At 66.1% G+C, this 55543-nt stretch carries 58 protein-coding genes and 4 tRNA genes (1 of these 62 cut by a window edge); 35 read left to right on the top strand and 27 right to left on the bottom strand.

All coding sequences use genetic code 11. The annotated features are described in order from the left end of the window. From D4765_RS05355 to D4765_RS05345, 3 genes are all read right to left on the bottom strand, one after another. Nucleotides 1-52 carry the 5' portion of a TerD family protein gene (locus tag D4765_RS05355; RefSeq protein WP_136641223.1) on the bottom strand. 527 nt of this gene lie to the left of the window's left edge, so only the first 52 of its 579 coding nucleotides appear in the window; its start codon is at nt 50-52; its stop codon lies off the left edge, out of view. A 116-nt stretch (nt 53-168) separates the two neighbouring features. After that, on the bottom strand, nt 169-762 hold the full coding sequence (locus D4765_RS05350) for a TerD family protein (RefSeq protein WP_136641222.1): 594 nt from the start codon (nt 760-762) through the stop codon (nt 169-171). Between the two features lie 66 nt (nt 763-828). Further along, nucleotides 829-2010: a TerC family protein gene (locus D4765_RS05345; RefSeq protein ID WP_136641221.1), complete on the bottom strand. Its 1182-nt coding sequence runs from the start codon at nt 2008-2010 to the stop codon at nt 829-831. A 133-nt stretch (nt 2011-2143) separates the two neighbouring features. Here D4765_RS05345 and D4765_RS05340 point away from each other — a divergent pair, with 133 nt between their 5' ends. After that, complete coding sequence (locus D4765_RS05340) at nt 2144-2656, top strand: MarR family winged helix-turn-helix transcriptional regulator (protein ID WP_136641220.1); 513 nt, start codon at nt 2144-2146, stop codon at nt 2654-2656. Nucleotides 2657-2662: 6 nt separating this feature from the next. On the opposite strand, the gene D4765_RS05335 is transcribed toward D4765_RS05340, so the two are convergent. Then, a complete protein-coding gene (locus D4765_RS05335; RefSeq protein WP_161580361.1) occupies nt 2663-2968 on the bottom strand; it encodes a DUF4229 domain-containing protein in 306 nt (101 codons plus the stop codon). A 101-nt stretch (nt 2969-3069) separates the two neighbouring features. On the opposite strand from D4765_RS05335, the gene D4765_RS05330 reads away from it, so the two are divergent. From D4765_RS05330 to D4765_RS05320, 3 genes are all read left to right on the top strand, one after another. Beyond that, nucleotides 3070-3435, top strand: a complete 366-nt coding sequence (locus D4765_RS05330; RefSeq protein WP_136641218.1) for a PLD nuclease N-terminal domain-containing protein — start codon at nt 3070-3072, stop codon at nt 3433-3435. A gap of 68 nt (nt 3436-3503) precedes the next feature. Then, nucleotides 3504-5489: a 2-succinyl-5-enolpyruvyl-6-hydroxy-3-cyclohexene-1-carboxylic-acid synthase gene (gene menD, locus D4765_RS05325; RefSeq protein WP_201799230.1), complete on the top strand. Its 1986-nt coding sequence runs from the start codon at nt 3504-3506 to the stop codon at nt 5487-5489. Between the two features lie 103 nt (nt 5490-5592). Further along, nucleotides 5593-6561, top strand: coding sequence for a PPK2 family polyphosphate kinase (locus D4765_RS05320; protein ID WP_237280275.1), 969 nt, complete (start codon nt 5593-5595; stop codon nt 6559-6561). A 111-nt stretch (nt 6562-6672) separates the two neighbouring features. Here the strand turns inward: D4765_RS05320 and D4765_RS05315 are convergent, their stop codons facing one another. Both D4765_RS05315 and D4765_RS05310 read right to left on the bottom strand, forming a co-directional pair. Continuing rightward, nucleotides 6673-7947 carry an isochorismate synthase gene (locus D4765_RS05315; RefSeq protein ID WP_416351959.1) on the bottom strand — a complete coding sequence of 425 codons (1275 nt, stop codon included), beginning with the start codon at nt 7945-7947 and terminating at the stop codon, nt 6673-6675. Nucleotides 7948-8075: 128 nt separating this feature from the next. Then, on the bottom strand, nt 8076-9338 hold the full coding sequence (locus D4765_RS05310; RefSeq protein WP_136641216.1) for an FAD-binding protein: 1263 nt from the start codon (nt 9336-9338) through the stop codon (nt 8076-8078). A gap of 124 nt (nt 9339-9462) precedes the next feature. On the opposite strand from D4765_RS05310, the gene D4765_RS05305 reads away from it, so the two are divergent. The 3 genes from D4765_RS05305 (at nt 9463) to D4765_RS05295 (ending at nt 12796) form a co-directional block, all read left to right on the top strand. Further along, entirely contained in the window at nt 9463-10245 is a 783-nt protein-coding gene (locus D4765_RS05305) for a class I SAM-dependent methyltransferase (protein ID WP_136641215.1), read from the top strand. 55 nt (nt 10246-10300) lie between these two features. Beyond that, entirely contained in the window at nt 10301-11356 is a 1056-nt protein-coding gene (locus D4765_RS05300) for a polyprenyl synthetase family protein (protein WP_136641330.1), read from the top strand. Between the two features lie 81 nt (nt 11357-11437). Then, nucleotides 11438-12796: an FAD-dependent oxidoreductase gene (locus D4765_RS05295; protein ID WP_136641214.1), complete on the top strand. Its 1359-nt coding sequence runs from the start codon at nt 11438-11440 to the stop codon at nt 12794-12796. A gap of 62 nt (nt 12797-12858) precedes the next feature. Here D4765_RS05295 and D4765_RS05290 read toward each other — a convergent pair whose 3' ends face one another. Next, a complete protein-coding gene (locus D4765_RS05290) occupies nt 12859-13842 on the bottom strand; it encodes a WD40 repeat domain-containing protein (RefSeq protein WP_136641213.1) in 984 nt (327 codons plus the stop codon). 55 nt (nt 13843-13897) lie between these two features. After that, the gene (locus D4765_RS05285) at nt 13898-14386 is read right to left on the bottom strand and encodes a YajQ family cyclic di-GMP-binding protein (RefSeq protein WP_136641212.1); all 489 of its coding nucleotides are present in this window, start codon (nt 14384-14386) and stop codon (nt 13898-13900) included. A 50-nt stretch (nt 14387-14436) separates the two neighbouring features. Between D4765_RS05285 and D4765_RS05280 the strand changes: the two genes are divergently transcribed. Then, a complete protein-coding gene (locus tag D4765_RS05280) occupies nt 14437-15282 on the top strand; it encodes a lytic transglycosylase domain-containing protein (protein ID WP_136641211.1) in 846 nt (281 codons plus the stop codon). A 153-nt stretch (nt 15283-15435) separates the two neighbouring features. Further along, nucleotides 15436-15520 (top strand) — tRNA-Tyr (locus D4765_RS05275). A gap of 93 nt (nt 15521-15613) precedes the next feature. Here the strand turns inward: D4765_RS05275 and D4765_RS05270 are convergent. The 3 genes from D4765_RS05270 to D4765_RS05260 form a co-directional block, all read right to left on the bottom strand. Then, the gene (locus D4765_RS05270; RefSeq protein ID WP_136641210.1) at nt 15614-15961 is read right to left on the bottom strand and encodes a hypothetical protein; all 348 of its coding nucleotides are present in this window, start codon (nt 15959-15961) and stop codon (nt 15614-15616) included. Between the two features lie 103 nt (nt 15962-16064). Next, entirely contained in the window at nt 16065-17342 is a 1278-nt protein-coding gene (locus tag D4765_RS05265; protein ID WP_161580360.1) for a DUF4214 domain-containing protein, read from the bottom strand. 10 nt (nt 17343-17352) lie between these two features. After that, on the bottom strand, nt 17353-17667 hold the full coding sequence (locus D4765_RS05260; protein ID WP_136641208.1) for a hypothetical protein: 315 nt from the start codon (nt 17665-17667) through the stop codon (nt 17353-17355). Between the two features lie 73 nt (nt 17668-17740). On the opposite strand from D4765_RS05260, the gene D4765_RS05255 reads away from it, so the two are divergent. Together D4765_RS05255 and D4765_RS05250 are read left to right on the top strand one after the other, a co-directional pair. Beyond that, nucleotides 17741-17974, top strand: coding sequence for a hypothetical protein (locus D4765_RS05255; protein WP_136641207.1), 234 nt, complete (start codon nt 17741-17743; stop codon nt 17972-17974). A gap of 2 nt (nt 17975-17976) precedes the next feature. Then, complete coding sequence (locus D4765_RS05250; RefSeq protein ID WP_237280274.1) at nt 17977-18822, top strand: inositol monophosphatase family protein; 846 nt, start codon at nt 17977-17979, stop codon at nt 18820-18822. Nucleotides 18823-18849: 27 nt separating this feature from the next. Here the strand turns inward: D4765_RS05250 and D4765_RS05245 are convergent, their stop codons facing one another. Then, nucleotides 18850-20622 (bottom strand): glycoside hydrolase family 13 protein, encoded by a 1773-nt coding sequence (locus tag D4765_RS05245; protein WP_136641206.1) that lies wholly within the window; start codon nt 20620-20622, stop codon nt 18850-18852. Nucleotides 20623-20710: 88 nt separating this feature from the next. Between D4765_RS05245 and D4765_RS05240 the strand changes: the two genes are divergently transcribed. The 5 genes from D4765_RS05240 (at nt 20711) to D4765_RS05220 (ending at nt 23941) form a co-directional block, all read left to right on the top strand. Next, a tRNA-Thr gene (locus tag D4765_RS05240) sits at nt 20711-20782 on the top strand. 66 nt (nt 20783-20848) lie between these two features. Beyond that, nucleotides 20849-20922 (top strand) — tRNA-Met (locus D4765_RS05235). A 106-nt stretch (nt 20923-21028) separates the two neighbouring features. After that, nucleotides 21029-21706, top strand: a complete 678-nt coding sequence (locus tag D4765_RS05230) for a TetR/AcrR family transcriptional regulator (RefSeq protein ID WP_136641205.1) — start codon at nt 21029-21031, stop codon at nt 21704-21706. Beyond that, a complete protein-coding gene (locus tag D4765_RS05225; RefSeq protein WP_136641204.1) occupies nt 21703-22872 on the top strand; it encodes a GDSL-type esterase/lipase family protein in 1170 nt (389 codons plus the stop codon). The genes D4765_RS05230 and D4765_RS05225 overlap by 4 nt, the downstream gene beginning before the upstream one ends. 76 nt (nt 22873-22948) lie before the next feature. After that, nucleotides 22949-23941, top strand: a complete 993-nt coding sequence (locus D4765_RS05220) for an Abi family protein (RefSeq protein WP_136641203.1) — start codon at nt 22949-22951, stop codon at nt 23939-23941. 151 nt (nt 23942-24092) lie between these two features. Here D4765_RS05220 and D4765_RS05215 read toward each other — a convergent pair whose 3' ends face one another. The 3 genes from D4765_RS05215 to D4765_RS05205 are packed head-to-tail and all read right to left on the bottom strand — an operon-like array spanning nt 24093 to nt 27019. Then, entirely contained in the window at nt 24093-24812 is a 720-nt protein-coding gene (locus D4765_RS05215) for a DUF4190 domain-containing protein (RefSeq protein WP_136641202.1), read from the bottom strand. A gap of 36 nt (nt 24813-24848) precedes the next feature. After that, nucleotides 24849-26324 carry a sensor histidine kinase gene (locus tag D4765_RS05210; protein ID WP_136641201.1) on the bottom strand — a complete coding sequence of 492 codons (1476 nt, stop codon included), beginning with the start codon at nt 26322-26324 and terminating at the stop codon, nt 24849-24851. Then, nucleotides 26321-27019, bottom strand: coding sequence for a response regulator transcription factor (locus tag D4765_RS05205; protein ID WP_136641200.1), 699 nt, complete (start codon nt 27017-27019; stop codon nt 26321-26323). Before D4765_RS05205 ends, D4765_RS05210 begins: the two co-directional genes overlap by 4 nt. Nucleotides 27020-27191: 172 nt before the next feature. Between D4765_RS05205 and D4765_RS05200 the strand changes: the two genes are divergently transcribed. From D4765_RS05200 to D4765_RS05180, 5 genes are all read left to right on the top strand, one after another. After that, the gene (locus tag D4765_RS05200; RefSeq protein ID WP_136641199.1) at nt 27192-27785 is read left to right on the top strand and encodes a hypothetical protein; all 594 of its coding nucleotides are present in this window, start codon (nt 27192-27194) and stop codon (nt 27783-27785) included. 146 nt (nt 27786-27931) lie between these two features. Further along, nucleotides 27932-29254, top strand: coding sequence for a hypothetical protein (locus tag D4765_RS05195; protein WP_136641198.1), 1323 nt, complete (start codon nt 27932-27934; stop codon nt 29252-29254). Between the two features lie 9 nt (nt 29255-29263). Further along, entirely contained in the window at nt 29264-29707 is a 444-nt protein-coding gene (locus tag D4765_RS05190) for an FAS1-like dehydratase domain-containing protein (RefSeq protein WP_136641197.1), read from the top strand. A 5-nt stretch (nt 29708-29712) separates the two neighbouring features. Then, nucleotides 29713-30180, top strand: coding sequence for a MaoC/PaaZ C-terminal domain-containing protein (locus D4765_RS05185; RefSeq protein ID WP_136641322.1), 468 nt, complete (start codon nt 29713-29715; stop codon nt 30178-30180). A gap of 18 nt (nt 30181-30198) precedes the next feature. Then, nucleotides 30199-31437 carry a UDP-N-acetylmuramate dehydrogenase gene (locus D4765_RS05180; RefSeq protein ID WP_136641196.1) on the top strand — a complete coding sequence of 413 codons (1239 nt, stop codon included), beginning with the start codon at nt 30199-30201 and terminating at the stop codon, nt 31435-31437. A 72-nt stretch (nt 31438-31509) separates the two neighbouring features. On the opposite strand, the gene D4765_RS05175 is transcribed toward D4765_RS05180, so the two are convergent. The 7 genes from D4765_RS05175 to D4765_RS05145 all read right to left on the bottom strand — a co-directional run bounded on the left by D4765_RS05175 (nt 31510) and on the right by D4765_RS05145 (nt 38249). Next, nucleotides 31510-32142, bottom strand: coding sequence for a response regulator (locus D4765_RS05175; protein ID WP_136641195.1), 633 nt, complete (start codon nt 32140-32142; stop codon nt 31510-31512). Further along, nucleotides 32139-33383: a sensor histidine kinase gene (locus D4765_RS05170; protein ID WP_136641194.1), complete on the bottom strand. Its 1245-nt coding sequence runs from the start codon at nt 33381-33383 to the stop codon at nt 32139-32141. The genes D4765_RS05175 and D4765_RS05170 overlap by 4 nt, the downstream gene beginning before the upstream one ends. Then, nucleotides 33384-34247 carry an ABC transporter permease gene (locus D4765_RS05165; protein WP_136641193.1) on the bottom strand — a complete coding sequence of 288 codons (864 nt, stop codon included), beginning with the start codon at nt 34245-34247 and terminating at the stop codon, nt 33384-33386. It lies immediately after the preceding gene. Continuing rightward, entirely contained in the window at nt 34244-35185 is a 942-nt protein-coding gene (locus D4765_RS05160; RefSeq protein WP_136641192.1) for an ABC transporter ATP-binding protein, read from the bottom strand. Before D4765_RS05160 ends, D4765_RS05165 begins: the two co-directional genes overlap by 4 nt. 131 nt (nt 35186-35316) lie before the next feature. Beyond that, the gene (locus D4765_RS05155; protein WP_136641191.1) at nt 35317-36516 is read right to left on the bottom strand and encodes a pyridoxal phosphate-dependent aminotransferase; all 1200 of its coding nucleotides are present in this window, start codon (nt 36514-36516) and stop codon (nt 35317-35319) included. Nucleotides 36517-36535: 19 nt separating this feature from the next. Next, entirely contained in the window at nt 36536-37093 is a 558-nt protein-coding gene (locus D4765_RS05150) for a flavin reductase family protein (protein ID WP_136641319.1), read from the bottom strand. A 184-nt stretch (nt 37094-37277) separates the two neighbouring features. Continuing rightward, nucleotides 37278-38249 carry an NAD(P)H-quinone oxidoreductase gene (locus tag D4765_RS05145; RefSeq protein ID WP_161580359.1) on the bottom strand — a complete coding sequence of 324 codons (972 nt, stop codon included), beginning with the start codon at nt 38247-38249 and terminating at the stop codon, nt 37278-37280. A 156-nt stretch (nt 38250-38405) separates the two neighbouring features. On the opposite strand from D4765_RS05145, the gene D4765_RS05140 reads away from it, so the two are divergent. The 6 genes from D4765_RS05140 (at nt 38406) to D4765_RS05115 (ending at nt 41998) form a co-directional block, all read left to right on the top strand. Then, nucleotides 38406-38478 (top strand) — tRNA-Trp (locus D4765_RS05140). A 52-nt stretch (nt 38479-38530) separates the two neighbouring features. Next, the gene (gene secE, locus D4765_RS05135) at nt 38531-38821 is read left to right on the top strand and encodes a preprotein translocase subunit SecE (protein ID WP_136641189.1); all 291 of its coding nucleotides are present in this window, start codon (nt 38531-38533) and stop codon (nt 38819-38821) included. Between the two features lie 47 nt (nt 38822-38868). After that, nucleotides 38869-39975, top strand: a complete 1107-nt coding sequence (gene nusG, locus D4765_RS05130) for a transcription termination/antitermination protein NusG (protein WP_136641188.1) — start codon at nt 38869-38871, stop codon at nt 39973-39975. A 120-nt stretch (nt 39976-40095) separates the two neighbouring features. Further along, nucleotides 40096-40527 carry a 50S ribosomal protein L11 gene (rplK, locus tag D4765_RS05125; protein ID WP_136641187.1) on the top strand — a complete coding sequence of 144 codons (432 nt, stop codon included), beginning with the start codon at nt 40096-40098 and terminating at the stop codon, nt 40525-40527. Nucleotides 40528-40647: 120 nt separating this feature from the next. Continuing rightward, a complete protein-coding gene (gene rplA, locus D4765_RS05120) occupies nt 40648-41340 on the top strand; it encodes a 50S ribosomal protein L1 (protein WP_136641186.1) in 693 nt (230 codons plus the stop codon). A 127-nt stretch (nt 41341-41467) separates the two neighbouring features. Next, the gene (locus D4765_RS05115) at nt 41468-41998 is read left to right on the top strand and encodes a GNAT family N-acetyltransferase (protein ID WP_136641185.1); all 531 of its coding nucleotides are present in this window, start codon (nt 41468-41470) and stop codon (nt 41996-41998) included. A gap of 43 nt (nt 41999-42041) precedes the next feature. Here D4765_RS05115 and D4765_RS05110 read toward each other — a convergent pair whose 3' ends face one another. The 3 genes from D4765_RS05110 to D4765_RS05100 all read right to left on the bottom strand — a co-directional run bounded on the left by D4765_RS05110 (nt 42042) and on the right by D4765_RS05100 (nt 45628). Further along, on the bottom strand, nt 42042-43001 hold the full coding sequence (locus D4765_RS05110; protein WP_136641318.1) for an NADP-dependent oxidoreductase: 960 nt from the start codon (nt 42999-43001) through the stop codon (nt 42042-42044). Between the two features lie 330 nt (nt 43002-43331). Next, nucleotides 43332-44918 (bottom strand): hypothetical protein, encoded by a 1587-nt coding sequence (locus D4765_RS05105; RefSeq protein WP_136641184.1) that lies wholly within the window; start codon nt 44916-44918, stop codon nt 43332-43334. An 83-nt stretch (nt 44919-45001) separates the two neighbouring features. Continuing rightward, complete coding sequence (locus tag D4765_RS05100; protein ID WP_420824525.1) at nt 45002-45628, bottom strand: YqaJ viral recombinase family protein; 627 nt, start codon at nt 45626-45628, stop codon at nt 45002-45004. A 91-nt stretch (nt 45629-45719) separates the two neighbouring features. On the opposite strand from D4765_RS05100, the gene D4765_RS05095 reads away from it, so the two are divergent. Continuing rightward, a complete protein-coding gene (locus tag D4765_RS05095) occupies nt 45720-46571 on the top strand; it encodes an NAD-dependent epimerase/dehydratase family protein (protein WP_136641183.1) in 852 nt (283 codons plus the stop codon). Here D4765_RS05095 and D4765_RS05090 read toward each other — a convergent pair. Both D4765_RS05090 and D4765_RS05085 read right to left on the bottom strand, forming a co-directional pair. Further along, nucleotides 46568-47236: an ABC transporter ATP-binding protein gene (locus D4765_RS05090; RefSeq protein WP_136641182.1), complete on the bottom strand. Its 669-nt coding sequence runs from the start codon at nt 47234-47236 to the stop codon at nt 46568-46570. The two genes, D4765_RS05095 and D4765_RS05090, sit on opposite strands and share 4 nt — an antisense overlap. Nucleotides 47237-47297: 61 nt before the next feature. Next, nucleotides 47298-48851: an ABC transporter permease gene (locus D4765_RS05085; RefSeq protein ID WP_136641181.1), complete on the bottom strand. Its 1554-nt coding sequence runs from the start codon at nt 48849-48851 to the stop codon at nt 47298-47300. 191 nt (nt 48852-49042) lie between these two features. Between D4765_RS05085 and D4765_RS05080 the strand changes: the two genes are divergently transcribed. From D4765_RS05080 to D4765_RS05050, 7 genes are all read left to right on the top strand, one after another. Then, nucleotides 49043-49804, top strand: coding sequence for a response regulator transcription factor (locus tag D4765_RS05080; RefSeq protein ID WP_136641180.1), 762 nt, complete (start codon nt 49043-49045; stop codon nt 49802-49804). After that, complete coding sequence (locus tag D4765_RS05075; RefSeq protein ID WP_136641179.1) at nt 49801-51285, top strand: sensor histidine kinase; 1485 nt, start codon at nt 49801-49803, stop codon at nt 51283-51285. Before D4765_RS05080 ends, D4765_RS05075 begins: the two co-directional genes overlap by 4 nt. Continuing rightward, entirely contained in the window at nt 51282-52163 is an 882-nt protein-coding gene (locus D4765_RS05070; RefSeq protein WP_237280273.1) for a DUF1684 domain-containing protein, read from the top strand. Before D4765_RS05075 ends, D4765_RS05070 begins: the two co-directional genes overlap by 4 nt. A gap of 22 nt (nt 52164-52185) precedes the next feature. Continuing rightward, entirely contained in the window at nt 52186-52914 is a 729-nt protein-coding gene (locus D4765_RS05065) for a YqjF family protein (RefSeq protein WP_237280272.1), read from the top strand. A gap of 211 nt (nt 52915-53125) precedes the next feature. Beyond that, nucleotides 53126-53647 (top strand): 50S ribosomal protein L10, encoded by a 522-nt coding sequence (rplJ, locus tag D4765_RS05060; protein WP_136641176.1) that lies wholly within the window; start codon nt 53126-53128, stop codon nt 53645-53647. Further along, nucleotides 53647-54030 (top strand): 50S ribosomal protein L7/L12, encoded by a 384-nt coding sequence (gene rplL, locus D4765_RS05055; protein ID WP_136641175.1) that lies wholly within the window; start codon nt 53647-53649, stop codon nt 54028-54030. Before rplJ ends, rplL begins: the two co-directional genes overlap by 1 nt. A 165-nt stretch (nt 54031-54195) precedes the next feature. Further along, nucleotides 54196-55485, top strand: coding sequence for an ABC transporter substrate-binding protein (locus D4765_RS05050; protein ID WP_237280271.1), 1290 nt, complete (start codon nt 54196-54198; stop codon nt 55483-55485). Nucleotides 55486-55543: the final 58 nt, after the last annotated feature.

Below are 55543 nucleotides of genomic sequence, written 5' to 3'. Positions count from 1 at the left end.
TGGTCTTGGTGAGCGAGAGGTTGTTGCCCTTGGCGAGAGTGAGTCCTGCCATGTGTATCAGTGCTCCTTGTTGTGTGTTTCGATTCAGGGTTTAGCTAGTTCAAAGTTTTAGCTGGTTCAGCGATTTAGCTAGTTCAGCGTTTCAGCTAGTTCAAAGTTTTAGCTGGCTCAAAGCGCTTTGGCTGCGGGCCCCAGCAGGTCCATCACCGAGCGGCCGTTGGCACGCTCGCCGATCGCCTTGAAGCTCCAGCCCGCACCTTCGCGGGAGACCTTCGACATGATCATCGCGGTGTGCGTGCCCGAGTCGGTGAGCTGGTAGCGTGCCACCTCGGGTGCGCCTGCGACAGAGTCGTCGACCACCCGGCTGAAGGCGTTCTCGACCTTGTCGAACGACTGCTGGGTGTAGCTCGAGATGACGAAGACGATCTGCGAGACCGCGGCCGAAACCTTCGAGAGGTCGACCAGGATGGTCTCGTCGTCGCCGTCGCCGGCGCCCGTCAGGTTGTCGCCCGTGTGTGTCGCCGAGCCGTCTTTGCTCGCCAGCTGCTGGAACCAGACGGTGTCGAGCACGCGGCCCGACGCATCGAAGAAGATGGCTGACGCGTCGAGGTCGATCTCCTCTGCGGCTTTCGCCCGGCCGAACAGGCCGCGCTTGACCGGGGCTGCGCTGTCCCAGCCGAGCCCGAGGCGGATTTTCGTGAGGGCCCCGCCACCCTGTTTCGTCAGTGAAAGCGACTGGCCTTTTTGCAAGCTCAGACCCATGATGTGTTCTCCTTGTGTTGTGCATTCGGAGCGTTGAGGTACTCCCCCACGCTAGAGGATACGACGTTATTTTGCGTTCTGGCCGCGCAATTCGTGCGCCTTACCGAGCAGCTCGATCAGCTCGTCGTCTTCGGCCGCTTTCGCGCTGTACTTGGTCGGCAGCGTCTTGATGGCCGCCTCGCGAGCCAGCATGCGGTTGTACGTCTTGTCGCGTGCGGCTGTGTCGTTGTCGAAGTCGTGCTCGACGAACTTCTTCGCCTGGATGCGGGCATCACTGATGACAGTGTTCGCCTTGCCGGCCGGGCTGAAGAGAGAAGCCAGAACGGTGATGGCGAGAACTCCGATGATCACGATCAGCGAGAGCTCGGTGCTGATCTCGAACACCGGAATGTGCTGCCCGCCGTTCAGGAAGGGCAGGTTGTTCTCGTGCAACGCGTGCAGTACCAGCTTCACGCCGATGAAGGCGAGAATCGTGGCGAGACCGTAGCTGAGGAAGATCAGACGGTCGAGTAGCCCGTCGATGAGAAAGAACAGCTGGCGGAGCCCCATCAGCGAGAACGCCGTGGCGGTGAACACGATGTAGGTGTTCTGGGTGAGACCGAAGATGGCCGGTACAGAGTCGAGCGCGAACAGCAGGTCTGTTCCGCCGATGGCAACCATGACGAGCAGCATCGGGGTGAGAACCTTCTTGCCGTTCTCGAGGGTGAAGAATCTGTCGCCGTCGTACCGCTCGGTGGTGTGGAACAGTCGCTTTGCGAGTCGGATGATGACGTTGTCGGCGTCATCGCCCTCTGACTCGGGGCGCAGCAGCTTGATGGCGGTGAAGATGAGGAACCCGCCGAACAGGTAGAACAGCCACGCGAAGGAGTTGATGGCCGCGGCACCGATGAAGATGAACCCGGTGCGGGCGATCAGCGCGAAGACGATGCCGAAGAGCAGCACCTTCTGCTGGTCGGCGCGCGGTACCCGGAAGCTCGCGATGATGATCAGAAAGACGAAGAGGTTGTCGACTGACAATGCCTTCTCGGTGATGTACCCCGCGAAGTATTCGGTACCGAGGGTCTGCCCCCCGAACATCAGCAGGCCGACGCCGAACAGGATGGCGATGCCCACGTAGATGGCCGACCACTTGGCGGCCTCCTTCAGAGTGGGCTCATGAGCTTTTCGTACGTGAACGAAGAAGTCGAAGGCGAGCAGGGCCAGAATACCGACGACGGTGAGCAGCCAGACATAACCGGGGATTTCCATGAGAGACGTTTCTCCTCGTGAGCGAGACGGTGCGGGTGAAGGGGAGGGGGTAATTTAGTTGGTGTGCTCCCACTATATTAGTTGGATTGATCCAACCAAACCAACAACGTGGTTAGACAGGTTATGTTCAGGTATGGCTGAAGACGGTATGGAGCCCGCCGAGACGGTCGAGCCCGTCAATGTGGGTGAGTCGATCGAATCGACACTCGCGCTCATCCAGCGGTGGTCGACGAGGGCAGACAACCGCCGCACGCTGCACGACGCCGAGGGCGCCGCACTCTCGAGTACCGACGCCTGGCTCCTCGAACGCCTCGTCGGCTCCAAGCCGACCCGCATGTCACGGCTCGCCGAGTGGTTGAGCGTCGACAAGTCGACGATGACCACAGAGATCAGGCGCCTCGAAGCGGCGGGCCTCGTCGTGCGCGAGCCCGACCCGGCCGATCGGCGAGCCGTGCTCGTGACCGCAACCGCTGCGGGCAGAGTGGCGATCGAGCGGCACCGCCGCATCGCGCAGGAGGTCTACAACACCCTCGTCGGCAAATGGAACGAGGAGGATCGCGCAGACTTCTCGCGCCTGCTACAGCGGTTCAGTGACGAGCTCTCGTGGGTCACCGACGCGGTCTGGCGGCACAACGAATCGCTCTGACCCGAATCACTTCTGCGGAGCATCCAGATCGGAGGCATCAACCACGGTGTCTTCGTTCTCTTCGTCAGAGCCCGCCTTCTCCGGCAGACGCTTGGCCTGCTTGGCCTCACCGTGACGTGCTTCGTAGAGGCCTTCAGCCAGCTGCTCGCGGGGCTTCCGCAGAAAGATGTACGAGGCGCAGAGCGAAATGACGGCCGCAACCGCTGCCGCAATGAAGGGTGTCATCTGGGTCAGGAGAAGGGCTGCGAGCACCACGGCGAAGATGCCGAGGCGAATCAGCGTATAGACCAGCCACGTGCGTCCAGTTTTCACATGCACAGTTTATGCGACCGGTTCTGATCACTCGCTGTAAGGCTGCTCTGCACATAGTTGACACCGGCCGCGAGGGCATATTCAAGGCGTAAGGTTTGTGCATGGCTCGTCTCCTGGTTGGTCTTGTCGCGATTGCGGTGGCTTTCTACGTGTACGCGCTCGTCGACTGCCTGCTGTTCGCGCGAGTGCGTGTACGAGGGCTGCCCAAAGTGGCATGGGTGCTCATCGTGCTGCTGTTCCCGGTCATCGGTGGGGTGTTGTGGTTCTTGATCGGTCGCGGGCGAAAGAGCGCCGGCAAGCAGCCCGTGTATCGCACGGTCGGCCCCGACGACGACCCCGAGTTTCTGGGCGCTCTCCGCGTCGACCCGGTGTCTGAGGCGCAGCTGCGCGACCTCGAGCAAGCCCTCGCCGACGTCGATGACGACCCCGACAACAAGAAGTCCGACAACGGCAGATCAGAGCGGTGACGGCCGGTCATCAACCTGGTGCGGCTGAATCGGGCGCATCGGCGGGTGCGGGTTCGGGTGCGTCACCTGTGCGCGAGTCTGTTGTCAGCCCTGCGGCCGACTTCGCCGTCGCACTGCTCCGCGAATTCGTCTCGCTCGGCGTGACCGACGCGGTACTGACCCCCGGGTCGCGCTCGCAGGGGCTGGCTCTCGCACTCGCCGCGTTCGACAGTGCACGCATGCTCGACCTCCAGGTGCGCATCGATGAACGTTCGGCAGCCTTCACTGCTCTCGGCCTCGGGGTTGAGACCGGGCATCCGGCAATCGTCGTTACAACGTCGGGAACGGCCGTCGCCAACCTTCTGCCTGCCGTGCTCGAGGCCAGCCACTCGGGCGTTCCGATGCTGCTGCTGACCTCTGACCGCCCGAGCGATGCGCGCGGCACCGGCGGCAACCAGACCACGTGGCAGCCCGGCCTCTTCGGCCGTTTTGTGCGTCTGGCGGTCGACGTGGATGCTCCCACCGGCGACCCCGCCGAGCCCCGCCGTGCTGCCGACCTCGCCCGCGCCGCGGTGGATGCGGCCCTCGGTACCCACACCGGCACCCCCGGGCCGGTGCACCTGAACCTGCAGTTTCGAGAGCCGCTGTCGGGGCCGATGCCCGCCCTCTCGGCGGTGTCGGAGCCGTTGTCGGTGTCGGTGCAGGTGCAGCCGTCGGTGCCGGTGCAGGTGCCGGTGCAGGTGCCATTGCCTGCTGACGTCGCGGCCGCCGAACTCGTTGCTCCTGCCGCGCTCAGCGCCCCCATCGAACTGCCGCGCGGCCCCCGCACTGTTGTCGTGGCCGGTCACGGCGCCGGACCCGCCGCCGAAGAGCTGGCCCACCAGGGCGGCTGGCCGCTGCTCGCCGAAGCATCGAGCGGATCCCGCTACGGCCGCAACCTTGTCATCGCCTACCGCGAGCTGCTGAACGACCCGGGCCTCGGCGGCCTCGTGCAGCGCGTCATCGTGTTCGGGCACCCGACACTCTCGCGTGAGGTTCCGGCCCTCTCCCTGCGCGACGGCGTCGAAACCATCGTCGTGACCCCGGCGGCGCTCGCGCTCTCCTCGCCGGCCACTGCCCGCGAGCGGTTCGCAATCGCGCCCGAACCCGGCGGTGAGCCCGCCGCGCCCGAACCCGCGCTGACACTCTCGCACCTTGCCGCATCCGAACCCGCGTCCGCCGTCCCTCCCGACGTGTACAACCCGGGTCACCGCGTCACCACTTTCGTCACCGAGGCCAGCGTTCCGCCCGCCACCGGCGACGTGCTCGACGCCGAACGCGAATGGCTGCGATCGTGGGTGCTGACCAGCCGTTCCATCGTCGATGCACAGAGCGACGACGTGGCACCCCCCAACGTCGAAGCTGCCCGATCACCGAACATCGCCGATCGCCGCGACTACCGCGTCACCGAACTGGCCGCGCTCCGCACCCCGATCAGCCGCCGGATGCTCGGGCTCGCCGTCTGGCGGGCCACCTGGCCGCACGACCGTCTGATCCTCGGCGCCTCTCGCTTGATTCGTGACCTCGACCGCGCCGCCCCCGGCAAGAAGATCACCGTGCACGCCAATCGCGGCCTCGCCGGAATCGACGGCACCATCGCCACCGCCACCGGCATCGCCCTGGCCAGCCAGCGCTCACGCTTTCCGGGCGTAAAGGCCACCGCCACCGCCACCGCCGCCGCCAGAACAGCCACCGCCAGCGGAGTCGGCGTCACCCGGGTGCTGCTCGGCGACCTCACCCTGCTGCACGACGTGGGGAGCATGCTTTTCGGTGCGGGGGAGCGGCGACCGCGCATCCAGCTGATCGTCGCCAACGACCAGGGTGGAACGATCTTCGACACCCTCGAGGTGGCCGCGACCGCCGATCGAACCGCCTTTGACCGTGTGATGATCACGCCACACACCGCCGACCTCGAGGCGCTCGCGAAGGCGTACGGCTGGCACTACACCCGCGCCACCACCCGCGCCGAACTCGACGCCGCCCTCACGGCCCCCGTCTCCGGCCCTACCCTGCTCGAAGTCCCCCTGCAGCGCTGACCCGCACACCGGCGCGCTTCGCGTCGACCAGCACACCGACGCGCTTCGCGTCGACGCGAAGATGGGGGGCTCGGGTGGGTGCGCAGTACGCTGGGGCGATCCAATGGAGGGCGTCATCATGGCATCGTCGAAGAAGTCGGGCTCGAAAGCGAAAGCGAAAGCGTCGGGCGACAGGGTCGCCGCCGATGCAGCTGACAGGTCTGACAGGGTTGCGGGCAAGGCACCTCTGTCGGGCTGGGTGGATGCCCCCGCCGACCTCCTGCACGCCGGAGCCGGTTTCGTGCTCGCCGACACCGACCCGAGCGCCGCCCCCGGTTATCGCGGTGACAAGATCGCTGGCCAGCGTGAGCTCGTCGCATCCGGTGCCGAACTCGAGTCGCTGCAGGAGAAGCTGTTCGCCAACAGCCTCTCGGGTGACAGTCGCTCAGTTCTGTTGGTTCTGCAGGGCATGGATTCGTCGGGCAAGGGCGGCATCGTCAGCCACGTTGTCGGCTCAGTGAACCCCGAGGGTATATCGCATGCCAGCTTCAAGAAGCCCACAGAGGAGGAGTTGCAGCATGACTTTCTGTGGCGTATTCGCAAACGCCTGCCTGCCGCCGGGCAGATCGGTGTTTTCGACCGTTCGCACTATGAAGACGTTCTGGCCGGCAGAGTGCTGAACCTGGCGAGCCCGTCGGAGATCGACGACCGCTACCGGCAGATCAACGACTTCGAGACCGAACTGGCCGAGCACGGCACCACGGTCGTGAAAGTCATGCTGAACATCAGCCCCGACGAGCAGAAGGCCCGCTTGGCCTCGCGCCTCGAGCGCCCCGACAAGCACTGGAAGTACAACCCCAGCGACATCGATTCGCGCATGCTGTGGAACCAGTACCAGGCCGCCTATCAGAGCGTCTTCGATCGCACGTCGACCGTCACGGCCCCCTGGTACGTCGTGCCGGCGAACCGCAAATGGTATGCCCGCCTCGCGGTGCAGAACCTCTTGCGCGCCGCCCTTCGGGGTCTCGACCAGCAGTGGCCGGCCGCCGACTACGACATCGACGTCGAGAAGGCGCGCCTTGCTGCGACTTGATCGCCTCCGGATGCTCGCCCTCCCCCTCTGCCGACCGGTGCGCCGACCGCTCTGCCGACCGCTGTGATCTTGCGAACACTGACGAGCGGGGGCGAGGGCGGGCGAGGCGGGTTACGCGAAGGCCTCGACCATGGGGCGAAACTTCATGCGCGTCTCGAGAAACTCGCGCTCGGGGTCTGACTCGGAGACGATTCCGGCGCCCGCGTACGCTGTGATGTAGCCGTCGGCGTCGACCTGCGCACACCGCAGCGCGACGGCCCACTCGCCGTCGCCGTCGGCTCCGATCCAGCCGACGGGGCCCGCGTAGCGACCGCGGTCGAACGGTTCGAGGCGTTCGATGAGCCGCAGGGCATCCTTAGTCGGCGTGCCTGCCACCGCAGCGGTGGGGTGAAGCGATGCGATGAGGTTGAGCGAGGTGGAGCCGTCGCCGAGCGTGCCCTCGATGTCGCTCGCGAGGTGCCAGAGGTTCGGAAGTTTCAGTGTGAACGGAATCTCGCTCGCAGCGAGCGTGCGTGCGTGTGGCGTGAGCGCCGACATGACACTTGCCACAGCGAAGCGGTGTTCGTCGAGGTCTTTGGCACTGGTGGCGAGGGCGACGGCCTGGTCGTGGTCGGCTTCGGCGTCGCGGCCGCGCGAAATGGTTCCGGCGAGCACGCGGGCGGTGACGGTGCCGTGGCTGACGCTCACGAGGGTCTCGGGGCTCGAGCCGATGAGGCCGTCGACCGCGAAAGTCCAGCAGTCGGGGTAGCCCAGCGCGAGGTCGGTGATCACCCGGCGCAGGTCGGAACCGTCGGGTAGGTGCCCCACGAGATCGCGCGCGAGTACGACCTTCTCGAGGTCGCCGTGCGTGATACGGCTGACGGCCTCTTCGACGGCGGCGCGGTACGTGTCGGGTTTGGCGGCGCCCGGCAGCAGCGAGATGCGGTACTCGCTGCCAAGCGGGGTCGCGGGCGGAAGCGTGGGCTCGGGCCGGCTCATCGGGGGAGTAGGCCGTGCCTCAGCGCGCGCTTCTGGCTGTGTCCCTGAACGCGTCGGCTCCGGATGCCCGGCCTCTGCCTCGCCCGGAATCACCTGGTCGGGGTGCAGAACGTGCACCGTCGTCATCCAGTGCACTCCGTCGCGCTTGCCCACGAGCACGCGCGGCACGATGAGTACGCTCTTCTCGGCGGACTGGGCCGAGAACGCGAACGCCCCGAACGCGACAAGACCCGTGCCCGGGGTCTTCAGCGGGTCGACCACGGTCGCGGCGGCCGCGATCTCGCGCCAGGCCGCCCCCGCGTCGCTGATGCGGTTCTCGCCTGAGAACTCGAGGCGCAGTGCCGTGCCGATGCCGGCGAAGCCCTGGCCTTTTCGTATCCACAGCAGCGGATCGCGCGAATCGAGCATCGGAATCAGCATGCGAATGTCGCCCACCCGCACCGTTTCGACGAGCAGTCGCGGCGCAGATTCAGAAGTTTCGGTCACGCCCCCAGATTACGCCCGCCTCCGTGCCCGCCGCCCCGTCGCCGCCCAGCTCAGTCGGCGAGGCCGATCATGCGGGTGAGGTAGGCGTTACGAAACTGGTGGTCGGGGTCGTAGACCTCGGCCAGGGCCGCGAAATCGGGCAGGCGCTCGTAGAGCGGCGCGACGGTCGCGGACGTGAGGGTGTTCGCCTTGCCCCAGTGCGGGCGGGCGCCGAACGGTGCCAGCGCGGCCTGGATGTCGGGCAGCAGTGCCATCACGGCCTCCGGCTCGTTCTTCCAGGTGAAGTGAATAGCCAGCGAATCCCGCCCGTATGCGGGCGACAGCCACAGCTCGTCGCCCGCCATCGTGCGCAGTTCGGTGACCAGCAGGTGCGGCGCGATGCGCTCGCCGAGTTCGCGCACCACGCTGAGCGCGGCGGCGGCGTGCGCCCGGTCGACGAAGAACTCGCTCTGGATCTCGTCGCCGTTGCTCGGCGTCGAGTCGAGCCTGAAATGCGGCAGCCGCTCAGACCACGGCCCGACAACCCCGCCCGTGACGGTGGTGTTGTCGCTGCCGGCCGGCGACGAAACCGTGAGGGGAGCAGGCGTGGCTCCGAAGAAGTCACTCGGCATCGACGCAGGCTGGCCGTCTCGCACCACGGTCTTCAGCCACACCTGGCTGAGCGTGTCGCCCACCCAGTTCGTGAAGAGGCTCACGCTGTAGGCGCCACTCGTGATCGCTTCGAAGTCGGCGAGTACGGCATCCCACGGCAGATCGACGTAGAGGTCTTGGCGTACGTCGAAGGTGGGCTGGATGTCGAGGGTCACGCGGGTGACCACACCGAACGCCCCGAGGCCCACCACCATGCCGGCGAACGACGGATGCTCGCGCGTGACGCTGACCAGTTCGCCCCGCCCGCTCACGATCTCGAGCCCGCTGACCGCAGTCGACAGGTTGCCGTTCGTGTTGCCCGAACCGTGGGTACCGGTCGACACCGCTCCGGCGACGGAGATGTGCGGCAGCGACCCCATGTTGTGCAGCGCAAAGCCTTCGGCTTGCAGAAGCGACGCGACAATGCCGTACCGGGTGCCGGCGGCCACCGTCACCGTTCGGCCGTCGGCCGCGATCTCGATGGCCGGGGGCAGATCGACGAGGCTGATCAGATCGCCCGCCGAGTCGGCGATGGCGTTGAACGAGTGTTTGGTTCCGAGCGCACGAACGCGCTCTGCGGAGGCGACGATCTGCTGCACCTCGTCGACCGAACCCGGCGTGTGCAGGCGCGGCGCCGTGAACTCATAGTTGCCGGCCCAGTTCAGCCCTGCTGCAGTTGTCATGCCACTTCACTTTCGCCGTTGAGGATGTGTGTCACTCAAGCATGACGCATTTCCGAGGTGGGGGTCTGCTGGGGGCATCCTGAGCCTTTGCCGTGCGCTTCTGAAGGCACCGTAAACTGAAACGGTGTCTAAGGCCGACCTCAGTAAGCAGCCCGCGCAGGTTTCTGCGATGTTCGACGATGTGTCGACCCACTACGACCGCACGAACAACGTGCTCTCGGCGGGTAACGCCCTGCTGTGGCGGGTGGCCACCACCAAAGCGGTGGCGCCGAAACCCGGTGAACGCATTCTCGACCTCGCTGCCGGCACCGGCACCTCGAGCGCATCACTGGCGGCGAGCGGAGCGACGGTCGTCGCGGCCGACTTCTCGCCCGGAATGATCGAGGTGGGCAAGCGCCAGCAGGCCGGCAACACCAACATCGAGTTCCTGGTGGCCGACGGCATGAACCTGCCCTTCGGCGACAACGAGTTCGACGCGGTGACCATCTCGTTCGGCCTCCGTAACATCATGGAGCCGAGAACCGCCCTCGCCGAGCTCTATCGCGTGACCAAACCCGGCGGCCGCATTGTCATCTGCGAGTTCAGCACACCTCCGTTCGCGCCCATTCGCCTCGGCTACGGTGCGTACCTGCAGCGGTTCATGCCGGCCATCGCGAAGCTGGCGAGCTCGAACCCCGATGCCTACATCTACCTCGCCGACTCGATCAAAGACTGGCCCAACCAGAGCACACTCAGTGGGTGGATGCGCGACGCCGGTTTTGAGGGCGTGGGCTACCGCAATCTGACGTTCGGCATCGTCGCACTGCACCGCGGCACCAAGCCGGCCAGCACAGAGGCAGCGTCGCTGCACGACGAGTCTGCTACCCACCCGTCAAGCGGGCCCACCACTCGGCAGCCGGTTCAGTAGGCTTGACCCCGTGAAGCCGACCAATTGGTCCCTGAATTCTTCCAGGGGCACCAGCCTGTCGAAGGGTGCGCGACGAAGCCCTTCGAGTTCGGCCTCGTTCTCGTTGACCGAACGACTGTTTGCGACGGCCGACGACCGCAAGGCCGCGAAGGCGGTCGATGAGGGCCTCGTGCGCCTCGAGGAGCGCCTCGTAGCCGAGACCGTCTTCCACGACGGCATGGCCGAAGTGTCGGCCCGGTACCTGCTCGACGCCGGTGGCAAACGTGTGCGCCCCATCCTCGCGTTCCTCACCGCGCAGCTCGGCGACGGCGTCACCGACGACGTGGTGACTGCGGCCACCTCGATCGAGCTCATCCACCTCGCCTCGCTCTACCACGACGACGTCATGGATGAGGCGGAGCAGCGCCGGGGCGTTCCCACCGCGCACAACGTGTGGAGCAACTCCATCGCCATCCTCACGGGCGACCTGCTGTTCGCCCGTGCGAGCAAGCTGCTGTCGATTCTCGGTGAGCGGGCCATCCGATTGCAGGCCGACACGTTCGAACGCCTGTGCCTCGGCCAGCTGCACGAGACCGTCGGCCCTCGCCCCGGTGAAGACGCCATCGAGCACTACCTGCGCGTACTGGCCGACAAGACCGGTTCGCTCATCGCGGCGTCGGCCCAGCTCGGTGTGCTCGTGTCGAACGCGCCAGAGGTGTACCAGCAGGCCGTGTTCGACTTCGGCGAGAAGATCGGTATCGCCTTCCAGCTCGTCGACGACGTCATCGACCTCGCCCCGCCGAGCGATGCCACGGGCAAGACCGCCGGCACCGACATTCGCGCCGGTGTCGTGACCCTTCCGCTGCTGTATCTGCAGAGGGATGCCCCCACCGACCCCGGGGCCGCCGACCTGCTGCGCCGACTCGACCCCGAGCTGATCGCAGACACTCCCGCCGCGGAGGTCGACGCCCTGATCGCCGAATTGCGCGGGCATCCGGTGACCGCCGAGACCATGGTTGCCGCACGTCAGTGGGCCGCCGATGCCATCGCAGCGCTCGACGTGCTGCCCGACGGCACCGTCAAGAAGACCCTGCTGCGGTTCGCCGACACCATGGTCGAGCGATCGAGTTAGCCGAGCTTTCCGAATAACCCTGCGCGCACCGCCACCCCGCTCGGCGTGCGTGTCATCGACAACGTAAGGAACCACCTCCCCATGACCAAGCTCCGCCTGGCCATCGTCGGCGCAGGGCCGGCCGGAATCTACGCCGCCGACCTGCTGATCAAAGCCGAGCGTCACTTCGACGTCTCGATCGACCTCTTCGACCACCTGCCTGCGCCCTACGGCTTGGTGCGGTATGGGGTCGCCCCCGATCATCCGCGCATCAAGGGCATCATCGGCGCGCTTCGCGAGGTGCTCGACCGCGGCGACATCAGGTTCTTCGGCAACGTTCGCTACGGCGTCGACCTCACGCTCGACGACCTGAAGAAGCACTACAACGCGGTGATCTTCGCCACGGGCGCGATTCGGGATGCTGAACTCGACATTCCCGGAATCGACCTCGATGGCTCGTACGGCGCTGCCGAGTTCGTCAGCTGGTTCGACGGCCACCCCGATGTGCCCCGCGAATGGCCGCTGAACGCCCGCGAGGTGGCGGTGCTCGGCAACGGCAACGTAGCGCTCGATGTCGCCCGCATTCTGGCCAAGCATCCCGACGACCTGCTCGTCACAGAGATTCCCGAGAACGTCTACGAGGGCCTCCAGAAGTCGCCCGTCACCGACGTGCACGTCTTCGGCCGGCGCGGCCCGGCTCAGGTGAAGTTCACTCCGCTCGAGCTGCGTGAGCTCGGCGAGGTGCCCGATGTCGACATCGTCGTGTACGACGAAGACTTCGATCTCGACCCCGCGTCTGAGGCGGCCATCGCCACGAACAAGCAGGTGATGGTCATCAACCGGGTCATGAACCAGTGGCGCACGAGGCCGGCCGGCACGGCGTCGAGGCGGCTGCACCTGCACTTCTACGCCCGGCCGATTGAGGTTCTCGGGGCCGATGGCGCGGTGACGGGCATCCGGTACGAGCGTACGAAGCCCGATGCTGCGGGCGGCGTCACGGGTACCGGCGAGTTTCGCGAACTGCCGATTCAGGCGCTCTATCGCGCGGTGGGGTATTTCGGTTCACCACTCGACGGGGTGCCGTTCGACTCGCTGCACGGCGTGATTCCGAACCGCGAAGGGCAGGTTCTGGATGACCATGACGAGGTCATTCCCGGTGTCTACGCCACCGGCTGGATCAAACGTGGCCCCGTGGGCCTCATTGGCCACACCAAGTCTGACGCCATGGAGACCCTCAGCCACGTCGTGAACGATGCCGCCAATTGGTGGAGCCCGGCCGAGCCCGGCGAAGAGGCCATCGTCGCCCTGCTCGAGTCGCGCGGCGTGGTGTACACCACCGTCGAGGGCTGGCACCACCTCGACCAGTACGAGCTCGGGCTGGGCGCTGCGGCGGGCCGTGTGCGCATCAAGGTCGTCGCGCGCGACGAGATGGTCGCGGTCTCGAACCAGACGGCAGAGTAGGTTCGCCCCCTTTCACCGAATCAACCCGGCGACCCCCGGCACAGGTGTGAGGTGACCGTGGATCACTGACCGCGGATCACGCGCCAGACCGTAGCCCTGACGTTCTCGTTGGCAAAGGCGAACTCGCCCGTACCCTCCATTTCAGGCATACCGATGGTGACCATGAGTTCACCAGAGGGCGAGAACCGGATGCCCTGCCATTGCCTGGCCGGTTTGCCCAACGGCTCGCAGACCTCGGTCAGTGTCTCTGAATCCCAGAATCTCACCATGTGGTCTGACTCCGTAACGAACCAGTCGCCCTCCTCGCTTGTGAATACCGACTCCGCAGCCTCCACGACGGAATGCCGTTTGACGAGCGAAAAGGGTGAGAGGTTCCAGAAGTCGATCGACCACCCTTCGAGTGCGACCACGAGAATGCCCGAGCCGAGGATGGCCAAGTCGTTCGTGCCCAGCGTGCCCCTGGCCTGACCGCCGTACTCCACCCTTCCCACCTCGTGCACCACCGTGCCCGAGCGCGCGTCGAGAGCCTGCAGCCGCCCGTCGCCGAGCAGAACCACGATGGCTGTGGTGGAGGGTGCCCAGGTGAAGGCGTCGACGTCATCGACCGTGTACTGCGAAGGATCGCGCATGTTCCAGACGCGCAATTCTCCCTCTGCCGCCATCGCGAAGTAGTCGCCGGTGGGCGAGAACGAGAACGCCGGGGTAGACATGCCAGTGGTCTCTGTCAGTACCCGCCACAGTCCGTCGGTTTCTTTGCTGACCAACATGCCGTCATGGGGGCTCACAACAACCGACCCGCCGGGTTCGACCGCGATGAGCGGCTGAATGAGCGGTACCGGTGCGCTCGCGGCACTCTCTCGTAACACGTCGGAGTGATGGGCGCGCAGGGTCGCGGTGCCGGATCGCCAATCGTATGTGAAGAGCGTGCACTCGACGTCAGCAACGACGAGCTCGTGCTCGTTCACAAAGGCGACGTCGCTGATCGACCTACTCAACACGATGTCGCGGAGGGGCTGCAGCATCAGCGGTTCTTCTAGCGGTGGCATCGAAGAAGACTACCGCCAAATCAATGCAGATCTGAGCAAAACTCGGCGAAGCGTGTCAGCGAAAGTTGATGAACTGCACGGCGACCTCGAGGTCGGCGCTCTTCAGCAGAGCCATGACGCCCTGCAGGTCGTCGCGGCTCTTCGAGGAGACACGCAGCTCGTCGCCCTGGATCTGCGACTTGACGGTCTTCGGCGACTCGTCGCGGATGAGCTTCGAGATCTTCTTCGCGGCCTCCTGCTCGATGCCGTTCTTCAGCTCGGCCTCGAGGCGGTACTCCTTGCCGCTCGGGAACGGCTCGCCGGCGTCGAGGCTCCGCAGGCTGATGCCGCGCTTGATGAGCTTGGCCTCGAAGACCTCGAGAATGGCCTTCACGCGCTCTTCTGAGTTGGCCTTCATGAGGATCTTCTCGCCGCTCCAGTCGATCGAAGCGCCGATGTTCTTGAAGTCGTAGCGCTGCTCGACCTCTTTCTGTGCCTGGTGGAGGGCGTTGTCGGCCTCCATCTTGTCGACCTTGCTGACGATGTCGAAGCTTGAATCTGCCATGCACCAATCGTACCGGCTGTCTCGCGGGCTCCGGATTGTAGGGTGGGCGAATGCCTTCCCGCCGCCGTCGTCGTCGTGGTCGTCGTCGTGTCGTCCCTCACCGTCGCGGCCTGTTCATCGCCCTGGTCTTTACGGTCGTGGTCGTCGTCTTGCTCGTCGCCGGCATCTTCGCCGCCGGCCCGCTCGGTGAGGCACTCCGTACCGTAGGCAGTCTCGCTGCAGGCATCGGTTCTCCGGATGCCCCCGCCACCCCCGTGGCACCGCCCGAGTCACCCGCGGTCAGTAGATCGGCATCGACACCCGCGGCGCTTGCCGGCCACGCGGGCGAGGTCGACGCTGAATGGGCCGGCCGTACCGCGGCTGCCACGGGCATCCCGCTGCGTGCCGTTCAGGCCTACGCGGGCGTCGCGATCGCCAGCCAGAACAGCGGATCGACCTGCCATCTGGGCTGGAACACCCTCGCCGCCATCGGCACCGTCGAATCGGCCAACGGCACCTACGCCGGCAGTACCATCGGCGCTGACGGCACGGTCAGCCCGCCCATCTACGGCATCGCGCTCGACGGCGCCGGCGTCACCCGCATTCCCGATACCGACGGGGGTGCCATCGACGGCGACGCCGAATGGGATCGCGCCGTTGGCCCCATGCAGCTCATCCCCGAGACCTGGCGCAACTGGGGCACCGATGCCTCGGGCGACGGCATCGCCGACCCGCAGAACATCGACGATGCCTCGCTCGCCACCGCCAACTACCTCTGTTATCACGGCCGCGACGTGAGTGTCGCGAGCGAGTGGATGGCCGCCATCACCTCGTACAACGACGCGACGTCGTACCTGCTGAAGGTGTCGCAGTACGCCAATCGCTACGCGTTAGAGGTGGCCTCCGTCACCGGCTGAGGGCACCCGCAGCCTCGTTGCCAGCCTGCCGACAGCCCCCACAGAGCCCCCGAACGGCCTCCAGGGAGCCGCCGATTTCGTCAGACGCCCGATGACAAGTATTCTTGTGCGAGCGCCTTCGGTTGTGTTTTTCAACGTGGTCGGGTGCGCCTTGGCAAGTTACCCTAGCGGCCAAAGGGATCTGACTGTAAATCAGACGGCTGAGCCTTCGGGGGTTCGAATCCCTCACTTGCCACCAGCAGAAACAACGGCCTCCACGCGAAAGCGGGAGGCCGTTGTTCGTTGCCAGGTCGCCACCGGCAGCCGCAGGGCGGTCGTTCAGAATAACTCGTCAGATCATCTGAAACACAATGGCGGGGTGCCGCGACACCAGCGAGTTCATGAACCCGCGAATGCTGTCGCTGTCGACGAACACTTCAACGGTGCGGGTCAGCGGGCTCTGGCTGAGCAGGGATTCGAACAGGAGGGTGCCCACACCTTCCCGGCGAAACTGCTCAACCACTTCGACGCAAATGAGCCGGATGCGATGGTGCGGGCGGCGGGCATACCTGATGACCCCCTTCAGGGCCGCCTTCTCGCCCGACTCTGACGCGGCGAATACCTTGACCGAGCCCAGTAGAACGCTCGCCCGGTACTCGAACTCGACGACATCTTCGGTCAGTTGTAGATTCTCAGGCATTCGAGCAATTTAGTCCCCGAATATCTAAAACTGGAAAGTATTGATGCTGTTCAGGTCATCGCGTATTATGTGTGCCTTCGAAGCCGATGGATGCCCTGCAGCACTACGACGAGGGGTACCTGTTCTGCGAGCGGGCGAAGTATTCGTCGCTGCTGGTCAGGGCTGAACGAAGCCCCGAGTCGCCGATCTGCAGAGCCAGCCCCACCCAGGTGTTGAGCCCTACCGGGTCGGGTGCGCGCCCGAGGTAGCGCTGGTACATGGCAGAAATGCGCTCGCTGATGGTCTCGGTCGAGCGCCAGAACTGTGACACGACCCAGGCGGTGCCGTACTTGTTGATGTAGGTGACCCAGTACGCGATCTCGTCGCTGCCTGCGTTCCGATGCAACAGGTTCGTGTAGAGAGATGCGACGAACCCGGCGTTGTTGTTGCCGTGCTGCTGGAAGTACTCGAGCGACGAATAGAACGAAGTTTCGATGTCGTCAGTGGTGATTGAGCCGCGGTGCATGGCTGCCAACCAGTTCTGTGGCCCCGACGGGTCGGGTGAACGGCCGAGCACGCTCTGGTAGGCGGCCGCGATGCGTATGAGTCGGTACTCGTCGCTGTTGACGAACCCGTTGGCCACCCCGTCGCGCGGAGCCCCGTTGGCGAGCTGCGTGGCCCAGCCCTTCGTCTCGCCCGCCGACGGCGTGCGGCTCAGGTAGTCGTTGTAGAGAGCCACCACATAAGACGAGCTGGCGGTCACCGTGGGTAGTGGCGCCCCGAGAACGGTGGGGTTCAGCGATGCGTCGGTGTTTCGAAAGTCGACGTGCTGGTGATTGCAGGAGTCGGCGAACTGGTCGATGTTGGCCAGGTTCAGGCTGTTGCCCGCGGCGGTACGGCACTGCGACTGGCCAGCGTTGGTGCCGGTGGGCACCACATTGTCGAGAAACTGCAGAAGCAGAATGTTCTGGGCGTTCGAACCGTTCAGCCCGACGCCGCCCACGTTCGCGAAGTCGATTGCCTCGCCCGGCACCACACAGTGCACCGAGTAGGTGGGGGGCCCGCAGTTCAGGTTCGAGCCGATGCACGGGCGTTGCAGGTCTGAGACGCGGAGGCTGCCGAACCGGTTGATCACCAGCACCAGAACCTGCAGTACGCGAACATCGACCGCGCATCCGCCGAGCGTCTGGCCCTGCGAGACGGGCACGATCTCACGGTCGTAGATGGTGGTGGGGTCAGTGGTGAACGCGCCTGAATTGTGTGCCGAAACGAGTGCCTGCGCGAGCTGTTGCGGGCTGTTCGAGACGGTGGATGCGGCACTCGCCGGGGGCGCACCGACAGCACTGAGCGTGGTGATCACCAGCGCAAACGCCACGAACAGGGCAAATACCGAGCGCTTCATCTTCATGCGCCTAAGCTTTCATCTCGACGGGGCGAACTTCTTCGGCCCGAGCAATGTGGTGGGGTAGAGGTAGAGAAATGCGGTTCAGGGCACCGAAAACGGCGGCAGCACGAACGGCGACGCGGGTCGCTGGAGCAGGCGTGGCAGTGGCAGCGCTTCTCTTACTGGCCGGGTGTGCCGGTACCAGCTCGACCGGCGCGGGCGCCAGCGTTCCGGGGTCGAGCGTGCCAGGCGAAACGCCCACGCCCGCACCGTCGACGAGTTCGATCACACCGACTGACACTGCTGTACCCACTTCTTCCCCCACACCGTCTGCGGCGCCCACCCCGACACCTTCGACGTCGGGTGCGGCTCCAACCGCAGAAGCTACGGTGGTTCTCGCGTGCCAAACCTGGCAGGTGAGTCTCACCCAGACGTCGTCAGCCTACCCGGCAACGCAAGACAAGGCGAGACAGCTTGCTGTCGAGGCCGCAGCGAGTGACCCGCAGTGGCAGCCGATCGCCGACGACATGACCACGCTGGTTGCCCTCGGCACCGACACCAGCTCGGCCGCGGTCACCAAGGGCCAGGCCACGTTCACCGATCTCAGCAACCAGTGCCGCAGCGTCGGCGTGGTTGTGAACGGCGGTTGAACGTGAGCACCAGCATCGAAGCGAAGGCCGACCCCAACGCCGAACTACTCGAGCTGGCCCGCCGCGTGGGCACCGAGGCTGGCGCCCTCGCAGCCCGGCTGCGCGCGGAAGGCGTCGAAGTGGCCGCGAGCAAGTCGTCGACCGAAGACATCGTGACGTTCGCCGACCGCGAGGTCGAGGCCTTCATGCGCCGCTCCCTGGCCGAGGCCCGCCCGAACGATGGCTTCTTCGGCGAAGAGTCGACCGACGTCGCCTCGCCCGGCACATCTGGCCTCACCTGGGTGGTCGACCCCATCGACGGAACCGTCAACTACCTCTACGGAATCCCTGCCTACAACGTGAGCGTCGCCGTGGTCGAAGGCGATGCTGACCCCGCCACCTGGCACGCGCTGGCGGGCTGCGTCGTGAACCCCGCCGTGGGTGAGGTCTTCACCGCCTCGGATGCCCGGGGGGCCTACCTCGGCAGCACGCGGTTGCGCGTCAACGACCCCATCGACCTCTCGCAGGCCCTCGTCGCGACCGGGTTCGCGTACAGCTCCGAGGTGCGGGCCAAACAGGGCCTCGTCATCGCAGCGCTGCTCGGCCAGGTTCGCGACATCCGCCGTATCGGCGCGGCAGCCCTCGACCTCTGTTACGTGGCTGCCGGCCGCTACGACGCCTACTTCGAGCGCGGGCTGAACCCGTGGGATCACGCGGCAGGAGCCCTCATCGCCGCCGAGGCCGGGGCACGTGTTCACGGGTTCGGCGGGGCGCCGGCGGGGCGCGACTTCACGCTCGCGGCCGAACCGGTGTTGGCGGCCCGGCTCGAGCCGATCATCCGGAGCCTGTTCGACGACGCGGGACTGTAACAGCCGCGTCGCCGAACAGACGAGGGGTCAGACCGAGCGGAGCCAGACGGTGGTGTCGGGCAGCAGAACCGCCTCGCCGACCGGCTCGCTCGCCAGCAGGAGCTCGCCGAGCGATTCGAGCGGTAACTCGATGGGCACGGTGCCGGTGTTGGCGATGACAGTGATCGAACCGTTCGAGAAGGCCACGACCTGGGGTCCGAAGCCGAGGGTCTCGATCCACTCGACAGTGCCGAACCCGAGGTCGTGCTCGGCGCGAAGGGCCAGCGCGAGCTTGTAGAGCTCGAGGGTCGAGCCGGGAACGCCGCTCTGCGCGTCGCGGGCGTAGGCATCCCAATTGCTGGGCTGCGGCAGCCATGAGGCGCCGGCGGGGCCGAAACCGTAGCTCGGCTTGCCAGCCTCCCACGGGATGGGCACGCGGCAGCCGTCGCGCCCGTAGCGCTCGCCGTGCGTGCGAAACCACGTGGGGTCTTGGCGGGCCTCGTCGGGCAGGTCGATCGACTCGGGCAGGCCGAGCTCCTCGCCCTGGTAGATGTACGAGCTGCCCGGAAGGGCCAGCATCACGGCGCTCGCGGCGCGCGCCCTGCGAAGGGCGGCCGCGGGCTCGGGCAGGTCGACCGACTTCGGGCCGATGCCGTCGCCCTGCAGGTGCCCGGGGCCGAGCGAGAGGCGGGTCGCGTGGCGCACCACGTCGTGGTTCGACAGCACCCACGTGCTGGGGGCGCCCACCGTGGCGAACGCGGCGATCGACGTGTCGATCACAAGGCGCAGCTCGGGCGCCGACCATGCGGCCGACAGGTAGGTGAAGTTGAACGCCTGGTGCATCTCGTCGTCACGCACCCAGCGGGCCAGCTTGCCGAGCGGCTCGACCCAGGCTTCGGCGCAGAGCACGCGTTCGCCGTCGTACTCGCTGAGCACCTTGTTCCAGTCGCGGTAGATCTCGTGCACGCCGTCTTGCGCCCAGTAGGGCGGAGTGGGAATGCGGTCGAGGTCGTGGGGGTCGACCTCGATGGGCACGGCGCCCCCGCCCATGCTGCCGGCCTCGGCGGGAGGGGTGTAGTCAGGAAGCCCGGCCTCTTTGATGAGGCCGTGCGCGACATCCACCCGAAACCCGTCGGCCCCGCGGTCGAGCCAGAAGCGCAGAATGTCGCGGAACTGCGCGCGCACCCACTCGTTCTCCCAGTTCAGGTCGGGCTGGCTGATATCGAAGATGTGCAGGTACCACTGGCCCGGCGTGCCGTCGGGGTTCGTGATGCGGCTCCACATGGGGCCGCCGAACACGCTCTCCCAGTTGTTCGGGGCGATGTCGCCGTTCGGGCCGAGGCCGTCGCGGAACATGTAGCGGTCGCGCTCCACGCTGCCCTCCGGCGAGGCCAGGGCATCCTTGAACCACTGGTGATCCCACGAGGTGTGGTTCGGCACGAGGTCGACGATCACCCGGATGCCCAGCTTGTGGCTCTCGTTCAGAAGGGTGTCGAAGTCGGCGAGCGTGCCGAACCGCGGGTCTACGTCGCAGTAGTCGGCCACGTCATAGCCGGCGTCGTGCTGTGGAGAGGTGAAGAACGGTGACAGCCAGATCGCGTCGACACCGAGCTCGGCGAGCGAACCGAGTCGGCTCGTGACCCCGGCGAGATCGCCGAGCCCGTCGCCATCGGAATCAGCGAACGAACGCGGATAGATCTGGTAGATGACGGCAGAGCGCCACCACTCAGAACCCGTCGTCGTCAGTGTTTCGCGGTCGAGGCCGGCGAAGGTGATGGTTTCAGTGGGCTGGCCGATTTCGGGATTGGGCTCAGGGGTCATACGCAAACCCTAATGGCGTTGAGAGGCGCCTCGATGATGCTATTCTCTTACGGTGCCAAAAGCTGCTGATTTCGAGCGGATTCTGTGCGCCCCCTTAGCTCATTGGTAGAGCACTTCCTTGGTAAGGAAGAGGTAGTGGGTCCGATTCCCACAGGGGGCTCCGTGGTTGTTACCGGGGCCTTCGGCTCCGTGCAAGCACCGGGTCGCCGTCGTAAGATGGTTGCATGGCGGGGTAGCTCAGTTGGTTAGAGCACACGGCTCATAATCGTGGTGTCGCGGGTTCAATTCCCGCTCCCGCTACGAAGCCCCCGAGATCTCGCCGTCTCGGGGGCTTCTTTCGTTCCCGGGGGAGGGCCACTCTGCCTAGGGTGAGTAGGTGCTTGCCTATGAGGTGTAGGTTGGGAGCATGGCACGCATGAACTTGAGCCCCTCCGTGGTCGTGGCGGCGGCGGCCGACCTCGCCGACGCGAGCGGATACGAAGCGGTGACCGTCTCGGCGCTCGCCCGCCAGCTGGGCGTGCAGCCGGCCAGCCTCTACTCCCACGTGCGAGATCGTGCCGCGGTGCTCGAGGGCGTGCACCAGTTGGCGCTGGCCGACCTCGCCGACCGTATCGCCGCATCCATCGCCGGCCGATCGAGCCGAGACGCGCTCGTCGGCCTGGTCGAGGCGCATCGGGGGTTCGCGCGCGAGCATCCGGGCCGGTGGGATGCCCTGCAGCGCCCCGCCGCCCTGAACACGGTGCACTCCGAGCCTGCCGCACGGCTCGTGCAGCTGATCTGGGCCGTACTGCGCGGCTACGCGGTGCCCGCCGACGAACTGGTGCACGCGACCCGCCTCGTCGGAGCCACCCTCAACGGCTTCATCGCCCTCGAACGTGTGGGCGCGTTCGCCCATCGCAGCCCGGAGGCCGAGGTGTCGTGGCTGCGCGCAATCGACGTACTCGATCAGGCGCTTCGCTCGTGGCCCCGAGGCGAGACGGCTGCCGAGACGGTGACGGCCGCCGAGACGGTGACGGCGGCCGACCCTTCGACCATCGCCGAGTATCCGGCCCCCACCGCACCCCACCAGGAGAGCACCCCATGATCACCACACCGCTCACCCTCGACCTCGTGCGCGGCGCCGCCGAACTCGAGACGACCGCCCGCGGCGTGCGGCCGCACCGGCTGCCCGAGTGGGTTCGGCAGCAGTTTCCCGACGGCCAGCTGCTGGCGGTTGAGAGCCAGCCCTCTGGCGTGCGCGTGGCGTTCAGCACACGGGCGAGCAGGGTTGCGCTGGTCTCTCACCCGACCAGGCTGGCGTACCGCGGTGTTGTCCGCCCGCGCGGGCGCATCGACGTGTTCGTCGACGGCGTTCTGACGCTCGCCGATGTGCTCGACGGCGGAGACACCATCGAGCTCGATCTCTCGACCGGCGCCACGACGGTGCTGCCGGGAGCGCCGCACACGACGGTGCTCGAGGGGCTCGGTGAGGGGGAGAAGCTGGTCGACCTGTGGCTTCCGCACAACGAGTCGATCGAGTTGGTATCGCTCGGCACCGATGCTCCGGTGGTGGCTCAGCCCGGGCATCCGGCGCTCTGGGTGCATCACGGCAGCTCGATCAGCCACGGCTCGAACGCGGCAGGCCCCAGCGAGACCTGGCCGGCCGTTGCCGCGCGCCTCGGCGGGGTGGAGCTTCGAAACCTCGGAGTGAGCGGCAGCGCCCTGGTCGACCCCTTCATGGCCCGGGTCATCCGCGATGCGCCGGCCGACGTCATCAGCGTGAAGCTCGGAATCAACGTGGTCAACTTCGACGCGATGCGCGTGCGGGCGTTCGTGCCGGCGGTGCACGGCTTTCTCGACACGATCCGCGACGCCCACCCGACCACGCCGCTGGTGCTCATCTCGCCCATCTTCTGCGGCATTCACGAGCACACCCCGGGCCCCGGAGCCATCGACCCCGCCAGTATGGCCACCGGTCAGGCCGCGTTCATGGCCACCGGAACCCCCGGCGACGAAACGCTCGGCCGCCTCACGCTCAGCGTGATCCGCCGCGAGCTGCGTTCACTTGTCGAGCGCCGGGCTCAGGATGCCCGCCTGCACTACCTCGACGGTACAACCCTCTATGGCGAGGCCGACACCGCCGGGCATCCGCTGCCCGACAACCTGCACCCCGACACCGTTACTCACCGCCTCATCGGCGAACGTTTCGCCTCGTACGCGTTCGGTGCGGCGGGCCCCTTCTCGGCTTTCGGCCCCGCTGAATCAGATTGACTGTGATAGCTTGTTCACATCACGATCAGCCCGCTCGCCTCACGGCTCGGGCTGATTTTCTTTAAGCCGGAGACTCATGGTCGAGTACACCAAGACGTGGTTGTCAGTAGAAGACCAGGCCGCCAAACTCGGTCTGCGGGGAGTGAGCTTCGGCGACGGCACCAGTTGTCTGTCATTACTGAGCGCAGTCGGCTACTACCGGCTCACCGGCTATCTTTATCCCTTTCGTGAATCGCGGGCATATCGTGACTCCGCCGGGCGCGAGCGAGTCCGGATTCTGAGCAGTTACCGCCCCGGCACCTCGATCGAATACGCATCCCAACTCATCGATTTCGACCGTCGGCTCCGGATGCTGGTGCTCGACGGCATCGAGAGAGTTGAAATCTCATTCCGAATGCAGCTCGGGTACGTGCTCGGAAGAGTGCCGGCGTTCGGTCATCTTGACCCAGCAAACTTCGTTGGAGCGTTCACGCAAGAGCGTCTCGACGCGACGAGCGGCGAGTCGCTGCCGAGCAAACACGAAGAGTGGATGGCTCGAGTACGAGAGCGCCAAGCCAGCTCGGATGAGGCATTCGTCACGCACTTTCGTGAGAAGTATGACGACCGGATGCCGATCTGGGCGCTGACCGAGATTCTGGAGTTGGGTCAGCTCGGTCGTCTGTACAGCGGGCTCAGCAACTCGATTGCCTCGGAGATCTCGGCCGCGTATGGCGCGCCCACCAAGAAGATGATGAGCAGCTGGATCTCAAGCATCAATTACGTGCGCAATGTGTCTGCCCATCACGCACGACTGTTCAATCGCAAACTCGTCAGCGCACCCGCACGCCCCGCGGTGGGCCAGGTGCCACTCCTCGATCATCTGCGCGCTGCTGTCAGCTCAAAAGAGGTGTTCGGCCTTTACAACGTTCTTGCAGTGATTGCATTTCTGCTGCGAACCATTGAGCCCGACTCCGGGTGGAATGAACGCATGGTCGAACTGATGCGTGAATTCCCATCGTCAGGCCCTGTCGCGTTGCGCTCCATTGGCATTCCCGCACTGTGGACTGCACTCGACCTTTGGCGAGAGTGACCCGGCCTTGTGTCACCTGTGGGGCCCGAGAACGAGCGAACACCGGCCGCCGTTTGTGAGACCGGCGCGAGAGTCTTTGCTCTTCGCGTCGGTCTCACGTGCCGGCGCGTACAGGCAGGGGAGCGAGGACGCAGCGCAGCGTGCTCGCGCATCAACTGCAGGCGGTGCCGATCGCGGTGAAGTCGCTCTGAACGGTGGTGGCAGCCGAGACGACCGCGCCCGATCCGCCAGAGGGGTCGTTGATGTACTGGGTGACCGCGGCGATCATGGCCTTCAGATCGGTGTCGGCGGTGGTGGCGACCGCGAGGATGCGCGGGTTGCTGATCTGCGAGACCCCGGCGTCGAACGCGTCAGCAACGGCCTGCAGGCTCGTGACGGCCTGTGTCGGATTGGAGGCGATGTCGTTGAGACCCTGCGTGAGACCGGAGGTCGAGCTGCTCAACGACGACTCCAGGATGGTGCACGCCTCGGTGGTCGACTGACCCGACGCGTCGGCGGGGCCGGAGGAGGTGGGCGACGAGAGGTCGGTCGGCAGCGACGACGCGAACGCGTTGCCCTGGTCGATTGCGTTCTTGGCGGTGGTACCGATGGTGGCGAAGGCAACGATGATGATGATCGTGGCGATGATGCCGCCGAGAATGCCGAGATAGCCGAGAATCAGGCCGGCGAGGGCGAGCCCGCGCCCTTTCTCGCCGGTCTTCTTGATCTGGCTGAGCGCAATGTGGCCCGTGATGACAGCGGCCAGCGAGACGAAGAAGGCGGTGACGAGCGACACGATCGCCAACACGTTGTATTTGTCGTTTGACGGCGCAGGGGCCGCATACTGGTTCGCCTGGTAGGGCGGAACCGGGGGAGGGGTTTCAATGCTCACAACGAACTCCTAGTTAGTTTCCGTTTGGCAACTCTTTCATGAGAGGGCGCTCAGGGGCAGCAGCAGGCGAAAAGACGCGCCGCCTTCGGGAGCCGAACCGGCCGTGAGTTCGGCTCCGAGCCGGCCCGCGAGGCGCGCGGCGATCGACAACCCGAGCCCCGAACCGACGGGCCGGTCGTCGCGGTACTTCGCGTGCAGCGTTCCCCGCTCGAACACCACCGCCAGGTCGTCGGCGCTGAGCCCAGGCCCGCCGTCGCGCACCTCGACGAAGGGCACGCCCCGTTCGAGACCGACCGCGAGAACAATGGATGCCCCCGCCGGTGTCACCCGCACCGCGTTCTCGACCAGCCCGTCGATGATCTGGCGCACCCGCTGTGGGTCGGTCACAGCCGTGAGTGTCTCCGCTACCGCTGCCGCTGTCGAGCCCATCGCAGGCCTTCCTGAGGCTTCGAACACCAGCACGATGCCGTCTGACTCGCAGCGGGCCCGCCACGCGAGCTCTGCCGAGCGGGTGAGGGCCACGAGGTCGAAGGGGTGGGCATCCAGTGCGAAGTCGTCGGCCTCGAGGCGTGCCAACTCGAGCAGGTCTGACACGAAGCGGTTGAGACGCTCGGTCTCGCTGACGAGGGTCGCACCGACGGTGGGCAGGTCGGCGGGCGAGACGAGGCCGTCGGCCAACGCTTCGGCGTACCCGCGGAGGGCGGTGAGGGGGCTCCGGATGTCGTGCGAGACCGAGAGCAGAAACTCGCGCTGGCGGGTCTCGCTGGTCATGAGTGCCGTGTCGAGGGTGCCGAGGGCGGCAGTGACCTCGGCGACCTCGCTCGCCGATCGGGCGGCGGCCGGAGGCGCCGGAACGTTGCGCTCGCCAGCAGCCAGGCGACGAGCGGTGATGGCCGCTTCGGCCAGCGGGCGGGAGAGGCGGCGGGCCAGCCACAGCCCGAGCAGCACGGCGAACACGAGGCCGGCGGCCAACGCCACGCCGAGGCGCAGCAGAGCGACACCCGACGCCGCGTCGACCGTCGCGAGCGACCGCGTGAGCACGATGGCGCCGCCGTCGCGGATGGGGCGGCCCTCGAGCAGGGTGCGGCCAGCGGCCCGGTCGGTGGCGGCAGCCGTGCTGGCCGCTCCCGTCTCGACAGGCTCCGGGGTGCCCGGATGCGCACCGGCCGCCAGCGTCAGCGAAACCGACTCGCCCGCCACGAGCCGCGCCACGACCGCCGCGCTCACGAGTCCGGCCGTGTCGCCGCTCACCACGCCCGACGCGCTGACCACCACGACTTCGCCCTCAGAGGTGCCGTCGAGCCGCCGCTGGCGCTGTTCGAGCGTCAGCGAGGCGAGGGGTGTCGCGCTGAACGCGTCGGCCTGCTCCGCGAGCTCCGAGCGCGCCTGGTCGACCGCCGCCGTGCGAATCAGCGGAAACGCCACTCCGCCCGTCACCAGCACCGCGACGACCGCGACCGCCGTGGTCACGAGCGTGATGCGCCCGGCGAGCGACGCGGCCCACCGCTTCACGTCGACGCACCCACAGCCGCGCCCACCACTGAGTACCCCACCCCGCGCCAGGTGCGCAGCGGGCTGTCGGCACCGAGTTTCGACCGCAGCTGCGCCACATGTACGTCGACCGTTCGCGCTCCGCTGTAGTTCGCCTGCCCCCACACTGCCGCCAGCAGCTGATCGCGCGTGAACACCTGCCCCGCGCTCGCCGACAGGTACGCGAGCAGGTCGAACTCCATCGCGGTCAGCTCCACCGGGCGCCCGGATGCCCGCACCGACCGCTCGCGTTCGTCGAGTTCGATCGTTCCCACGCGTCGCACGGTGCTGGCCAGAACCCCGTTCGTGCGCCGCAGGATGCCCCGGATGCGCGTCACCAGCTCCCGCGGCGAGAACGGCTTCGTGAGGTAGTCGTCGGCGCCCAGCTCGAGCCCGAGCAGCCGGTCGACCTCGTCGTCGCGCGCGGTCACGAAGATCACCGGAACCCAGTCGCCCGCCTCCCGCAACCGCCGGCAGACGCTGATGCCGTCGAGCCCCGGCAGCCCCACGTCGAGCACTACCGCGACCGGCCGCCGCCGCCGGATCTCCTCCAGCGCTCGCTCGCCGTTGCTCTCGGTGTGCACGCCGAACCCGGCCTGCGTGAGGTAGAGCCGTTCGACGTCGGCGATCGCCTTGTCGTCTTCGACGATCATCACCAACCCGAGTTGCTCAGCCATAGCTGAAATCTAGGCGCTCGCCCCGGCAACGCCCTGCGAATCGGCCGCATCCATTGCATTCGCCGTCGTTCGGGCCGATCTCTTAACACTGCTCGAACATTCGCCGTACCGTCTGCTGGTGTGGGCTTGCGACTCTGGATGCACGCTGTTCCGCATCCCGAAAGGCAACACCATGACTCACTCCTCTCTCACCCCGCCGTCAGCCGCCCCGCGTGACGCCGCCGAGACCCCGAGCGGCTCGCCCGGCTCGCCGACCCCGCGTCGTCGCCGCCGCGGAACCGTCGCCCTCGTCAGCGCGATCGCCATCGGCGGGGTGGTGGCCATCGGCTCGATCGGCGCCACCTCCGCGTTCGCCGCAGACCAGGGTTCGCTCACCGCAGCCGCCACCTCGACCGCCACGCCCACCCCTTCGGCATCGGGTGCAGCCAAGGCGAAGCCCACCGGCGTTCGCGCCCGCGGCGAGTTGCGCCGCGAGATCTCGGTCGATGTGCGCTCGGGCACCGACTTCGCCACGCGCGCGCAGAAGATCGCGACGACGCTGGTCGGGCATCCGACCGCCTTCGCCAAGCTGCCCGCCGACCTGCAGGCCGACCTCACGGCGCTGAAGAACGCCCAGGGCGCCGACGTGGCCACTGACGCGACCGCCATCAAGACCAAGGCGCTGGCCGGCGGCTACGGCGACCGTGTGAAGGCGTTCGCCGCGCGTGTCGAGGCGCGCGTCTCGTCGCACGCTGCGGCGAGTTCGGGCTCGGGCACCGGCTCGTAACTCCGGGCCCCTCCGATCGGCGCCCGGCGCCGAATACACTCTGAGGCCCCCGTCAAGCCCCGCACGCCCCGGCACAGTGCCGGGCGCGCGCGGCTGGGGCGGGGGCACAATGAGTGTGAGGCACCACGTGCCGGAGGAGTGTCGACGTGTCACAGCTGACGCCGCCCGAGAATCGGGCCGAGGCCCTGCGATTGCTTGCGCTCCTCGACGCTGAGCGCGCCGACTCTGCGGGGTCGTCTGTCGCCCGCTATGGCGCGCTCGCCGAGGCGCTGACGGGTGCCTATGCCGGTCGCCAAGACCCAATAGATGCGCTCTGGTGGCGCGCGCACCCGTTGCAGTCCACTCCCGCTGGCCACGCCGACCCTGCCTCGGTGCGCGCCCAGCTCGAGGCCGCCGCGTTCTCCCGCCGCCCCGAAGGCGAGGCCGCTCTGGCCATCGACGTCATCGACCCGGTCTCGGGTGAGCACACCTCCGTTTCTGCGCCGTTCGCCGCGCTGGTGGCCCTCGACGAGCAGCTGAGGGCCGATGCCGCCGCCCTCGACGCAGCGATTCTGGATGCCCGCCCGGCCATCACCGCAGCCGAATCCCGCGCCGCCCACCGTGCCGCCGGTTCGAGCGCAGACCTCGGCCCGAACGACCCCGCCGGCGCCCCAGCGCCCGAATCCCCCTTTGGCGCAGAGGCCGCCGCCGGGCATCCGGAAACCGGCAGCGACTCAACCGGCAACGCCACCCGCACCTCCACCCGCAACACAACCCAAGCCCGCACCCCCACACCCACCCGCACCGCCGAGAGCTGGCGTCGGCGCTCGCTCATCTGGATGAGCACCGCCGCCGCCGTGACGGTGCTCCTTCTGGCCGGAATCGCGCTCGTCGTCGTTCAACAGCTCAACCCGTCGGGCACCGGGTTCGCGCTGTTTCCGGGTTCGGGCAGCACCACCTCGGCGGGCTCCGGCATCGGCGCGAGCCCTTCGGCCACCCCCGGCGACTTCGCTGGCCGGGCCGGTTCGAGTCTCGGTCTGACCATCTTCGAAGACCCCACCCTGGCGCCGTCGATTCCGCCCGCGGGCATCGATCCGTATTACAAGCCGGAGTCGCTGCGCCTGCTCGGCGTCGCCGACAGCGACCTCACGGTGTACGCCGTCGAGAATCGGCTCGAACAACCGTGCCTGTTGGCGGTGTACACCGACGGCACGCAGAGCGCCACCTGCGTCACCCGCGACGAGTTCAACGCGATGGGCATCGAGTTGCGCATCACGAACCTGCGCGTGACGCGAGCGAGCGAGCCGCAACCCACTTCTGCCAGTCAAGACGTGGTGTTCTGGAACCCCGACGGAACCTACGGCGTCAGCTCCACTCTGGCCCGCACCGGCAGCACGGCGGGCATCCGGTCGTCAGCCACGCCGACACCCACTCCGACCGCAGGCACCCCGACCGTCACCCCGACACCCACCCCGACCCCCAGTGAATAGACTTGTCGGGTGACTGTGAACCCCGAACTGCAAGGTCGCGTCTTCGAGAGAACCCCGGGTTACCTGGTGGGGCGCGAGAAGATCCGCGAATTCTCGAAGGCCGTCTTCTCGACCAGCCCGCTGAACTTCGATGTCGAGGCCGCGCGTGCCGCCGGGTACGCCGACCTCGTGGCTCCGCCAACATTCAGTGTCGTAGTGCAGGAGCTGACCCTGGCGCAGCTGTTGTCGGCCCCGGATGCCGGAATCGACTTCTCGCGCGTCGTACACAGTGACCAGCGCTTCACCTCTACCCGGCCCATCGTGGCCGGCGATGAGCTGACCGCCGTGCTCACCGTCTCGAGCGTCAAGGTGCTGGCCGGAAACGCCCTCGTCACCGCCGAGTCCCGCATCGAAGACACCGCGGGCGAGCACGTCGTCACGGCCGTCTCGACGCTCGTTGTGAGGGCCGAGTAGTGGGCATCGACTTCAGCGCGCTCAGCGTCGGCGACGTGGTGGGCGAACACGAATTCACGCTCAGCCGCGATTCGCTCGTGAGGTACGCCGGAGCATCCGGCGACTTCAACCCCATTCACTACCGCGACGACGTCGCCACCTCGGTCGGGCTCGACGGGGTGCTGGCTCACGGCATGCTCACCATGGGCATGGCCGTTCAGCCCATCATCGAGTGGATCGGCGACCCCGCCCTCATCGACGACTACGGCGTTCGCTTCACGCGGCCCGTGCTCGTCGACCCCATGTCAGGTGCCCTCGTGCAGGTCACAGCGAAGGTCGGGCAGCTCGACGCCGAGGCCGGCACCGCGCGCATCGACATCGTTGCCACTGCGGCTGGCGCCACGGTTCTCGGCAAGGCGCAGGTTCGCGTGCACGCGCCGCGGGCCGCCGACCCCGCCTCCGCCGACTCCGCCGCCGGCCCCGGCGCGGCGTAGGTCGCGGAACCCACTCCGATGCCCGACACCCGGTTCGATGCCGCCCTCGCCCCGCTGACGACCCTGAACGTCGGCGGCCCCGCCACCGAACTGGTGCTCGTCACCGACCCCGCCGACCTCGTGGCCACCTGCCTCTCGGTGTGGTCGGGCGGCGGCGAATGGATGATCCTCGGCGGTGGCTCGAATGTCGTCGTCAGCGACGACGGGTTCGCCGGAACGGTGGTGCACATTGCCACGCGCGGAGTCGAGGTGCTCGAAGCAGCCCCCGGTGACCCGGCTGGCACGGTACGTGTTCGGGTGCAGGCCGGTGAGCCGTGGGACTCGCTCGTAGCCTTCACCGTACAGAACGGATTCAGCGGCATCGAAGCCCTGTCGGGCATCCCGGGCTCGACCGGAGCGTCGCCCGTACAGAACATCGGCGCGTACGGGCAGGAGGTCGCCTCGGCCATCGCAGCCGTGGAGTTTCTCGACTACGAGACCGGCGAGCTGCAGCGCTTGTCGGCGCACGACCTTGGGTTCGGCTACCGCACCTCGGTGCTGAAGCGCGGGCGGGAGGGCGTGGTGGTGTCTGTCGAGCTGCGCCTGGCTGCGCCCGATGGCGGCGGCTCTGCGGCGGGTGCCGGTGGTACGGCGGTTGCGGGAGCCGGTGCCGACGCGCTCGGGCAACCCGTGCTGTACCCGCAGCTCGCGAAGGCGCTCGGCGTCGAGGTGGGCGACGCAGTGGCTGTGGGGCAGGTTCGTGACGCGGTGCTGCGCTTGCGGGCATCCAAAGGCATGGTGCTCGACCCGGCAGACCCCGACTCGGTCAGCGCCGGATCATTCTTCACCAACCCGATCGTGAGCGAATCGTTCGCGCGCACCCTGCCGCTGAGCGCCCCCCGCTGGCCGGTCGTACCCGCCGCACCCGCACCCGCACCCGCCGCACCCGAACCCGCACCGCGCGACAGTGCGCACGACGGCGCAGACTCGGCACGGCCTTTCGCTGCTGCGGCCGACGACATCGAATACCAGGTGAAGCTCAGCGCGGCATGGCTCATCGAGCAGGCGGGAATCCGCCGCGGATTCGCCCTGGCCGGGTCGTCGGCCGCCATCTCGAGCAAGCACACGCTCGCCCTCATCAACCGCGGCGGAGCGACCGCCGAGCAGATCTCCGAGCTCGCCCGCTTCGTGCAGTGGCGCGTGCAGGCCGAGTTCGGCGTCAACCTTTCGCCCGAGCCCGTGTTCATCGGCTTCGGCCCGGTCGACGACGTGCTCTGACCCACCTCTTCAGACGCCACTCTTCCGGCACACTCTTCCGGCCCGGCCCGGCCCGGTGCGGCCCGGATCGGGTCAGATGAGGCCCAGCTCCATGGCCCGAGTGACCGCACGGGTGCGGTCGGTGACCCCCAGCTTCTCGAAGGCGTGCTGCAGGTGTGTCTTCACGGTGGCCTCGCCGATGAACAGCGTGCGTGCGATCTCAGGGTTGCTGCTGCCGGCCGCGACCAGCCGCAGTACCTCGGCCTCGCGGCTGCTGAGTTTCGGCAGTACCACCTTCTCTTCGCGCATGCGGTTCACGAGCATCGACGCGATGGATGGCGCCAGCACGGTCTGGCCAGCGGCCACTGCGCGCACCCCCGCGAGAATCTCCTCCTGTGGCGCCGCCTTCACGAGGTACCCGCTCGCACCCGCCTCAATGGCCGCCAGAATGTGGTCGTCGGTGTCGTATGTCGTGAGCACCAGCACGCGCATGCCCGCCGCGTCGGCCTGCGCCGCGAGGACGCGCGCGGTCGCCTCGGCGCCGGTCAGGCCCGGCATCCGCAGATCCATCAGCACCAGGTCGGGCCGCAGTTCGAGCGCCAGCCGAACCGCCTCGAGCCCGTCGACCGCTTCGCCCACCACGTCTATGTCGCCCGCCGACCGCAGCAGCGCCACGATTCCGCTGCGCACGATCGGGTGATCGTCGGCCACCAGCACCCGAATCATGCCCGCACCTCCGCGGCAGCCGGAGCAGTAACCCCCACAGAGGCCTCCGCCCCCACAGAGCCTGCCACCCCGCCCGCCCCCGGCAGCTCCACCCGCAGTTCCACCCCGCCCGCCGCCGAACGACCGAGTACCAGCGTTCCGCCGGCGAGTGAGAGCCGCTGCTGCATTCCCGCCAGCCCGAACCCGCGGTCAACCGGCTGCCCAACCGTCATTCCGGCCCCGTCATCGCTCACACACAGCGAGACCGCGCCGCCCACAGCCGACAATCGCACGCTCACCGTGCGGGCCCCCGAGTGCTTCCGCACATTCGCCAGCGCCTCCTGCACGCACCGCAGCAGCACCACCTCGACCTCGTTCGGCTGCGCCTCGTACTCCGATGTGTCGAGCGTGATCTGCACGCCCGTCTCCCGCGTGAACCGTTCGACGAGTCGACCGAGCGCGGCACCGAGCCCCCCGTTCACATCGACCGGTGCCACGGAGGCCACGAGCGCGCGGGTCTCGACGAGAGCCTCGCGGGCGATCTCTTCGATGAGCGCCAGGTCGGCGCGAACGGCAGGGAGGGCATCCAGAACCTGCGACTGCGACCGCTGCGCCACCATCACGAGCCCGGTGAGGCTCTGCGCGATGGTGTCGTGAATCTCGCCTGCCAGCCGCTCGCGCTCGCTGAGTATGCCGCTGTCACGGTTCAGGATGGCCAGCTTCTCCTGCGCCGCCTGCAACTCGCCCAGCAGGCGTGTGTTGTCTTGGCCCTGCTGCAGAGCGAACGTGAACCAGAGGCCGAGCGCGATGCTGAACATCAGCGAGATGGATTCGATGGCGATGGCAGACCCCACGGCCGCGCTGCCGGTGCCGGTCGACACGAGAAAGCCGAAGGTCACCGCAAGCGCCAGTACGACGTTCAAGATGATGGCCCGGCGCAGCGGGTCGACCGAGAACCAGATGATGGGAAACCCGATGGCCTGCAGGGTGGCCATCGAGGGATCGAACGCCGTACCCACGCCGGTGCACGCGATGGCGAGCAGGGGAAACAGCAGCACCGCGTGCCCGACGGGAAACGTGCCGTCACCGCGGGCGGTGAAATTGCGCCAGCCGAACGCGGCATAACCGATGCCCAGTACGCCGAGGCAACACCAGGCGCCGATCGTGGCAGAGGGTTTGGCGCCGAGGTCGGGCAGCACGATGACCGCGAGCCCGACGATCGTCGCGGCCACCGCCATGTGCCACCAGCTGAAGCGCATCATCTAGCTATCTTTGCGGATCCAGCGGAAGGTCAGGCGGCAGATCACCAATCCGCCGACCAGCCAGATGAGGAGGGCAATCGCGGCGCCGGCGAGGTTCCACACGCCGCCCGGCTCCACTGCGGCGAAACTTTCGGGCAGGAACACGGAGCGCATGCCCTGCGCCATCCATTTGAGCGGAAAGATGCTCGCCACAGACTGCAACCAGTCAGGCAGCAGCGCGAACTGCAGGTAGACGCCCGAGATGAACTGCAGGATGAGAATGGGCGGGATGATGACGGCGGTGGCACTTTTGCCCGAGCGGGGCAGGCGCGAGATGGCGATGCCGAGTACCGCTGAGGTGGCGATTCCGAGGAGATAGACCCAGGCGAAGGTCATCCACTTGGCCGGTTCTGTGGGCAGGTCGACGCCGAACGCGAAGTGCGCGACGAGCAGCAACAGAGCCAGCTGCAGCAGTGAGGTGGCCAGAACCTGGCCCATCTTGCCGAAGAAGTACGACAGCACAGGCAGCGGGGTGCCGCCGAGTCGTTTGAGGGTGCCGTCGCTTCGCTCCATGGCGATGTCGGTGCCGAGGTTCTGTACACCGCTCAGCAGGATGCCCGCGGCGATCATGCCTGGCAGATAACCGGCCGCCTGGCTGATGCCGCCCGAGCCGTCGGGGTTCGCGCCGATGTTGCCCATGCCTTGAAATGCCACCGAGAAGATGGTGAGCATGATGACGGGGAAGAGAAACGTGAAGAAGAGGGTGTCGCTCTGGCGAAAGTAGACCTTCGTCTCGTATCCGATGCGGGCGGCGCCGAGGCGCAGGGTGCGACCGATGCCGAACGAGGAGGCCCGGGTGGCCGGGGCCTGGAGTGCTGCGGTCATGCTGACACCTGGTCTTTCGTGCTGGAAGCGCTGGGTGTGCTGGATGCACTGGGTGGTCTGGGCGTGTGGGATGCGCGGGATGCGAGGTCTGCCTCGTACGCCCCCACCAGCCCGAGGTAGATGTCTTCCAGGCTGGGCCGTACGATCTCGAGCCCCGCCGGTTCGCCGAGCCTGCCCACCAGCTCGGCAACCACCCGCCCGGGGTCGCTGGCCCGCTGCTCGCGGGCGATGCCGTTCTCCAGCCAGCGCACGATCGGCGTGCGGGCCTCATCAGAGCCGAGCGTGTCGATGGGGCCGATGGCCACGAGGGTTCCGGCGGCGATCACGGCGGCACGATCACTGAGCTGCGCGGCCTCGTCGAGGTAGTGGGTGGTCAGCAGAATCGTGGTGCCTTCGCGTTTCAGCGAGCGGATCAGCTCCCAGAAGTGCCGGCGCGCCTCAGGGTCGAACCCGGTGGTCGGCTCGTCGAGAAAGAGCAGTTCGGGGCGCCCGATCACGCCGAGCGCCACATCGACACGACGACGTTGACCGCCAGAGAGGCTCTTGAGTCGCGTGTTCGCCTTGTCTTCGAGCCCCACCGCGGCGATCACTTCGTCGACGCTTCGCGGGTTCGGGTAGTAGCCGGCGAACTGGGTGAGCTGTTCGCGAACGGTCACGTTGCCGCTCTCGCCCGAGCTCTGCAGCACGATGCCGATGCGTGCCTTCCAGGCCAGGCCGCCGCGTTGTGGGTCTGAACCCAAGACGCGAGCCTCACCGCCGCTGCGGTCGCGATACCCCTCGAGAATTTCTATGGTCGTGCTCTTGCCCGCGCCGTTCGGCCCGAGCAGAGCGAACGTCTCTCCGCGTTCGATGTCGAACGTCACTCCGGTGAGAGCGGTGAAGCTGCCGTACGACTTGGTGAGCTTGTCGACGCTCACAGCCGGGTCTATTGCGTTCATGATGCAATGCTGGCCCTCGCATCCAGATCGCAACAGCCCTCAGGAGGTCTACCCGGGCATCCACCGGTTGGGGGATGCCCGCCGAGAGGCCCGCCCGAACCGCCGGTTCGAGCATCCCGACCCGAACAGCCCTACGCGAACAACCGCTGCAGCCGCGCCACGCCCTCAGCCAGGGCCTCATCGCCGAGCGCGTACGACATGCGCACGAACCCGCTCGGCCCGAACGCCTCACCCGGAATCACGGCCACTTCGGCCTGGTCGAGAATCAGGTCGGCGAGCTCGAGCGAGGTCGTCGGCGTCACCCCGCCCCACGGCCGGTTCAGCAGCCCGGTCACGTCAGGGTAGACGTAGAAGGCGCCCTCGGGTGTGGGGGTGTGGATGCCCGAGATCTGGTTCAACCCGGCCACAATGCTCTTGCGGCGACGGTCGAACGCCTGGCGCATCACCTCGACCGCGTCTTGGGGCCCAGTGAGCGCGGCCAGGGCGGCCCGCTGCGAGACGTTCGACACGTTCGACGAGAGGTGCGACTGCAGGTTCGACGCCCCCTTGATGGCATCGGCAGGACCGACCATCCAGCCCACCCGCCAGCCGGTCATGGCGTAGGTCTTCGCCACACCGTTCACGAGAATGGTGCGGTCGGCAAGCGAGGGCACGGCTTCGACGATCGAGAGGGCCGAAACCCCGTCGTAGGTGAGGTTCTGGTAGATCTCGTCGGTGATGACCCAGAGGCCGTTCTCGTCGGCCCACTCGCCGATGGCGCGGGTCTGCTCCGGCGAGTACACGGCGCCGGTGGGGTTCGAGGGAGACACAAACAGCAGCACCTTGGTGCGCGGCGTGCGGGCGGCCTCGAGCTGCTCCACGGTGACGAGGTAACCCTGGTCGCTGCCGGCGAAAACCTCTACCGTCACGCCACCCGCGAGGGCGATGGCCTCGGGGTAGGTGGTCCAGTACGGGGTGGGCACGATGACCTCGTCGCCCGGGTCGAGCAATGTGGCGAACGACTGGTACACGGCCTGCTTGCCGCCGTTGGTCACGATGACCTGCGAGGGCGAGACCTCGAGCCCACTGTCGCGGAGCGTCTTCGCCGCGATGGCCTCGCGGAGCTCTGGCAGGCCCGCGGCGGGGGTGTAACGGTGGTTCTTGGGGTCTCGCGCCGCGGCGACGGCCGCCTCGACGATGAAGTCGGGAGTGGCGAAGTCGGGCTCGCCGGCGGCGTAGCTGATGACCGGTCGCCCGGCCGCCTGCAGCGCTTTTGCCTTGGAATCGACTTTCAGTGTCGCCGATTCGGCGATCGACGAGATGCGGTGCGAGATTCTGGTGCGTTCAGTCACCCCGCCAGCCTACCGATCCCTACTGGATCTTGGAGTTCTCGTCGAGACGGTGCCACGTGCGGTTGTGGTAGACGAGAGGGTGCGCCGTGGCTGCATCTGCCGACGGGTCGCCCGCCTCTGGCGCGTAGGTCTCGAGCGCCTGAACGGCGACAACGGTCGACCCGCCGGCCTCCATCTTGTTGACCACTCGGCCGCGGATCCAGGCGTGCGCTGCAGGAAAGTAGGGTTCACCCGTGGGCAGGCGCTTCCAGATGGTCGTGTCTGCGAAGCGGTCGATGCCGCTGGTGGCACCGAGTTTCGCGATGTCGAGCTGGTCGGCTCCGAGCAGGTGAACCACCACGGTGTCGGCGCGCCGGATGGTCGGGGTGCTCGATGAGAGCTCGGAGATCGAGAACACCAACAGTGGTGGCGCGATACTCACCGAGAAGACCGAGGTCGCTGTGAGTGCGACAGGCCCGTCGCCCGCGTCGGCCGTGATGACGGCGACACCCGCCGGGTGGTTGCGAAAAGCAGCCCTGAATTCGTCGGCACTGACCGTCTCCGAACTCGGGTGCTGCACGAGCACATGTTCGCCCACAACCGTGTGTTCGTCAGCCGACGGCTGCGTCTCGAAACGGTTGATGGGCTGCGGGTCGCTCACGTTCACTCCTCGGTAGTCTTCGGTGTTGCCAAACGTAAGACTAAGTGAGCTCCTGTTTCAGGGGTATTACGCCGGTAACACTGTTACCGATCCGCACGTTCTCCCAGCTTTCGTGCAGGGCTCAGAGCGTGAGAAGCACCTTGCCGATGTGGGTCGACGACTCCATCAGCGCGTGGGCCTCTGCGGCGCGCACGAGGGGCAGCCTCTCGGCTACGACAGGTTTCACCGTGCCGTTCGCCACCAGCGGCCACACGTTCTCGGCAACGCTGGCCACAATCGCGGCCTTCGCCGATGCCGACCGTGCGCGCAGGCTCGTGGCATGGATGGTGCCGCGCTTCATCATCAGCGGCCCGAAGTTCAGATCTCCTGTTTCTCCACTCAGGTTTCCGATATTCAGCAGATGGCCATCCAGAGCCAGCGCCCGAATGTTGCGGTCGAGGTACGACCCACCCACCGAGTCGAGAATCACTTGGGCCCCGTTCGTCTCAGCCTTCATCCGTTCGACAAAATCTTCTGTTCGATAATTGATCAGGATGCTCGCCCCCAGCTCCTCGCACGCTGCGAGCTTCTCGGCAGAACCTGCTGTGACAGCGACGCGGGCGCCGAAGGCTCGGCCCAGTTGCACGGCCATGGTGCCGATTCCACTCGAACCCCCGTGCACGAGCAGCGTCTCGCCCCGGCGCAGATCGGCGAGCATGAAGACGTTCGACCACACTGTGGCCACGACCTCGATCAGCCCGGCCGCATCGACGAGATCAATGGTGTCGGGAACTCTCAGCACGTGGCCGGCCGGCGCGCTGACGCGCTCGGCGTACCCACCGCCAGAGAGGAGGGCGCAGACCCGGTCGCCTGGCGCGAACGTGGTGACCGCAGCACCCACCTCGAGCACCGTGCCGCTGGCCTCGAGGCCGAGCCAGGTAGGAGCGCCCGCGGGCGGCGGGTAGTGCCCCTGGCGCTGGCTGATGTCGGCGCGGTTGACGCCCGCGGCGGCCACGCTGATGAGTACGTCGTCCGGCCCGATCTCGGGTTCGGGCACCTCGCCCACACGCAAGACAGAGGCATCACCGGGAGTATCGAAGACCACAGCTTTCATGATTCCAACGTACGCCCCGCCGCGGCCTTTGCGGTCGCCTGCGATCTGACTTACACTAGGTGGAGGTAGTTGAAATCTGCCATGCTTTTTTGTGCCCATTTCTGGCTGATCCCATGAGTTGTTTGCAGAGAAGTACAACGGTTTCTCCGCATCTTTAGGGTGGTGGCTCAATTGGTAGAGCAGCGGTCTCCAAAACCGCAGGTTGCAGGTTCGAGTCCTGTCCGCCCTGCAAATCGTGGTGAGCGTTCGCTCACTTCGATCGCTTGTGAAAGGTACTGACGGTGGCACGAAAAATAGTCGACGAACCCAGCGAGGCTGTCGTCGAGCGCGCCAAGAGTGACCGGGCGGCTAAGCGCAACCCGTTTGCACGCCTGGTGCTTTTCATCAAGCAGGTCATTGCAGAACTCAAGAAGGTCGTAACCCCGACCCGCAAAGAGCTGATCAGCTTCACAATCGTTGTGCTCATCTTCGTCGTCATCATGATGGCGTTGGTGTCGGGCCTCGACTTCGTGTTCAGCTGGATGGCCGTCTTTGTGTTCGGTGACCCAGGAACCAGCCCACTCGGCTCGTAGTTCCTTCCGTCGCCTGAAATTTTCGCAACAGAAATGGAACGCATTTAGTGTCTAAGTCAAACCGGGACGACCTCGACCTCGGGGCTGCTGAAGAGCAGTCGAGTGAGGTCGAAGAGGCGCAAGAGGGCGACAACATCGAGATCGAGTCTCCGACCGACCTCGATGCACTGCTGCGCGCCATCGATGGCGGCTCGAATGACGAGCACTTCATCGGCTCCGATTCAGACGGCTCCGGCTCTGACGACCCCGAGGTCGACGACCTCGAGGCCGACGCCGAAGTGAACGAGGCGCTCGAGTCCGGCAGCGCCGACGACACCGAAGCCGCTCTTGAAGCCATCGAAGACGAAGAAGAGATCGACGGCGCCGCAACCGACGCCGAAGACGACGACTTCGTCTCCGACTCCGTGGTCTCTGCCGACAGTGCGGGCGACCTCGAGCTGCAGGCCGAGCTCGACGGCGATGCCGGTGCCGGTGCCGGTGCTCTCGACGGTGACACCGCGGCTGAGGGCGACGAAGAGGCTGAGGCCGAAGCCGAAGACCCGTACGAGGCGTTCCGTGCGGAGCTCCGTTTCATGCCCGGTAAGTGGTACGTCATCCACTCGTACGCCGGTTTCGAGAAGCGCGTCAAGCAGAACATCGAGAGCCGCAAGAGCTCCATGGGCATGGAAGACTACGTCTACCAGGTCGAGGTTCCGATGGAAGACGTGGTCGAGATCAAGAACGGCCAGCGCAAGCTCGTCACCCGTGTTCGCATCCCCGGGTACGTTCTGGTTCGCATGGATCTGAACGAAGACAGCTGGTCTGTCGTTCGTCACACCCCTGGCGTCACCGGCTTCGTCGGCAACTCGCACAACCCCACTCCGCTCCGTTTCGAAGAAGCCTTCAACATGTTGAAGAGCCTTGTCGAGATCATCGAGGCACCGGCGGCGAAGGCCTCTGGCGCCAAGGGCGGCAAAGCTGTCTCGCGGGCCATTCCGGCCGAGATCGACTTCGAGGTCGGCGAGACCGTCACCATCAAAGACGGCTCGTTCGCAGGTCTGCCGGGTACCATCAGCGACATCAAGCCTGCCAGTGGCAAGCTCGTCGTTCTGGTTTCGCTGTTCGAGCGCGAGACCCCGGTCGAGCTGTCGTTCGACCAGGTCACGAAGCTCTGATCCCATGATCGCGCCGCCGCTCCTGCGGCGCGATGAATAAAACTTCATGCCACTGTGTTGGCATCGATAGCGTCCGGCTTCGGCGATTGAAGCTGGTTTACAAAAAAGAGGAAGAAAACAATGGCACCGAAAAAGAAGGTCACGGGTCTGATCAAGCTTCAGATCAAGGCCGGCGCCGCCAACCCCGCACCCCCCATCGGGCCTGCGCTGGGTCAGCACGGCGTTAACATCATGGAGTTCTGCAAGGCGTACAACGCTGCGACGGAAGACCAGCGCGGCAACGTCATTCCGGTTGAGATCACCGTGTACGAAGATCGTTCGTTCACGTTCATCCTGAAGACCCCGCCCGCAGCGGAGCTCATCAAGAAGGCAGCGGGAGTTGCCAAGGGTTCGGGTACGCCTCACACCGTCAAGGTTGCGAAGCTCACCAAAGCCCAGGTTCGCGAGATCGCTCAGATCAAGCTGGCCGACCTCAACGCCAACGATCTCGACGCTGCGTCGCTGATCATTGCCGGCACCGCCCGTTCCATGGGCATCACGGTCGAGGCGTAACTCTCGACTCGATCGGGCTCACCCCCGATCATCCGTTGGCCGCCGTCGGCGACCGACAGTGGGAGAGCCAGCCTGGCTCAACAACCACACTCTCCATCAGTTGAATTTAGGAGATTCACAATGGCACCCAAGTCAAAGGCATACCGGGCCGCCGCATCGAAAATCGATGAAGGCAAGCTCTACACCGCCGCCGAAGCCGTCGTTCTTGCAAAAGAGACCGGCTCGGCAAAGTTCGACAGCACCGTTGAGGTCGCCCTCAAGCTCGGTGTTGACCCCCGCAAGGCAGACCAGATGGTTCGCGGCACCGTGATTCTTCCCCACGGCACCGGCAAGACCGCCCGCGTCATCGTCTTCGCAACGGGCCCCGCGGCCGAGGCAGCAATCGCTGCCGGCGCCGACGAGGTCGGTGGCGACGAGCTGATCGAGAAGGTGGCCGCTGGCTACACCTCGTTCGACTCCGCCGTCTCGACTCCGGAGCTCATGGGTAAGGTCGGTCGTCTCGGAAAGGTACTCGGCCCGCGTGGCCTCATGCCCAACCCCAAGACCGGCACCGTCACCCCCGACGTGGCGAAGGCTGTCACCGAGATCAAGGGTGGAAAGATCGAATTCCGCGTCGACAAGCACTCCAACGTGCACTTCGTCGCCGGCAAGGTCAGCTTCACGCCCGACCAACTGCGCGAGAACGTCGGCGCTGCGCTCGACGAGATCGTTCGCCAGAAGCCGAGCTCCTCGAAGGGCCGCTACATCACCAAGGGCACCGTTTCGACGACCTTCGGTCCTGGCATCCCGGTCGATGTGAACGCACTGGCCTGAGCCAATTTGTTTTAGAAGCGGCACGCGCTTCTAAAACGTGAAGGGGTCCGCTTCGGCGGGCCCCTTCTTTCGTTTGAGGTCATCGCGGGAGCCGGATGGCGGGTGGGGCGGGTCGTAGGCTGGGTGGATGCCCGTTTCTTACCGCCAGGCCGGTTCTGATGATGCCGACCGTCTTGCCCTTGTTGCCGCCGCTACGTTTGCGCTTGCCTGCCCGCCGCACACGCCGGCTGCCGGAATCCAGCACTTCATTGTGACGAACCTCTCAGAGGAGGCGTTCACGGGGTATCTCGCCGACGACGCTCGAATGCTCTTCGTTGCCGAACTCGATGGACTGCCGGTCGGGTACACGATGGTCGTCATGGGTGAACCGGGCGACGCTGACGTTGCGGCGGCGCTGACCGTGCGTCCGACGGCGGAGCTGAGTAAGTGCTACGTAGTGTCAGGGCATCATGGCCTCGGCATTGCGGCAGAGCTGATGAAGGTGTCAGTCGAAGCGGCAGCGGCTCGCGGCGCATCCGGAATCTGGCTCGGCGTCAACAACGAGAACGCTCGGGCCAACCGCTTCTACGAGAAGAACGGCTTCGCGGTGGTCGGCTCCAAGACCTTTCTCGTCGGAACCTCGCTCGAAAACGACTTCGTGCGCGAGCGCCGCCTCTGACTCCTCTCCCTCTGACGGGGCGCGGGGTGCTGCGGGAGCGCGGCTAGATCTGGTCGGCCAGGCAGATGACGAGTTTGCCGCGGGTGTGGCCCTCTTCGATGCGGCGGTGGGCTTCGGCGGCATCGGCCAGATCGAAGACTTCGTCGACGTGCACGAGCACATCGCCCGAGTTGATCAGCCGGCTGATGACGGTGAGGGTGGAGGCGTCAGGGGAGACCTTGTAGGTGGTGGCGCGAAGACCGAGAGCATGGGCATCCGGAATCAGGGTCGGCCAGCTGCCGGTGGGCGCGTTCACGATGAGGCCGCCGGGGCGGAGTGTCTGAAGCGAGCGGGTGCCGGTGTCGTCGTGCACGTTTCCGATGAGGTCGATGACAACGTCGACGTTCGACACGGCGTCTTCGAACCGCGTCGAGGTGTAGTCGATGATCTCGGCCGCGCCGAGCTCACGCAGCCAGCTCGCGTTGCGTGGCGATGAGGTGGCGATGACATAGGCGCCGAAGTACGCCGCGAACTGCACGGCGAAGTGGCCCACCCCGCCGGCGGCTGCATGAATCAGGATGCGCTGGCCCTCGTGCGCCTTCGCCACGTCGACCACCATTCCCCAGGCGGTGAGGGCGGCGACCGGAACCGCTGCCGCCTCGATCAGCGACAGCCGACCGGGCTTCTTGCACACCTGAAGACTCGGAGCCGACACGTACTCGGCGTAGGAGCCCTGGCCGCGAGGGGCGCTCAGCATGCCGTACACCTCGTCACCCGGCTTCAGCGGGTGGCCTTCGTAGGGGCTCTCGATGACGATGCCGCTGAAGTCTTGCCCGACGATGTAGGGAAAGCTCGGGATGGCCGCGCTCACGCCGCGACCGGCGCGGGTCTTGGCGTCGAGAGGGTTCACTCCCGCGGCGGCGACTTTAACCAGAACCTCGGCATTGATGCGTTCGGGCAGTCGCACCGTGGAAACATGCAGAACCTCGGGCGACCCCGTGGCGTCGATGACGGCGGCCCGCATGCTGGTCGGGCGATCGATGGTTCCTGTGCTCTCCGCTTTCGGGTTCGACAAGTGACTCACTCCAGTCGTTTGCTGCGTCATCGGTAGCCTTCCTGGTGGTGGAATCAACCCCACAGGTGAATCGCGAGGTATCGAATGGGCGTAGCCCGTTAGGGGGCCCCACGACCTAAGTAAAGCGCGCTATTGATACAGAGATGTTACGAGGGTGTCACCTTGTTGCTAACAAACTTTGCTTGCTCAAGCTCGGTTTTTGTCGCGACAGCTGCAAATGGCGGTGCACCCCGAGTGGGGGGTGCACCGCCATTTGCCGATGGGTTGTTGTTGTGGTGTTTACTCTGGGGTCGGCCCTGATGTCGACGGCGGTTTCGGGCGTGATGCGGGTCGTGATTTCGACCTCGATCGAACGGTGACCAGCCCGGCACCGACGATCAACGCGGCAGCGGCCGCCAGGGGCCAATAGCTCAGGAGGTCGAGACCGGTGCTGGCCAGCTGGTGCCCTGAACTGATGCTGGTTGTTCCCAGCGAGTTGCTGCCGGTGCTGGCTGGGAGGGATGGCGAGCTACTGGGTACTCCAATGCCAGTACTGGTTCCAGTTCCCGAGCCAGGGTTGGGTGTGGCGGGCGGGGTCGTCGGCGGAGGCGTCGGTATTGAAGTGGAGGGGTTGACTTGGATGTTGTACTGCACGGCTGCCGGCGGGCGCTGCCCGTTTGTTGCCGTGACGGAAATACGCACGGGGTCGATGCTGTCGGGCGTGCCGGAGATCGTGGCAATGCCATCGAAGGTCAGCCACGATGGCAGGTTGCCCACGGTGAAGACGGGTGCTGGGGTTCCTTCGGCTGTGAATGTGAAGCTGTACGCGTCACCGACGCGAGCGGCCGGAGGGGCGGCCGAGGTGATGCGAGGCGGGAACGGCGCGGCGAGCGGGTCGGGGTCGATAAACCGAACGTCGTTCACATCGCCGGTCACGAAGAGGCGGTGCCCCACGGTGTCGAGCGCAAGGCCGCGCGGGTTCGAATCGGTTTCGAGCAACTCGAGGTTCGACCCCTGAGGATCTCTGCCGTCGAACTGGGCGAGGCGTAGACGAGTTCCCACGACGACGAAGACGTTATGGGTGAAGGGGTCGACGGTCACGCCCGTGGGTGCGGCGCCGAGAAGCAGTGTCGACACCGTGGGTACCGTGGCCGTGCTGTCGAAGTAGTTCACGCTGCCGTCGAACGAGTCGGTCACGAAGACGCGGCCGGTTCCCGGGTCGACGGCGATACCTCTCGCGTCAGGCAGTCCCGTGACCGTGGTGAGGGTAGGAACGGCCGCCGTCTCGTCGAATGAGATGACCGAGTCGGTTCCCGCCGTGACGTACACGGTGTGTGTTGCCGGGTCGACGGTGACATAGCGTGGAATTGCTGGCAGCGCGACAGTTCGGTAGGTGGGAGTGTCGAGCGAGCCGTCGAAGAGAGAGATGGTTCTGTTCAGTGTGGTGCTGACGATCACCGTGTGCGTTACTGAGTCGACCGCGATATCGGCGGGCTTCTGGTCGACCGAGACGGGGGTCGCTCCGGCGGTGAGCGCGTCTTCGCGAAGCATCGAGACACTGTTGTTGTCGCGAATCACGTACACCTTGTGATTCGATGAGTCGACGGCGATCGCACCGAGGTTCGTTCCGAGCCCAGAGATCGTTTGGCTCGTCTTCGAGCTGTCGTCTCCGTCGAACGTCGACAGCGTGTTGTCGCCCGAATTCACCGAGAAACCTACGCGCGAGACGGAGTCGAAGGCGACTCCCATGGGCATCGGCCCGACTGTGACGCCTGCGTAGGCCTCAGCCGCCCCGGCCGTCAGCAGCACGGCGGCCATGACAAGACCGACGGTACTGACGCCGGCGGCGGCGGAGCGTAAGGCGAGAGAAGTTCGACGAACTGACATTATGCGAGACTATCTCATGAGCGAGGTAACCTCAACTGATGTCTGACCGTTCGTCGGTGGTACCCCGGCCGTATCCCAGTACCTCAGCGGCGCTGCATCAGGGTCAGCAGCTGGTCGGCGAGCTGAACGAGCAGCGCGATCTCGTTCTCATCGCGGTCGACCCAGCGGCACTCGGGCTCGGCGGCGACGGGCACAAAGGCGCTGTGCTGCTCCCACACCACCAGCGTGCGCTCGGCCCCGAGTACGTACTGCTGCCACCAGACCTGGCGCAGGTAGTGGCGGGGAATCGACTTCCACGCCTTGTTGGTGGTCTTGATCTCGGCCAGCTCGGTGTCGCCGGCGGCCGTGACGGCGATGCCGTCGGGGGTGGCGAGGTGCAGCGGCCGACCGTGAGCGTGAAAGAGTGTGGTGCTCGGTGCGATGCCGTAGTGCCGCAGAACCCACGCTGCGATCTCGGGCTCGCGAATCTTGCCGTGGTCGGTGTAAGCGTTGCCACCGAAGTTGTTGCCATTGATCTTGTCGTACGCGGCGTTCTCGACCGACCGCTGCGTAGTGAGGCGAGCAGCGTCGGTGGCGGTCACGCCGCGACTGCGGGCGCGGATCCAGGCGACCCGGTCGGTCGAGTCGGCCACGATGCGCGAGAGGTGTGCGGGAGGCCGGGTAGAAGGCGCCTCGGCTACGGCCTGCTCCTCTTCCCACGGGAAGGTCAGAGTCAAGGCGGTGGTCACGGTTTCATTCTCCTCCGGTTTCGGTGACAGACTTGTACCAACACGTCTGTGAAACGACTCAACGAGGAGCATCATGCGCATTGCAGTAACCGGTGGATCAGGCAAGCTGGGCAGCACGGTGGTCAGCTACCTCCGTGACGCCGGCCACGAGGTGTTCAGCCTCGACCAGACGGGCGGCCGTGAATACGGCGAAGTGCGAGTGAACTTCACGAACTACGGCGAGACAGTGGATGCCCTGATGGGCGTCAACGACCGGTACGACTCTCTGGATGCCCTGGTGCACCTGGCCGCGATACCGGCGCCGAGCATCCTGAGTGATGTGGCGACGTTCGACAACAACATGCTCTCGACGTTCCACGTGTTGCAGGCGGCGAAACGGGCAGGCATCAAGAACATCGTGACGGCCTCGAGTGAGACCGTGCTCGGGTTGCCGTTCGACGTTTCGCCGCCCTACATCCCGGTGGACGAGGAGTACCCGGCCCGCCCCGAGAGCGTCTACTCGCTCACAAAAGTGCTCGAGGAACAGCTTGAGATCGAGCTGACCCGGTGGGATCCGGAGCTGAAGATCGTGGCGCTACGGTTCTCGAATGTCATGTATCCCGAGGACTACGTCGAATTCCCCAGCTTCGACGCAGACGCCCGCTCACGCAAATGGAATCTGTGGGGCTACATCGACTCCCGCGACGGCGCTCATGCAGTGCTGAAGGCACTCGAATGGCAGGGTAAGGGCTTCGAACGGTTCATCATCGCGGCAGCCGACACCGTCATGTCGCGCCCGAACGCCGAACTCATCGCCGAGGTCTTCCCCGACACGCCCGTGCGCGGCGAGCTCACCGACCACGAGACGCTGCTGTCGATCAGCAAGGCACGCCGCGTGCTCGGCTACGACCCGCAGCACTCCTGGCGCGACACCGTAACCCCCTAGACCTCGCGCACCTTGCCGGCCTTGATGTGCAGGCGCCGCCCGGCCCGCCGGGCCACGGCGGTGTCGTGCGTCACGATGATGAGCGTGAGGCCCTGCTCTCGCCAGAACCCTTCGAGCAGCTCCATGATCTCGTCGCGGGTCTCCTCGTCGAGGCTTCCGGTGGGCTCGTCGGCCAACAGCACCTCGGGGCGCTTGACGAGCGCACGGGCGATCGCAACACGCTGCTGCTGCCCGCCCGAGAGCTCGGCAGGCAGGTGCGTGAAGCGGTCGGAGAGCCCGACCGAGGCCAGGGCATCCCGAGCCCGTGTACGGCGTTCAGAGCCCGACACCCCGAGCGGTGCGAGTGCCGTCTCGACGTTCTCTTCGGCCGTCAGCGTGGGAATCAGGTTGAATCCCTGAAACACGAACCCGATCTCTTTCGCCCGAATCTCGGCCAGCTTGTGGTCGCCGAGCTTCGACAGCATCGAGGCACCCAGCGTCACGTCGCCGGAGGTGGGCCGGTCGAGCGCGCCGAGCATCTGCAGCAGTGTCGACTTGCCACCGCCGGTCGGGCCCTGAATGGCAACCATCTCGCCGTCTTGAATGGTGAGAGTCACATCGTCGAGCGCCGTCACCTTACGTTTGGTGGCGTTGTAGGTCTTGGTCACATTGGTCAGTTGGTACATGGATGATCTCCTCGAGGTCATTCGTCAGAAAAAGGTGTCTGGCAGGCGGTGGAGCCCAGGGCTAGCCCACCGAACGCAGCGCCTCAGCCGGGCGCAGCCGAGCGGCCCGCCACCCACCGAATGCGCCCGCGAGCAGTCCGCCGAGAATGGCGAGCCCCACAGCGATCAGAACGATCTCGATCGTGAACGGCGCGTGCAGCGTGACCGTCGTCGCGGCCTGCTGGGCAGCGGCACCGAAGCCGCCACCGCCCGCTGCGCGCTGACCGAAACCGCCGCCTTCGCCGCCGGGGGTCGTACCGCCACCGGCTGCCGCACCTGCGGCCCGTCGTGCCGCCCCACCCACGCCGCCGGCGGTCGAGGCAGACCCGCTCAGCGTCGGCGAGATGATGTTCACCACGACGATGCCGGCGATGCCGACTGCGATACCGATCACTCCACCGATGAGACCCTGCACCACAGATTCGCCGGCGACCTGGCCGACGATGCGCCGGTTGCTCCAGCCGATGGCTTTCAGTGTGCCGAATTCACGGGTACGCCGGGTGACGCCCGAGATGGTGAAGAGAATGGCGATGAGGAACGCCGCAGCCAGCACGAGGATCGAGAGCCAGGTACCGAGGTTCGAAACGAGCGTCGACGCGGTCGAGAGTGACCCGGAGACCGTCGCAGCGAGGTCGGCCTGCGTGTCGACCGTGGCCGTCGGCAGAGCCGCCTTGAGGGTGGTCTGCAGCTGGTCGACAGCGCTCGACGATGAGGCCTGAACGTAGATGTTGCTGATCTTGCCGGTGTTGGTCGAGAGAGTCTGCGCCACGTCGAGCGGGATGTAGACGTTTGCTGCCGTCGCCGAGTCGGAGCCAGACGAGCTCACGGTACCGACGATGGTGAAGGTCGTGCCGGCGATGGCGATGGTGCCGCCGGTGGCGAGTGAGGCCGAGGTGGCGTAGTTCGCGTCGAGCACAGCGTTGTCGGTTCCGGCATCGGCTGCACTCAGCAGGCGCCCGTCGGCGAGGGTGACGGCCGAGAGCGGGCCGACGGAGTCGCCAGAGGGGTCAAGGCCCAGCACACTGAAGCGGTTGAGGTTGAACGCACTGCCGCCGGCGCCGTCTGCGCCGCCCGTGGGTGCGGCGGTCGAAGGTGCGGCGCCGCCGGTGCGGGTACCGCCGGTTCCGGATGCTCCGGTGCCCCGTTGCGGAATCTGACCGCTGAACGTGACGTTCTCAAGTGACAGTGTTCCGGTGGCGGCCGCGACGCCGCTGACGGCCTGAACGGTCGCGAGCTGGGTGGCATCGAACACCGTCTGCGTGGGGGTACTCGTCAGGCGCGACTGACTGAGGTTCGTGGTGCCCCCGGTGCTCGCACCGTCACCGGAGCCGAAGGCGAAGCCCTGCTGGCCGCCACCGGTCGCGCCGGCCGTGGGCGGGGTGGCGGCTTGGCTGATGGTGATGTCTGTGCCGACGCCATACACCGACTGCAGAACGGAGGCCTGAGCGTTCTGCACTCCGGCAGAGAACGAATTGACCAGAATGACGAGGCCAATGGCCAGCGCCATTCCTATGGAGATGATGATCGTCTGCTTGCGCCGATTCAGAAGCTCTCGCCGCAGATACGTACCGAACAAGGGAGGCTCCTTCGAAGCTGTGAATAGTAGTGAACGGCGTCACGCTAGAAGCGATGCTTATCGGGAGCCAGAGAAATTCCTATGAATCAGCTGAGCCTGAAGGATTACTCACCCGCGCGCACAGCCGAACTCACAGGTGCGACCTAGGGGGCTCATAGACTGGTCATAGAAACATTCGGATACTTGGGGGTGTGACCATAGACAATTCGAGGCTCCCTTCCAGTTCGACCGCTGCCCGCCCGCGCCTCTCCCGCGCCGACGGTTCACCGGTTCGCGCACTCGTCGTCGACGACGAGCCCACCCTCACCGACCTGCTCTCAATGGCACTGCGCTACGAGGGCTGGGAGGTGAAGACGGCCAGCGAGGGCCGCACGGCCGTCACCCTCGCCCGCGAGTTTCGCCCCGACGTCATCGTTCTCGACGTGATGCTGCCCGACATCGATGGTCTGCAGGTTCTGTCGAGGGTTCGCGCCGACGGCCAGGAGACACCGGTTCTCTTTCTCACCGCCAAAGACGCGCTCGACGACCGCATCGCCGGGCTCACGGCGGGCGGCGACGACTACGTCACCAAGCCGTTCAGCCTCGAAGAGCTGGTGGCGCGCCTGCGGGGCCTGCTTCGGCGCTCCACGGTTCTCGTCACCGACGCGGTCGACCCCGAGGTTGTCGTGGGAGACCTTGTTCTGAACGAAGACAGCCACGAAGTGCACCGCGGCGACGACTCCATTGAGCTGACCGCCACCGAATTCGAGCTGCTGCGATTTCTCATGCGCAACCCCCGCCGGGTGCTCAGCAAGGCCCAGATCCTCGACCGTGTGTGGAGCTACGACTTCGGCGGCCGTTCGAGCGTGGTTGAGATCTACATCTCGTACCTCCGCAAGAAGATCGACGCCGGGCGCGCGCCCATGATCCACACGGTTCGCGGTGCCGGCTACATGCTGAAGACCGCCCCGTGACCCTTCGCCGCCGCCTCATTCTCAGCGTCGCCGTACTGATCGCTCTGCTCGGCCTCACCATCGGCCTTGTCAGTACTCTTGCGCTGAACGGTGTGCTGGTGAGCCGGCTGGATGCCCAGCTTCCCGGTAGCCGTGCCCAGAGCGGCTCGACCAGCGTTCCCCCTCCGGGCACGTACAGCCTTCAGCTGCGGGGCGGCGACGCCACCACCTTTCTCGACCGCCAGCCCACGGGCACTGTGGGTGCCATCATCTCGGGCGGTCAACTCATCTACTCCGGGGCGGTCGTGGCCAATACCGACACCTCCTCGCTGACCAACGAGATCGCCGCTCTCTCGGCCAGCCAGGCCGGTCAACTGCAGGCGCTGCCCACCGGCAAGGCGCCCGTGACCGTCGACCTCGGCGGGTCGCTCGGCCAGTACCGCGTCGTCTCGCTGGTGACCACGAGCGGTGACACTGCCGTCATTGGCCTTTCGCTCGCCTCGGTGCAGAACACCGTGGGCCAGCAGATCATCGTCACGCTGATTGTCACGGTGCTGGGGCTGATTGTGGCCGTGTTCATCGGTGGTCTGATCATCCGGTACTCGCTGCGGCCCCTGCAGCGAGTGGCCGACACGGCCGAACACGTGGCAGAACTGCCGCTCGATCGCGGTGAGGTGGCGCTCGCAGTGCGGGTGCCCGAGAGCGACACCAACCCCAACACAGAGGTGGGGCGGGTCGGATCTGCGCTCAATCGCATGCTGGAGCACGTCGCATCGGCGCTCACGTCGCGCCAGCAGAGCGAAGACAAGGTGCGCCAGTTCGTCGCCGATGCCAGCCACGAACTGCGCACTCCGCTGGCCTCGATTCGCGGCTACGCCGAACTCACCCGCCGGCAAGACCATCAGCTGCCCGACGACGTGACCCACTCGCTCACCCGCATCGAGTCGGAGGCCAAGCGCATGACCTCGCTGGTCGAAGACCTGCTGCTGCTGGCCCGGCTCGACTCCCGGCCCGATGTCGCGCACGACACCGTCGACCTCACACTCACGCTGGTCGACGCCGTCAGTGACGCCCACGCCGCCGGCCGCGACCACGACTGGATTCTCGACCTGCCGGAAGAGCCGATCGAGATCGAGGGTGACGGCCCCCGGCTGTACCAGATCACCACGAACCTGCTGGCGAACGCCCGACTGCACACGCCTCCGGGCACGCATGTGACAGCCGGTCTGGCCGAAGAAGTCGTCGACGGGGTGACGTACGCCGTCATCAGCGTCACCGATGACGGGCCCGGAATCGACGCAGAGATTCTGCCGACCCTGTTCGAGCGGTTCGTGCGCGGTGACGTGTCGCGCTCGCGGCACGCCGGCAGCACGGGCCTCGGGCTCGCCATCGTGTACGCCGTGGCTGAAGCACACGGCGGAACCGTGACGGTCGAAAGCGTGCCGGGCAACACCGTCTTCCGGGTGCTGCTGCCCGTCGTGTGGCGCGGCGCGGCGGCGTGACCGCGGCGAATAAATCGGGCGCATCGGGGGTTGCACAAGACATGGTCACAGACGTTCAGCACACCCCGACCCAGCTCGCCGCCTTTCGCGAGGCCCGCCGCCGTTACGTCACGAGCCCGCAGGGCAACCTCTCTCTCGTGAACACCGAGTGGATCACCGGAGACCCCGCCACCGGCCAGACCTCGTACGGTGTCGCGGGCACCTGGTTTCCGCTGCCGGCAGGCGAGTCGGGCCTGCGACTCGAAGCCGCCGCGGCCGATGGCCTGAGTGTCGACGGAGTGCCCGTCGACGGCAGCGTGGTGGTGCGGGGCAAAGACTCCGACCGGCCCTCCGAGGTTCGGTTCGGCGACACCGTCACGGGGTACGTCGTCGCCAGCGAAGAGGGCACCTATGCCCTGCGGGTGTGGGATGCCTGCTCTGACGCCAACCGCGACTTCGGCCGTATCGACGCCTTCGACTTCGACCCCTCGTGGGTGGTCGAGGCGCAGTTCACTCCCATTCAGGGTGGCCGCGCCATCGGAATCGAGCACCTCAAAGACGGCGGCAAGACCCGCGAGCGCGTCGTGCCCGCCGAGATCACCTTCACGAAAGACGGAGCCGACGTGAGCCTGGCGGCCTTTCAGGATGACGGTGGCCTGCTGCTCGTCTTCTCCGACGCCACCAGCGGCGACTCCACCTACGGGGTGGGCCGCTTCATGCGGGTTGTGCCCGACGCCGACGGCACCATCACGCTCGACTTCAACCGCGCCTATCTGCCCCCGTGCGCTTTCTCGTATCACTTCAATTGCCCCATGCCGCCCGCGCAGAACCGCCTCTCGTTCCCGGTGGAGGCCGGGGAGAAGAACGTGCTCAATGCGCAGGGCGCACTGCTGCACTGAGATTCACGACAGAATGGGCGGTGTGAGTTTTTCTCCGAACGACATCGCCCGGCCCATTCTGAGTCAGCAGTGGCGCAACGTGACGTTTCTGCACTGGCGCATCGACACGGCCGACGCGGCGTCGCTCATGCCGCCCGGTGTGGTGCCCGACGAGTTCGACGGCAGTTCGTGGGTGGGGCTCATCCCGTTCACGCTCCGCAACACCCGGTTCGGGCCCTCTCCCGCTCTGCCGTTCTACGGAACCTTCCATGAGACCAACGTGCGCCTCTACGCCCGCGACGCCGAAGGGCGAAAGGGTGTCGTCTTTCTCTCGCTCGAAGCCGAACGCCTCGCTGCGGTGGCCGCGGCCAGGGCGGCGTTCGCCCTGCCCTATATCTGGTCGCACATGCGGGTGCGAAGAACCGCGGGCACGCTGGTCTACACCTCCCGCAGACACTCGAGCCCGCGCGGTTCGGTCGACTCGGCGATTTCGGTGCGCCCCGGCGAACGCATCGAGCATCCGGATGCCCTGGCCGACTTTCTCACGGCACGCTGGGCCCTTTTCAGCCGCCAGTTCGGCCGCACCGTCTACATGCCGAACAAGCACCAGCCGTGGCCGCTTCAGAAGGCAGAACTGCTCGACTTCTCTGACACACTGCTCTCGCGGGCCGGCCTGCCTGGCGTCGCCAACCGCCCGCCTGACTCGATTCTGTTCTCGCCGGGTGTCGACACCGTGTTCGGTTCTCCGCAGAAGTTGCACCTGCCCCGGTAATCGGTTATTGTGAATGAAGCCAAAGACCGCTGGTTATCGTTGTGCCTGAATCTGTTTCGATGGGTTCGGGTGTGATGGTCGAAGTTTCGCTCTAGCGAAAGCCCGCGCAGGTGTTCGAAGCCTTGCGTTTTTCTCAAGCTCCGCACTCCTGTGTGGAGCTTTTTTTAGTTGCGTCTCTGGGGCTGCCAGCACAACTTATCCAAGGAGCGCCATGGCGAACAAAGAAGCCACGGTAGCCGAGCTCTCGAACCTGTTCGAAACCTCGACTGCTGTACTGCTTACTGAGTACCGCGGTCTCACTGTGTCGCAGCTGACAAGCTTGCGTCGTTCCATCAGTGAGCACGCCACGTACGCCGTGGTAAAGAACACGCTGACCAAAATTGCGGCAAACCAGGCTGGTATTTCGTCATTCGACGAAGAGCTGGTCGGCCCGTCTGCACTCGCATTCGTTCACGGTGACCCCGTGGCCGTTGCAAAGGCCCTGCGCGACTTTGCCAAGGCAAACCCTCTTCTGACGGTGAAGGGCGGTTACTTTGACGGTAAGCCGCTGACCGCCGAAGAGGTAAACAAGCTCGCCGACCTCGAAAGCCGGGAGGTGTTGCTGGCGAAGTTCGCCGGTGCCGCCAAGGCCTCGCTGTTCGGTGTCGCATACCTGTTCAACGCACCGCTCTCGAAGGCTGTTCGCACCGTCGAAGCACTGCGTGAAAAGCAAACCCAAGAAGGAGATAAATAATGGCAAAGCTGTCACAAGACGAGCTCATTGAAGCATTCAAGGAGCTCACGCTCATCGAGCTCAGCGAGTTCGTGAAGAAGTTCGAAGAGGTCTTCGAGGTCACCGCTGCGGCTCCCGTCGCCGCTGCCGGTGCCGCTGGCCCCGCCGCTCCCGTCGACGAGGTCGAAGAGAAGACGTCGTTCGACGTCATCCTCGAGGCCGCTGGCGAGAAGAAGATCCAGGTCATCAAGGAGGTGCGTTCGATCACCAGCCTCGGCCTCGGTGAGGCGAAGGCACTCGTCGATGGAGCCCCGAAGCCCGTTCTCGAAGGCGTCAACAAGGAAGCTGCCGACAAGGCAGCCGCTCAGCTGCAGGAAGCCGGCGCGACGGTTACCATCAAGTAATCTCGTTCCACTTCGAAGAGGTGCCCTTCGCATTCGTGCGGCGGGCACCTCTTTTTTGTGCTCTGGTGTTTTTCAGTACAAAGGTGTGAGCATCACTCATTAATCGAGTAAGATTCAGTTTTGGCGGTTCAACAGAGCCGCCGTAGCTCGATGAGGAGTCACACAGTGCACGTATCAAAAATGTTCGTCGGCGTCGCCGGCATCGCCATCGTGGGGGCCGCGCTGACCGGATGCACGGCGGGTTCGACCACGGGTTCGAGTACGGGTGGCGCCAGCAGCGACGCCACCCTGTCGTCGCGCGGGCCCATCACGTATGTACAGGGCAAAGACAACAACAACGTCGTGCGCCCGCTGATCGACAAGTGGAATGCCGCGCATCCCGACCAGGTGGTCACGTTCAAAGAGCAGAGCGACCAGGCCGACCAGCAACACGACGACCTCGTGCAGCACTTCCAGGCCAAAGACCAGAACTACGACGTCGTCGACGTCGATGTTGTGTGGACGGCGGAGTTCGCCGCCAAAGGCTGGCTGCAGCCGCTCACCGACACCATGGCCATCGACACGTCGGGGCTCATGAAGCCCACCGTGGTGAGCGCCACCTACAACAAGACCCTGTTCGCGGCCCCGCAGACCTCCGACGGCGGCATGCTGTACTACCGCAAAGACCTCGTGCCCACCCCGCCGAAGACGTGGGACGAGATGATGAAAGACTGCGACATCGCCAAGACCGCGGGCATCGACTGCTACGCCGGCCAGTTCGCCGACTACGAGGGCCTCACGGTGAACGTGTCTGAGGCCATCAACACCGCCGGTGGCTCGATCGTCGCCGCCGACGGAAAGACGCCCACGCTCAACACGCCGCAGGCAAAAGCCGGCCTCACGAAGCTGGTCGCGGCGTATGCGAACGGCAACATTCCGAAAGACGCCATCACGTATCAAGAAGAGCAGGGTCGCACCGCGTTCGAGGCGGGCAAACTGCTCTTCATGCGCAACTGGCCCTACGTCTACAGCCTCGCCTCGACCGACGGCAGCTCGACGGTGAAGAGCACGTTCGGCGTCGCCCCGCTGCCCGGCGACACCGGTACCGGCGCTTCGACGCTCGGCGGCCACAACGCCGCCATCAGCGTGTACTCGCAGCACAAGGCCACGGCGCACGACTTCCTCACCTTCCTCGAGAGCGCAGAGACGCAGAAGTTCTTCGTGACGCAGGCGTCGAATGCCCCTGTGTTGAGCTCGGTCTACGACGATGCGAGCCTGCAGGCTCAGTTTCCCTACCTCGCCACGCTCAAGACGTCGATCGACAGCGCGGTACCGCGCCCGGTGACGCCGTTCTACCCCGCCGTGACGAAGGCTGTCGAGACGAACGCCTATGCGGCGATCAAGGGTGACAAGACTGTCGACCAGGCGCTGGCCGACATGCAGACGGCCATCGAGACGGCCAGCTCGGGCAACTAGCCGAGCAGAGCAGGGTGGGGTTGGGGCGTTGTGGTGGCGCCCCCACCCTCCCCGGAGG

This window comes from Subtercola vilae (assembly GCF_004923255.1).
GTDB classification, from domain to species: Bacteria; Actinomycetota; Actinomycetes; order Actinomycetales; family Microbacteriaceae; genus Subtercola; species Subtercola vilae.
Note: the sequence above shows the minus strand (reverse complement) of the source record. Positions and strands in the feature narration are given on the sequence as shown.

Bases quoted from the DNA above. Each gene is read 5' to 3' on its own strand.
- D4765_RS05350 (WP_136641222.1), bottom strand. From the start codon at position 762: ATGGGTCTGAGCTTGCAAAAAGGCCAGTCGCTTTCACTGACGAAACAG.
- D4765_RS05345 (WP_136641221.1), bottom strand. From the start codon at position 2,010: ATGGAAATCCCCGGTTATGTCTGGCTGCTCACCGTCGTCGGTATTCTG.
- D4765_RS05340 (WP_136641220.1), top strand. From the start codon at position 2,144: ATGGCTGAAGACGGTATGGAGCCCGCCGAGACGGTCGAGCCCGTCAAT.
- D4765_RS05330 (WP_136641218.1), top strand. From the start codon at position 3,070: ATGGCTCGTCTCCTGGTTGGTCTTGTCGCGATTGCGGTGGCTTTCTAC.
- D4765_RS05320 (WP_237280275.1), top strand. From the start codon at position 5,593: ATGGAGGGCGTCATCATGGCATCGTCGAAGAAGTCGGGCTCGAAAGCG.
- D4765_RS05315 (WP_416351959.1), bottom strand. From the start codon at position 7,947: ATGCTCGATTCGCGCGATCCGCTGCTGTGGATACGAAAAGGCCAGGGC.
- D4765_RS05310 (WP_136641216.1), bottom strand. From the start codon at position 9,338: ATGACAACTGCAGCAGGGCTGAACTGGGCCGGCAACTATGAGTTCACG.
- D4765_RS05295 (WP_136641214.1), top strand. From the start codon at position 11,438: ATGACCAAGCTCCGCCTGGCCATCGTCGGCGCAGGGCCGGCCGGAATC.
- D4765_RS05290 (WP_136641213.1), bottom strand. From the start codon at position 13,842: ATGCCACCGCTAGAAGAACCGCTGATGCTGCAGCCCCTCCGCGACATC.
- D4765_RS05285 (WP_136641212.1), bottom strand. From the start codon at position 14,386: ATGGCAGATTCAAGCTTCGACATCGTCAGCAAGGTCGACAAGATGGAG.
- D4765_RS05280 (WP_136641211.1), top strand. From the start codon at position 14,437: ATGCCTTCCCGCCGCCGTCGTCGTCGTGGTCGTCGTCGTGTCGTCCCT.
- D4765_RS05270 (WP_136641210.1), bottom strand. From the start codon at position 15,961: ATGCCTGAGAATCTACAACTGACCGAAGATGTCGTCGAGTTCGAGTAC.
- D4765_RS05265 (WP_161580360.1), bottom strand. From the start codon at position 17,342: ATGAAGCGCTCGGTATTTGCCCTGTTCGTGGCGTTTGCGCTGGTGATC.
- D4765_RS05245 (WP_136641206.1), bottom strand. From the start codon at position 20,622: ATGACCCCTGAGCCCAATCCCGAAATCGGCCAGCCCACTGAAACCATC.
- D4765_RS05230 (WP_136641205.1), top strand. From the start codon at position 21,029: ATGGCACGCATGAACTTGAGCCCCTCCGTGGTCGTGGCGGCGGCGGCC.
- D4765_RS05225 (WP_136641204.1), top strand. From the start codon at position 21,703: ATGATCACCACACCGCTCACCCTCGACCTCGTGCGCGGCGCCGCCGAA.
- D4765_RS05220 (WP_136641203.1), top strand. From the start codon at position 22,949: ATGGTCGAGTACACCAAGACGTGGTTGTCAGTAGAAGACCAGGCCGCC.
- D4765_RS05205 (WP_136641200.1), bottom strand. From the start codon at position 27,019: ATGGCTGAGCAACTCGGGTTGGTGATGATCGTCGAAGACGACAAGGCG.
- D4765_RS05200 (WP_136641199.1), top strand. From the start codon at position 27,192: ATGACTCACTCCTCTCTCACCCCGCCGTCAGCCGCCCCGCGTGACGCC.
- D4765_RS05180 (WP_136641196.1), top strand. From the start codon at position 30,199: ATGCCCGACACCCGGTTCGATGCCGCCCTCGCCCCGCTGACGACCCTG.
- D4765_RS05175 (WP_136641195.1), bottom strand. From the start codon at position 32,142: ATGATTCGGGTGCTGGTGGCCGACGATCACCCGATCGTGCGCAGCGGA.
- D4765_RS05170 (WP_136641194.1), bottom strand. From the start codon at position 33,383: ATGATGCGCTTCAGCTGGTGGCACATGGCGGTGGCCGCGACGATCGTC.
- D4765_RS05165 (WP_136641193.1), bottom strand. From the start codon at position 34,247: ATGACCGCAGCACTCCAGGCCCCGGCCACCCGGGCCTCCTCGTTCGGC.
- D4765_RS05160 (WP_136641192.1), bottom strand. From the start codon at position 35,185: ATGAACGCAATAGACCCGGCTGTGAGCGTCGACAAGCTCACCAAGTCG.
- D4765_RS05145 (WP_161580359.1), bottom strand. From the start codon at position 38,249: ATGAAAGCTGTGGTCTTCGATACTCCCGGTGATGCCTCTGTCTTGCGT.
- rplK (WP_136641187.1), top strand. From the start codon at position 40,096: ATGGCACCGAAAAAGAAGGTCACGGGTCTGATCAAGCTTCAGATCAAG.
- rplA (WP_136641186.1), top strand. From the start codon at position 40,648: ATGGCACCCAAGTCAAAGGCATACCGGGCCGCCGCATCGAAAATCGAT.
- D4765_RS05115 (WP_136641185.1), top strand. From the start codon at position 41,468: ATGCCCGTTTCTTACCGCCAGGCCGGTTCTGATGATGCCGACCGTCTT.
- D4765_RS05110 (WP_136641318.1), bottom strand. From the start codon at position 43,001: ATGCGGGCCGCCGTCATCGACGCCACGGGGTCGCCCGAGGTTCTGCAT.
- D4765_RS05105 (WP_136641184.1), bottom strand. From the start codon at position 44,918: ATGTCAGTTCGTCGAACTTCTCTCGCCTTACGCTCCGCCGCCGCCGGC.
- D4765_RS05095 (WP_136641183.1), top strand. From the start codon at position 45,720: ATGCGCATTGCAGTAACCGGTGGATCAGGCAAGCTGGGCAGCACGGTG.
- D4765_RS05090 (WP_136641182.1), bottom strand. From the start codon at position 47,236: ATGTACCAACTGACCAATGTGACCAAGACCTACAACGCCACCAAACGT.
- rplJ (WP_136641176.1), top strand. From the start codon at position 53,126: ATGGCGAACAAAGAAGCCACGGTAGCCGAGCTCTCGAACCTGTTCGAA.
- rplL (WP_136641175.1), top strand. From the start codon at position 53,647: ATGGCAAAGCTGTCACAAGACGAGCTCATTGAAGCATTCAAGGAGCTC.